A 55692-nucleotide genomic window follows, 5' to 3' on the forward strand; every position below is an offset into this window, starting at 1 on the left:
ACTTTAATCTTTATTAAAGGCGTGAGGTTTGTTAATTTCGACCTTGAAATCTCGATTATGTCAAAAATTGCCCTTATTACAGGTGCTACTGCGGGAATAGGTGAGGCCTGTTCTGTTTTGTTTGCGGAAAATGGATACGATCTAATTCTATTAGCCCGCCGGGAAGAAAAATTGAATACGCTGGCTGAGCGGCTAAGCAAAGAATTTAAGATTCGCGTTAAAACGGTAATAGCAGATGTGCGGAACAAAGCAGATGTCCTGAAACTTAATGACCTTCCCACCGACTGGAAAGAGGTGGACATACTGGTGAACAACGCAGGCCTGAGCCAGGGACTTGATCCGATACACGAGGGCCAAACGGATGACTGGGATACGATGATCGATACGAATGTTAAGGGACTCTTGTATGTTACCAGAACGGTGTCACCGTGGATGGTTAGCCGTAAGAGGGGGCATATTGTCAACATTGGCTCTATCGCCGGAAAGGAAACATATTTAAACGGAAATGTTTATTGCGCCACCAAACATGCTGTTGATTCCCTCAATAAAGCGATGCGAATAGATTTGCTGCCTTATGGAATCAAAGTCACCGGTATTCATCCTGGTGCTGTGGATACTGAATTTTCTGAGGTAAGGTTTAAAGGGGACAAGAGCAGGGCTGAGAAAGTGTATGAAGGATATGAGCCGTTACATGCAAGGGACATCGCAGAAACCATCTGGTTTGCGGCTAGTCGTCCGGCCCATGTAAATATTAACGATATGCTGGTTATGCCAACTGCCCAGGCTAATACGAGTCATTTGATAAAGGGGTAGGTATTAGGTATCAGGTATCAGGTATTAGGTATCAGGTATTAGATGTCAGTTATCAGTTATCAAGTATCACGTATTACTAAGTTCTTTTTCATAATCATAATTCTTAATTCATAATTCTCAATTAATAAAGATGCTACAACAAACAATTGATCAGGATATTAAAACTGCTATGCTTGCGAAAGACACTGTTCGTCTTCGGGGATTAAGAGCAATAAAAGCGGCGCTGTTGAACGCCAAAACGGAGAAGGGCGCCAGTGAAACTTTGGCAGAGGATGCTGAAGTTAAGGTTTTGCAAAGGCTTGTTAAACAACGCAAAGAGTCGGCAGATATTTATTCTACGCAAAATCGCCCTGATCTTCGACAGATTGAATTGGAGGAATTAGAAGTGATTGAAGCTTACCTTCCAAAGCAGATGGACCGCGATGCTATCAAGAGTCACGTTCAGGATGCTATAGCCCGTACCGGTGCAGCCGGCGCAAAGGATATGGGTAAGGTTATGGGAGTTGTTAACAAGGAACTCGCGGGGAAGGCCGATGGTAAAAGCATTTCTGAAGTGGTTAAAGAACTTCTTGCAGGGTTGTAGGAAGCTGTTAATTGTCCGGAAAATCTTATTTTTATTAGCATTAAATTAAGTTTTCGTACTGATTTCGCAATCAGACTTCTATCTTAGCAACCAATACACACTATGCTCAAATGATTCTATGGAGTTCGCAATAAAAGAAGAAAAAGGTTTTAGATACGTTGAAGAGGGACAGGGCGAAGTGTTATTATTACTTCATGGATTGATGGGAGCTCTAAGTAACTGGGAAGATGTGGTGAATGAATTTAAAAGCGAATACCGGGTGATCATTCCCATGTTGCCGCTATATGATTTACCATTGCTAACTACCGGAGTAAAAAGTCTGGCAAAATTTGTTCATAAATTTGTAAAATATAAAGAGCTAAAGGATATCACTTTATTAGGCAATTCCTTAGGCGGACATATTGGCCTGATCTATACGCTGGCACATCCTGATGATGTGAAGGCACTTGTTCTTACAGGAAGTTCCGGCCTTTATGAGAATGCCTTTGGTGGTTCATTTCCACGTCGCGAGAGCTATGATTTCATTCGTGAGAAGGTTGAATTTACCTTTTATGATCCGGCAACGGCAACCAAGGAGTTGGTAGATGATGTTTTCGCTTCGGTCAATGACCGTCATAAGGTGATCCGGATACTGGCCATTGCTAAATCTGCTATTCGTCATAACATGTCTAAGGACCTCTACAAGATTACAGTTCCGGTTTGTTTGATCTGGGGACTGCAGGATAAAGTAACGCCACCGGGAGTTGCAAAGGAATTCCACGAGATACTGCCCAATTCTGAGTTAAACTGGCTCGATAAATGCGGCCACGCACCTATGATGGAAAGACCTGCAGAGTTTAATATTGCTTTAAGGAAATTTTTAGATCGGATTAAAAACTGACGCTTATGTTAGCCCACGATTTAATATCTGATGCGATACCACCACTGAAAACTTCTGATAACGTTCAGAAAGTGCTTGACAGGATGGCTGAATTTCGTGTATACCATCTCCCGATTGTAAACGAGAAACAGATATTAGGTTTGATCTGTGAGGAAGATTTGATTGAAGTGTCTGACTATAGTACCGAAATTGGAAGTCTGAGCCTAAGCTTGTGTAACTATTGGGTTTACGAAGATCAGCACGTTTATGATGTGATTAAATTAATTAATGAATTGCATTTGAGTCTGGTACCTGTTTTAAATCGCGATAAAGAATATCTTGGAGTGGTATCGTTAGGTACGATAACAGAATATTTTGCCACTCTTATGGCCATTAAAGAGCCGGGTACTATCATCGTACTGGAAATCAGTAACCGAGATAATTCGCTTGCCCATGTTGCGCAGATTGTCGAATCAGAAAATGCTCAGATCCTTAGCTCATATGTCAGGGCGTTCCCAGATTCTACAAAGCTAGAATTGACACTTAAATTGAACCGAACGAAGACCTCTGCTATTGTGGCTTCTTTTCTAAGGTATGATTATGTTGTGATAGCTACCTTTAATGATCAAAAATCGGATGAAGGATCTCAGGATCGTTATGATCAGCTAATGAATTACCTTGATATCTAATTCCCCTTCATGAAGATCGCAATCTACGGCAGGCAATTCAATAATTCAGTTCTTCCATATGTACAACAGGTTTTTGATAGTTTGGCGAAATGCGATATAGAGCCTTATATATTTGATAAGTATAATCAGTTCATTTCCGGTAAGGTCTTCTTTCCCCGAAAATTTCATCTTTTTAGTAATCACCAGGAGTTGCTGGAGAGTAAGGTTGATGTAGTGATCAGCCTGGGAGGTGACGGAACAATGCTGGATGCTGTTTCCATTGTTCGGAATTCACTTATTCCTATTATTGGCATCAATTTCGGCCGTTTGGGATTCCTGGCAAGTATTAATAAAAATGATATTCAATCAGCAATAAACTCGCTTTTTAAGAAAGATTTTACGCTTGATGCGCGTGCTTTGCTAACGATCGAGTCAGAGGGTAATCTTTTTGGTGATGAGAACTTTGCGCTTAATGATATAACTATTCATAAACGTGATACCTCTGCGATGATGATCATCCATGCTTATCTGAATGGTGATTTCTTAAACTCTTATTGGGCTGACGGACTTATTCTGGCTACTCCGACCGGCTCAACTGCATATTCGCTTAGTTGCGGTGGACCGATTATTTTTCCGCGTTCGGGAAATATGGTGGTTACACCTATTTCTCCGCACAACTTAAACGTTAGACCAATAGTTCTGTCAGATACCAATAAGTTATCTTTTGAAATCGAAGGGCGCAGTTCTAAATATCTGCTTACTTGCGATTCGCGTACAGAAGTTATTGATACATCAATTAGGGTGACTGTTAAAAAGGCCGACTTCTCAATTAACTTGATCCGGTTAAATAATGAGAGTTATCTCAACACACTGAGAAATAAATTATTATGGGGAATTGATGCCAGAAACTATTAATCGAAACTTGTCCAATTCCAAATAAATGCGTCTACCGGTTTTAATTGCAATTCTCCTTTTAACAATTTTTAAGACATCAGCTCAGACATGGGAGATCGGTGGGTTTGTTGGCGGTTCTGGTTACATGGGTGATATAAATCCTACAAAACCTTACAAAGTAAACAATCTTGCTTTTGGAGGCCAGGTAAAACGTAACCTTGATGGTTATTGGGCTTTGAAACTAAATGTGATGCATGGCAAAATTGCGGCAGAAGATCGGGACGCAAACAATGAATATCAACGTGCACGTAACATAGATTTCTTTTCGAAGGTTACCGAGGTTTCTCTGCAAGCTGAATTTAACTTCTTTAATTACTTCCCTGGAAGTTTACCCGGAAATGGCACCCGCAAGGCAACTCCATACCTTTTTACAGGTATTGGCGGTGTTCTCTTTAATCCAAAAACAATATATGCGGGGGAGGAATATTTGCTGCATGATTATATAACAGAGGGAGAATCCTTGTCTGACAGGTATAAAAGACATGCGCTAAGTGTTCCTTACGGTGTCGGATTAAAGTATAATATTTCGGGGAACTGGAATCTCATCGGCGAAGTTGGGTATCGCACGGCATTTACCGACTTTCTTGATGACGTGAGTGGTGTATATCCTTCTTATTTTGGTATTCCTGGATATAATACTGAAATTGATGCAGTTTTGTCTGATCCTTCACCCGAGCCTCGAATGGGCCGGGCAGGAGTACAACGCGGGGATTTCAGAAAAAGAGATACTTATATGTTTACGGGCATTAGCCTCACCTATACATTCGTCTCATTAAAATGCCCGATGTTTTAGTTACAAAACTGTGAACAGGAGACTTTTGGAATCAAAACCATCCAGTACAATAAATTAATGCAAAGTAAGTTCTACCTTTGCAAACTGAAATTCAGAAGTTCTGGATAACAAACAAAAGATTTTTAGGTTTTAACTTTTAATGAGTTTACTCGAACAAATTGACATCAACAGGTTGCCAAAGCATGTGGCAATTATTATGGATGGAAACGGCCGCTGGGCAAAGGAACATGGTAAAATGCGTGTTTTCGGCCATCAGAGTGGAGTTATTTCTGTTCGCGATACCGTTGAAGGGGCCGTTAAAGCCGGAATTCCGTTTATAACTTTATATGCCTTCTCGACCGAAAACTGGAATCGTCCAAAGCTGGAGGTATTTGCTTTGATGGAATTGCTGGTTGCAACAATTAATAGAGAGACTAAAACCTTGATGGAAAATGGCGTTAAATTAAACGCCATTGGTGATTTGCAATCCTTGCCGCCTAAATGCTATAAACAATTGCAAGAGACTATTCAGAAAACTTCAGGAAACAATAATTGCACTTTAACACTCGCTTTAAGTTATAGTTCGCGTTGGGAAATCACCCAGGCTGCCCGATCCCTAGCTATTGAAGTAAAAGAAGGCAGGCTAGATCCCGAGGATATAAATGAAGAAACTTTTGCGAGTCGCTTAACTACATCTGGCATTCCTGACCCCGAACTAATGATCCGCACAAGTGGAGAATACCGCATTAGCAACTATCTTTTATGGCAACTTGCTTACGCCGAATTGTACTTTACTGCAAAGCTATGGCCTGACTTCAGACGGGAAGACCTATACGAGGCGATAATTGATTTTCAGAAACGCGAACGTCGCTTTGGCAAAACGAGTGAACAGCTTCAACAAAGCTTTTAAATTTTAAAGCTCAATTATTGCAAACAAACTTTAATTTTTTATTGAGGAGTGAGGTCAGCAAAGGGGCCGTACTTAACTAATTTATACTTTTAACACTTTTTAACAACTCATTGAGTTATTTTAGCACCGTTAAATCCACAAAATGAACCGTTTTCTAATCATCATATTTTTTCTTATCTCCGGTACTTCTGCAATGGCTCAATTTGGTCGAACCAATCCAACTTCCACGTTAAAGCCTGCGGGAAATGAGGAGGTGAGCTATTTGAATCCCAAAGAATATGTTATTGGAAACACTACTATTAGCGGCGTTCAGTTTTTAGAAAAGGATGTCCTGATTACGATCGCTAAACTTAATAAGGGTGATCGTATCATCGTACCTGGAGAGGCAACATCGAATGCAATTAAAAACCTATGGGCGCAGGGGTTATTTGATGACGTGCAATTGAATATCTCTGAAATCAGAGGAGATTCTATCTTTTTTGACATCGAAGTAGTTGAGCGGCCAAGGCTTACCCGTATTGATCTTCGGGGACTGCGTAAGAGCGAAACAGAAGATATAAGAGAAAAACTGAATGATAAAACCGGCAAGGTGGTCAATGAGAACTTATTGAAAACTACTACGGATATCATCAAAAAGCACTTCACCGAGAAAGGGTATTTGAATACCGATGTTGCGATCGTTCAACGTAAGGATTCATCTGAGGCGAATAATATGATCCTCACAGTTACTGTAGATAAGAAGGAGAAGGTTAAGGTAAATTCAATAGAATTTGAAGGGAATAAAGACTTCAAGGACAAGCAGCTGAAGAAGTTTTTGAAGAAAACTAAGGAAAAGGCTTTCTACAAAGTCTTCGGTCCGGGCAAGTTTCTACAGGACAAATACGAAGAAGATAAGCTTGCGCTGATCTCAAAAATGCACGATAAAGGTTATCGTGACGCGGAAATCATCAGTGATTCTATTTCCCGACATGATGACAAGTCTGTTAACATCAATATTAAATTATATGAGGGTCCAAAATATTATTTTGGTGATATTACCTGGGCCGGGAATGCAAAATATTCTACAGAGATTTTAAACAGGTTATTGGCCATTAAAAAAGGTGAAGTCTTTAGTGAAGAAAAGCTAAATAAAAAATTAAGCGGTCCGACAGCCACAGGAGAAGATATTAGCTCATTATACTTAAATGATGGCTATCTGACGTTCAATGCTGATCCGGTGCAAACCAAGGTTTATGGCGACTCGATCAATCTTGAGATACGGCTCTATGAGGGACCTCAATATACTATCAATAAGATTATTTTAAAAGGTAATGAGGTAACCAATGACAAGGTGGTTTTACGTGAAATACGTACTAAACCGGGCCAGAAGTTTTCCAAAGAGGATATTGTGCGTAGTACAAGAGAAATTGCTCAGCTAGGTAATTTTGATGATCAGAAGACTGAACCAAAACCAATTAACATAAATCCGAATGAGGGGACGGTGGATATTGAATATAATGTCGTTGAAAAACCATCTGACCAGATTGAGCTTTCCGGTGGCTTCGGTGGTGGGCGTATTGTTGGTACTTTGGGTCTAACGTTCAATAACTTCTCGGCCCGTAATCTCTTCAACCTGAAGGAATGGAAGCCACTTCCAAGAGGCGATGGTCAGAAATTAAGTATTCGTGGACAAACTAACGGTAAGTTTTACCAGTCCTATAGCTTTTCGTTTTCTGAGCCATGGTTAGGCGGTAAGAAACCGATTTATTTTGGAATCAGCGCTTTCACGTCGTTGCAGTCAAACGGTTTCTCAAAAACCGATCCTGGCCTTCAGAGGATTCGTCTTAATGGTATTACCTTTTCCTTAGGGCAGCGTTTAAAATGGCCTGATGATTATTTTCAGACCAGCACTTCATTGAACTTCCAGCAGTATCAGTTAAATAATTACAGTGGTTTTCTTTTCTCGAACGGAACGGCCTACAACTTTAACTTAACTCAGGAATTTAGCAGGAACTCGTTGGGAGGGTCGCCTATCTATCCAACTTCCGGATCAAACCTTAAGTTAACGATGCAGGCAACGCCACCATATTCTCTATTTAACAATACTAACTATCTTACAGCAACAGATAAGGACAAATATCGCTACACAGAGTATTTTAAAACTAAGTTTGAGTCGCAATGGTTTACCAGCGTTGTTGGTAAGCTCGTGTTAAAAGCACAGGCCCAGTTTGGATTCCTCGGATCCTACAATAAAGCGGTTGGTCAGTCGGCATTTGAGCGATTCAAATTAGGTGGAGATGGAATGCAGGGATTTGATTTCCTTCAGGGATCTGAAGTTATTGCGATGCGTGGTTATACAAACAACTCAGTTATTCCAATCGGCTCAGATCCTGCCATTGCGCAGAACTCAGGTAGCCCTATTTTTAACAAATACATATTAGAGTTAAGACATCCGGTTACTCTAAATCAGCAAGCTACAGTTTTCGTACTCGCTTTTGCCGAAGGAGGTAATACTTGGAATAGTTTCAAAGAGTTTGCTCCTTTCAACATTCGCCGCTCTGTCGGTGTAGGCGCGAGAGTCTTCCTGCCTATCTTTGGTCTTCTGGGCATTGATTACGGTTATGGTTTCGACAGCATTCCCGGATCTCCAGACGCCAACAAGGGTCAGTTTCATTTTAGTATAGCGCAATCCTTAAGCGGAGGCTTTAATTAATATTTATCTAAGCAACATGAAGAAATTAATTCTGACGGCAGTATTTGCCTTTGTAATGACTTTAGGGGCCTTCGCCCAGCGCTTTGCTTATGTAGACAGCGATTATATCCTGAAACACATACCAGAGTACAACGCTGCCCAAAAGCAGTTAGATGCATTATCAGGACAGTGGCAGCAAGAAGTGGATACTCGCTTTGCTGACATAGAAAAATTGTACAAGACTTACCAGGCCGATCAGGTTTTATTAACTGAGGAAATGCGTAAGCGTCGTGAGAACGAAATTATCGAGAAGGAGAAGGAGGCTAAAGAGTTTCAGAGGGTGAAATTTGGCTTCGAAGGAGAATTATTTCAACAGCGGACCAGACTGATTAAACCTATTCAGGATAAAGTGTCTAAAGCTGTACAGGCTGTGGCTGATGCACAGCAATTGGATATGATATTTGACAAAAACAGTGAAATTATGCTATTGTACGCTAGTCCGCGTTTAGATAAAAGTAACGACGTTGTTACCCGACTGGGATATAAACCAGGGGTATTTGTTAAATAGCAAATTCTTATTATAATCGTAAACCACAAAAACCAAATAGAATAGAAATGAAAAGTATTATGAAAGTAGCCGTAGTTGCGGTAGGATTATTATTTGCAGGGAATGCGGTTAATGCCCAGCAGAAACTGGGTCATATTAATTCAGCAGATCTATTGCAGGCAATGCCAGAGATGAAAACTGCTGATGCTTCTTTCCAGACCTTTGCAAAAGCAAAGCAATCTACCCTTGAGAAGATGGATGCCGAGCGTCAAAAGAAAATCACTGTTTACCAGGAAAAAGCTAAAACAATAAGCGAAGCAAATAAAGAAACTGTTTCTAAAGAGTTGCAAACATTGGCTACCGAAATTCAGGATATGGAGAAGAGGTTAGGCGAATCTCAGCAAAAGTCAGAGGAAGAGTTACAGGCTAAACGTACTGAACTTTATCAGCCGGTATTTAAAAAGGCTGAAGAAGCAGTTAAAGTTGTTGCTAAAGAAAAAGGATACGCTTATGTATTTGATATCTCTCAGCCTGGAGTAGTTTACTTTGACGGTGGTGATGATATGCTTGCAGCTGTTAAAACCAAACTGGGGATTTCTGCTGCCGCAGCTGCTCCTAAAAAGTAAATATTATTAATATTTCAAAGTAAAATGCGAAACAGAGATTGTTTCGCATTTTTTTTGTGTTAAGCTTTTTACCTACCTTTTCAGGCTAAATTAATTATCTGCATGAATTCAGCATTGCCTATCGGGATTTTTGATTCAGGTATAGGAGGTCTGACGGTTGCCGGGGCAATCCACAGAATACTTCCTGATGAACAGTTAATATATTTCGGCGATACTGCCCATTTACCTTACGGAGATAAATCTCCGGAAGCCATCAAAGGCTATTGCCTAAACATTGGGCGGTTTCTATTAAGCCAAAACTGTAAGATGATTGTGATAGCCTGCAATACCGCATCCTCACATGGTTACCAGGCGCTGGTTGATGATATTGGCGATCAAGTTCCGATTGTAAATGTGATTGATCCTGTTATTCAGGAACTTGTGCGGGGGAGTAAACATCATCGGGTGGGAGTTATAGGAACGAAGTCCACAATTCAATCGGGAATCTATGCCAGCAAAATTGCCGCCATTGATCCGGGTATAAGTGTCTTTTCGCTTGCCACTCCCTTATTAGCTCCAATGATTGAGGAAGGGTATTTTAATAATAACATAAGTCATACTGTGATTCAGGAGTATTTATCATCTCCCAAACTTAAAGAAATTGATAGCCTCGTTCTGGCATGCACCCATTACCCTCTGATAAAACAGGAAATCTACGATTATTATGATGGTAAAGTTGATATCATCAACACGGCGGAAATCGTAGCAAAATATGTAAAGGATGAATTGGAGAGGATGGGGATTACCAATAGCAATGGCCACGAAGGACACCGCTTCTATGTCTCAGATTATACTAGATCCTTTGAAAAGAGTACCCGTCTCTTCTTTGGTGAGAAAATAAACCTTCAGCATCAAGTAATTTGAAAGGCAGTTGACGATCTAGCTGTCTGGTAAGGTATTGTCAAATAATAAGGTAGTGCTTAACATAAAATGTTTTAACTTCAAAAGTGTAGTCATTACAATTCTAAAAGCGTAATTTTGCCCGCTCATAACCAGCTATGAGCGAACAAATAAAACACGAATGCGGTGTAGTTCTTATCCGCCTTTTAAAACCTCTCTCTTACTATCAGGAAAAATATGGCACTGCCTTATACGGGTTAAATAAGCTTTATTTATTAATGGAAAAGCAGCATAACCGTGGACAGGACGGAGCTGGTATAGCTACCATTAAACTTGATGTAAAACCTGGAAACCGGTATATCAGCAGGTACCGTGCTACCGGAGCTAAAGCTGTTTCTGAAATTTTCGAGTATGTGCAGAACAAGTTTGCAGATATCCAGAGTACCAATCCGCATCTTCTGCAAGATACTAAATGGCTTAAAGAGCACATCAGTTTCACCGGGGAGGTACTAATGGGGCATTTACGATATGGCACCCACGGTAAGAATAGTATTGAAAGCTGCCATCCTTTTTTACGCCAGAACAACTGGATGACCCGTAACCTGGTTATTTCCGGAAACTTCAACATGACGAACGTGGATGAGTTGCTTGAGCAATTATTCGAGCTCGGTCAGCATCCAAAGGAAAGAGCCGATACTGTAACTGTTCTTGAAAAGATAGGACACTTCCTCGACTCCGAAAATCAGGAACTGTTTGATACCTTAAAACAGGAAGGATTATCTAATGCTCAGATTAGTCAGGAAATAGCTTCCCGCCTGGATGTCGCCACTATTCTACGACGGTCAGCTAAGACCTGGGATGGAGGATATACTATAAGCGGCATATTCGGTCATGGTGATGCATTCGTAATGCGTGATCCGGCAGGAATACGTCCAGCCTTTTACTACATAGACGATGAGATAGTGGTTGTGACTTCAGAAAGACCAGCTATTCAAACTGCCCTAAATGTTCCTATAGAGAGTATAAAAGAAATAAAGCCAGGTCATGCGCTGATCATCAAAAAGGATGGTACTATTACCGAGGAGCAATTTCGGGAGCCTGATGTACAGAAATCATGCTCTTTTGAGCGGATCTATTTTTCACGGGGGAGTGATGCATCTATCTACAAGGAACGTAAGGAATTAGGTCGTTTATTATGCGGTCAGTTGTTAGAATCGGTTAACCGCGACCTTAAAAATACCGTTTTCTCATATATTCCCAACACTGCTGAAATAGCGTTTTATGGGTTGGTAGAGGGAATCAATAAATATGTAAGGTGTTTTCAGAAAGAGGCCCTTTTAAACCGGGAGGATAAAATTACAGATGCAGAATTGGATAGTGTTCTGAGTATTAATCCAAGATTTGAAAAGATCGCTATAAAGGATGCTAAGCTTCGCACATTTATTACCCAGGATGCGGACAGGCAGGATATGGTGGCGCACGTTTATGATACTACTTACGGGGTAGTGCAAGCCGGTACTGATACACTGGTTGTTTTAGATGACTCAATTGTACGTGGGACGACTCTTAAGCAAAGCATTTTAAAGATTCTGGACCGATTAGGTCCTAAACGTATTATTGTGGTTTCTTCAGCTCCCCAGATTCGTTATCCTGATTGTTACGGGATTGATATGTCACGGATGGGTGAGTTTGTGGCTTTTGAAGCAGCTATCGTCTTATTAAAAGAAAACGGTCTGGAGCATGTTATTAAAACGACCTATCAGAAGTGCGTGGCAACTCAGTATCTCGAAAAAGGAGAAGTTCAGAATTACGTAAAAGCCATTTATGATCCTTTTACAGATCAGCAGATATCCGATAAAATTGCGCAGATCATAACGCCTAAGGAAGTTAAATCCAAGGTAGATGTGATCTACCAAACCCTCGACAATTTACACAAAGCTTGTCCTGGTCATTTAGGCGACTGGTATTTCTCAGGAAATTATCCAACTGAGGGGGGGAATAAAGTAGTAAACCGCGCTTTTATGAACTGGGTTGAAGGGAAAAATGAGAGAGCATACTAGAGGAGGGAATTAAGAATTAAAGAATTAAAGAATTAGGAATTTGAAAGACTTAATGATTCTTAATTCAGAATTCTTAATTAATAAGTGAGTGTCCCGTGGCGAGGTTGTAGATTAAACGCAGGGCGAAGATAATGATCAGTACACCTGCAATTTGATTGAGGTGCAGGATGGTCTTTTCCTTTATGCGATAGCGCAACTTGTTAGCATAGTATGCCTTAACCACATCCATACTGAATTGAGTAATCAGAATGGCACTGTAAAATGGAACGATATCTGCAGCCTTGAATTCTCCGGCTACCGAGATTACTCCGCTGGTAACGCTGACCCAGTACAACAGGATGGCCGGATTGAAAATACACATCAAAAAACCTTTCAGGAAATACCCGGTGTTGTGTCTTTTTGACGTGGTGTTTTGGTAATTGATCTTTACTTTCTTTAAGAGGTAGTAAATACCAATAGACAACAGGATAGTGCTTCCCGTAATACCAATATAAAGACGATACTTATTCTCTAAGGCCAAAAATGACGAGCCGTAAATGGTAAGTGCTACGTAAAAAATATCGCTGGTTAGAACACCCCCTGCAAGTGACACGCCGGCGTAAAAGCCTTTTTCGATGCTGGTTTTTATAAGTGCGAAAAACACCGGCCCGGTTAAAAATGAAAGTACCACTCCTAATCCAATTCCTGATATTATTGATTCGAGCATCGTCTTTTTAGTCTCAACAATTGCGAATATGCAACTTTAAGCTTTAAGTATAACAACTTTTATACCCTCCATAGCTAAATAATTAAAAGTTTATTTAGTCTCATTTTTTTGGTTTATGTTAGATAAAAATTAAAATAAACCTTGACCAAATGACCCAGAACGACCAAAAAAGTTATGGCTCAGCCCTTTACACACTTATTACAGTGTTTTTTTTCTGGGGCTTCGTAGCAGCAAGTAATGGTATTTTTATTCCATTTTGTAAAACTCACTTTGATTTAACCCAGTTTGAATCGCAGTTAATTGATTTTACCTTCTATGGGGGATACTTCATCGGGTCGTTAATATTGTTTTTTGCATCCAAGATCAGTAAAGTGGACATCTTGAATAAGATGGGCTATAAGAACGGTATCATAGTGGGCTTGATGCTTTCTGCAGCGGGCGCTTTGTCAATGATCCCTGCGATTGATTCAGGCTCGTTTGGCTTTATTCTAACCTCTTTCTTTTTTATTGCTATAGGATTCTCATTGCAACAAACTGCTGCTAATCCATTTGCGGTAGCCTTGGGAACGCCACAAACAGGTGCAAACCGGCTTAACCTTGCGGGAGGGGTAAATAACTTCGGAACTTTACTTGGACCTATCATTGTAAGTATTGTATTATTTGGCACTGCCAGCAGTGTAGAGCCCCAGGCAGTAGAAATAGCATCAGTTAAAATGGTGTATTATATTCTGGCCGGGCTATTCGTTGCCGTGGCCATATTTTTTGGAATCTCTAATCTGCCTAAGGTAACCAGTGATGAGAAAATTGAAACAAGCAGCAAAACAAATATTCCATTGTTTGTCATTTTTGTGGCTTTTCTGTTGATCCTGGCTTCCGCCCCTCTAACCGATTTAACCGGTCTGAGCAAGACAATTTTTGTTTATGCTTCGTTGGCCATCATCGTTTTAACGCTATTATTATCGCTGCAGTCTGCAGGAAAAGATGGAGACGGCTGGGGAGCCATGCAGTATCCACAACTTATCCTGGGAATGCTGGCCATCTTTACTTACGTGGGTGTCGAAGTTAGCATCCAAAGTAATATGGGAGCGTTATTGAAATTGCCTGAGTTTGGAGGCTATGAAGAATCTGTTATTGCTCCCTTTATATCATTGTATTGGGGAAGTTTAATGATTGGTCGCTGGACTGGAGCCATTAGTGCTTTTAACCTGGCTAAAAACACTAAAAGAATATTAACGGTAGTGGTTCCATTCTTTGCATTTGCATTGATCTTGTTTTTCAACCACTTAAACGGATCACCAGTAAGCCAGTTTTATATCTACGCTATCTGTGTGGCTATTTTAATCGTTGGTTTCTTCTACAGTCAGGAAAAGCCTGCTAAAACCCTCGCTACTTTCGGTGTTCTTGGAATGATTGCCATGATTATCGGATTAATGACAACGGGTAAACTCGCTGTATTCGCGTTTTTAAGCGGTGGTTTGTGCTGCTCGATTATGTGGCCAAGTATATTTTCCCTTGCTATTACAGGTTTAGGAAAATACACGAGTCAGGGATCTTCATTTTTGATTATGATGATTTTAGGAGGTGCTATTATTCCGCCGGTACAAGGTATTTTAGCCGATACAAGCGGAATTCATGCATCGTACATAGTTCCGGTTATTTGTTTTGCCTACCTGGTCTTCTTTGCATGGAAAGTTAGCCAAGTGCTGAAAAAGCAAGGAATTGACGTAAACAAAATTGAAGCCGAAGGAGCTCATTAATAATTGTGAAACCCAGTTTTGATCAAATATTTATGAAGCTAGCCACCGACCTGGCCCAGCGCTCGCATTGCGTTAAGGCTCAGGTCGGTGCTGTTTTATCGAAGGATACCCGGATAATTTCCATTGGGTACAACGGTCCGCCTGCGGGTACTCATAACTGCGACGAGGAGTGGCCTGAGACAGGCTGTCCGAGGGACTCTAAGAATAGCTGTTCGCTTGCCCTCCATGCAGAGGAGAACGCCATCTTATATGCAGTTAAGAACGGAGCCAGCCTCGAAGGGGCGACATTGTACATCACCCTTTCGCCCTGTCTTCCCTGTGCCAGAATCATTTACTCATCGGGTATAAAGAAAGTATTCTACCTTAACTCTTATGCGGAATATAAAGGCCTCAGCTCGGATGAAGGTGTTGATTTCTTGAATAAGTTTGGTGTCGACGCCAGCAAATTTACACTATAGCGGCCATCACCAATTTATGGTGTGGCGCTAACTGGCGGCAGTGGTTGCGGTACAATATTTTTAATCGGCTTTATTGATTTCAGATAAGCGAACACAGCTTTAATCTCATCATCGGTCATATTCTTGTACATCTGCCATGGCATCGGGGGCAATATTGAGCGTTCTGTTTCGATGCCTTTGTGTTTACCTTTGCGCAACACATTCATAAAGTTACTCTCTTCCCAATTCTTTAAACCGGTTTCATCAGGTGTTAAATTAGCAGCGAATGATACTCCCCATGGGCCTGTCCAGGCAGTTAGTGTCTGGGTTACCACATATCCCTTGCTTTCCATTTCTTTTCTGTTTACCTCAGGTGCAGGTAACTGGGAAGGATGGCCAGATAGCGCTAAAGAAAAATCGATTTCCGGCCCCTGCGGGGTCATCTTTTTGGGGCTGTGGCAGTCATGACAGCCAGCAACTAAAACAATGTGTTCGCCTAACTTCTCCTGGGTTTGGTAGCCGCCAAACTTTACGTCAGCGGTGTCCAAATTCTGAGCAGTATTTTTAGCCGGTTTACTGTTACAGCTTGTTAAGATCGCGAAGATTGTCAGCGTTAACACATAAGGGAGATATTCAAAATTTTTCATCGTATAAAAATTTAAGTGAATATTGAGTGTAGCCTACATAAATATATTATTTCTTTAAATTTTTAACAATACTGTCGAATTAGTTTGCAGGCTTTATGTGCCAGTTTTTCTCACCTTTAGATGTAACTGGTATACTCATATTAGCGACTTAACCAAAGTGCGAACCATGTAGTCATCGTAAATGATAGATTTGGCTGACATAATCTCCTTGTCATCTCGTCTGTAAAAAGCTAAATTTGCCTTCCTAAAAGCAAATTAATGTTACAAGAAACAGAACATGTTCATTGCCTGATCATCGGTTCGGGGCCAGCCGGTTACACTGCCGCAATTTATGCTGCCCGTGCGGATTTAAAACCCGTAATGTACACGGGTATAGTTCCTGGCGGACAATTAACTCAAACTACCGATGTAGACAATTTTCCCGGATATCCTGAAGGAATAATGGGTCCGGAAATGATGGAAGATCTTCGTAAACAAGCCGAACGTTTCGGTACTGAAGTTCGTTTCGGTTATGTTACTTCTGTTGATTTTAGCTCGATGCCGCGTCGCGTAGTTGTTGACGAGAATAAAACTATTACCGCTGATACTGTGATTATCGCTACCGGGGCCTCAGCAAAATGGCTAGGACTAGAGAGCGAACAAAAGTATAACGGCTTTGGTGTTTCTGCTTGTGCAGTTTGCGACGGGTTTTTCTTTAAGCAGCAGGATGTAGCGATAGTAGGGGCAGGCGATACAGCCGCAGAGGAAGCGACTTACCTGGCAAAGCTTTGTAAAACCGTTCATATGCTGGTTCGTCGTGACGAGTTTCGCGCTTCAAAGGCAATGCAGCATCGCGTGTTGTCGACTCCCAACATTGTGATTCATTATAATTCGGAAACGAAAGAAATATTGGGCGATGGAAAGAATGTCACGGCGGTAAAGATTGTAAACAATAAAACCGGCCTTGAAACGGATATTCCCGTTACCGGGTTTTTTGTAGCGATAGGTCATAATCCCAACACTGAAATTTTTAGAGGCTGGTTGGATATGGACGACACCGGTTATCTAATCACTCAGCCGGATAGCACTAAAACAAATGTTGAGGGAGTATTTGCATGCGGCGACGCACAGGATAAGATCTTCAGGCAAGCCGTGACTGCTGCCGGGACAGGATGTATGGCTGCCTTAGAGGCCGAGCGTTACCTTGCGTCGAGGGAACATCAACCGGTAAGCGCAGACAATTCGTTGGTATAACACCATTTTTATTGATCCTTAAATTGATCTTTTATAAAACATTCGATCGATGCATATGTAATCCTTAAAGTAAAAATTAAGATTATGGGCAAAGGAGATATCAAAACCAAGAAAGGTAAGATAACCAAGGGAAGTTTCGGAAAGTTGAGAAAGCATAAATCCGAAACGGATAAGAAACAGGAAGAGCCTAAAGAAAGCCCGCCTGATAAGAAGTAAATATAGAGACTGCCCATAAAGGCGGTCTCTTTTCATTATGATCCTTACGACCGCATTCTGTCGGACAATTTTCAATTAAATAGCATATTACTTTCAATTATTAAATAGATTTCTTCAGTTCTAAACAGTTTTGCTTGAGCTATTGCTCATCTTAAAGGCTTTCCACATGCCTTAAAGTTGAAGAGAATGTGGTAAGCATTGACCAAGGCGGGTTTTTGTTACGATGCCGGATGGGTTGAGTATATTTACAGGGGGAAATATGCTGGCCGCGCGAATCATTGGAATAAGATGATTTGTAATGGGGCTATTTAATGGCTCCCTCCCATTTAAAAGAATTTTATGCAGCTAACATCTTCGCGCACACGCGCCACTATTTTACTGGTTACCTCCATTTTTACCATTCTATTCCTGGTATTCATGTTCTTTTATATCAGGAAGCAATTCTTTATAACCCGTACGGAGCTAAATGAAGATATGATGATTGAGAAAATAACGGCGATGGGTAAGCTGGAGCTAGTTAAGTACTCCATGAAAGATGTGCTCGAACAACAAGAAATAAGAACACTGTTGCCAAATAAACGCATCCTGTTTGTCGCCGTTGGTGAAGTTGCGGGTTGCATTGATTTGACCAAAGTTAAAAAGGAAGATGTGATCGACCAGGGTACAGATTCTCTGACCATTAATTTACCACAGCCTGAAATATGTTACTTCAAGCTGGATCATCAGCGGTCAAAGGTTTATGATGTTTCGGGGGTATGGTTTCCGAGTGATTCGAAAGATCTGGTTGAAGGTATCTATAAGGTCGCGGAGAAGAAGATGCTGGAGAACGCTCGCGAACAAGATATCCTTGGGAAAACAAAGGAGAATACCATTCTGATATTTAAGCCTATGCTTGAGAATATCACCGGGAAGAAAGTGGGAGTAACTTTTAGGTAACAAGCTCCGTTACAGTTCTAAACCTAACTCATAGAAGATTTATTTTTTTAGATTTGAGTATTCACCTGTAGTGAGAACTGATTTATGGTGCAGCTTGACTAACTCAATCTCCCGAAAGAATATTATACTATTTAAATTATTGAAAATAATGAGAATGATTAAAACAGCTGTGGCAATACTTCTATCAGCCAGCCTACTTAATTCCTGTACATCTGCTAACAAACCTGCCGAGGTAACGGAACAAAAGTCAGAATCTGTACAATTACCTGCACCGTTTAGGTTTCATAAGGCAGTGGAGGTTAAACCGGGCCTAACGCTTGATGTGGTTAGCTGGGGTCGCGGGTCAGAGTCCGTTGGCGGGTATATGATCCTGCGATCTGATTCAACACACTTAAAATATCGCTCAATCTCGGGTGAGCTGGATGGTAAAATGGTAGACGTCTGGAATATGGATATGGATTCAGACGGAAATCCCGAGCTATTCATACAGGCGCAGGGAGAGGGCGAGGGTTCACATCTCACGATGTATGTTTATGAATTCTCTGAAAACGGATCTGCGCAAAAGATAACTTTCCCAAACCTGGGCAGTTCAAGCAAAAGAGGGTACAAAGGCGGCGATTCCTTGTATGTAAAAGACGACAAGCTTTATCGCGAATTTCCGATAGTAGATACTGATGAGCAGACTAGTAATAAATCGGTTGAAACCAAAAAGGTATTAGAATACGGAATTCGAAATAACAGTTTTACCGTTAATGAAGTAGAGGACGAAAAGCCGGAAAAAAAGCAGAATTAACAGGCAACCTGTTTAGTTACTTGAGGAATTCTTCTCTGCAGACGTGAACTGCTTCTGAAGCCTTTCCAGGTTACCGATCATGTCTTCCAATTTCGCTTCTTCTTTACGGATGTAACGTCGCATCAGAAAGAAGTAACAGAAAATGATCCATGCACCCGTCAGGGAAATGCCGATAACGGTCACCCATATGGATGCCAGGAATGCTATCTCAATAAAATAGAACAAGAAACCCAGACTTAAGAACAAAGTGTAGATTCTATAACTGCGGGTATTTAAAATATAGCGGTCGCTTTTGTATTTTTTCAGATAATCGATGTATTCTTCGGGCTTATTAAGCAGCAAAGATTCGTCTTTGATCAGGTTATAGTCCCTGACCTGCCGGTAGAGATAATAAATGCAGCAACCGATCAGGATGATCATCGCCAGATGGGTGGTCCACATTTTAAACGGACTGCTGATCCATATATAGGTAAGCATAGCTACAGCGAACAGCATACCAATCAGTTCTCTCAAAAGTTTATTTGCAAAGCCATTTTTGGTTTTGCGCACCTTTCTCAATACATCCTCATCACTGACTTTTGGCAGCGCCACCTGGTTATGCCAGATATCCTTTAATGCTTCAAAATCTTTCATTCCTATTGTATAATTCCGTCAATTTCTGCTTAATGCGGTGAATTTTTACCCGCAGATTTCCGTCCGATATTCCCGATATCTGGGCAATTTCAGGATACGGCACTTCATCCAGTACCATGGTAATTATCAGACGTTCATTTTCTTCCAATTGCGAAATGCACTTGTAAAGAGAAGCTACCTGTTCATTCTTATCGGAAATTTCCTCGCTTTTATTTTCAATGATATTGTCTGTCAGTTCATCTTTTGCCTGGCGTTTTTCTACGCGCAGATAAGACAGACAGGTGTTCACAGCGATGCGGTATATCCAGGTAGATATTAGCGCCTGGTTCCTGAACTTATCAAGGTTTTGCCAGACCTTCATAAAAGTCTCCTGCATCAGATCATTCGCCGAATCGTCGTCGCCGGTATAACCATAACATAAATGATAGATCTTTCGGGAGTTGGCTTGAAAGATCTCTTTAAATAGCGCTTGTTTATCCACCTTGAATTGTACGCCGTTTAGATGATGCTTTAGTGAATATGTTACAAACCGGTTTAAACGTACGAACTCTTATTAACCCATCGTACTTTTCCTGATGACTGCTCTATCAGGTTCTCAAACTCCTGCGTGTAGTCAAACTGAAGATCTTCATGCAGTTTAGGTAGAATTCCTTTTATTTTATCCAGCTGGCGAATAAATAAAGCCTGCATCGGCTTGTGGGAAGTTCCGGTGTCGCCATATGCCAGAAAGCTTTGGCAAAACCATATTAGCAACTCAAGTTCAACCTGCTTAGAAGCAGTATATTTAGCATGCCGGTTCATCAAACGCAATATCTTCCGTAAAGTCTTGCTGGCCTGGTAATAATGACGGGTCAAGGTTTTGAAATCTCCCTCTAAAAAAGTTTTCACCTGACCGGCGTAAGCAATAGGGTCGCTGGAATCAAACAATAAATAATTAAGCAGTTCCTTATTGTCCTTTTTATACTTTGCCAACCGCAGGCATATTTCCGTTAATTGTTGAACAGAAAGCCTGTTTAATTCCTTTTTAATCGTGGTTAGTTTCTCAGGCTTCATTTATTTCAGGCTGTTGCACAGCAAATCTAATTAATTACTTTTGTCACATAGACTAAACCATATTTCATGAAGTTTAAAAATCTGGGATTAATTATACTGATTCCAATCACGATTTCTGCAATCCTTACTTTCCTGAATCACTATAATATCTTACCTGTTCCGGATACAGCCCTTTTCTTTTCAAGATGGCTCGCCATTGCGGGCTTATTTCTTTTTGGACTGAAAAGGAAGTCGTTGACTGCCTGGATATTAATTTCGATGGTTGTAGGTGCCGAGATCGGTCATGATTTTCCTGAGATCGGTATGAAACTGCAGGTGCTAAGCAAAGTATTCTTGAAGATGATCAAGACTATTATTGCTCCACTTTTATTTGCCACCCTGGTTTATGGAATTGCTGGTCACTCTGATCTAAAGCAGGTCGGCCGGATGGGTTGGAAATCTATTTTGTATTTTGAAGTAGTGACCACTGTTGCCCTGTTTATAGGTTTAGCGGCAATTAATATTTCGCAGGCAGGAGTGGGTATTAAAATGCCTGCTGGTGCTCATGAAGAATTGCCTGCTGTTGCTCCGCAAACCTTCAATGATATTATTCTGCATATTTTCCCTGAAAATATAGCCTTATCAATCGCTGAAGGGCAGGTTCTGCAGATTGTGGTGTTTAGTATCCTCTTCGGAATTGCATTAGCGATGGTTCGCGAAGATAAACGTCAGCCATTGTTGAAGTTTACAGAAAGCCTTTCTGAAGTCATGTTCAAATTTACAAATCTGATCATGTACTTTGCTCCGATAGGAGTTGGGGCTGCCATTGCATATACTGTTGGCCATATGGGATTAGGAATCCTGGTGAACCTGATTCAATTACTCATGACACTCTACATAGCACTCTTAGTATTTTTGGGGGGAGTTCTACTGCCGATAGCGTTGGTTATAGGCGTTCCCATAAGAAAGTTTCTACAGGCTATCGCTGAACCGGTTTCTATTGCCTTTGCAACAACTAGTTCTGAGGCAGCTTTACCACGTGCGATGGAAGCGATGGAGCGACTTGGAGTGCCCCGCAAAATCGTAGCTTTTGTAATGCCGACAGGTTATAGTTTTAACCTTGACGGGACGACCCTGTACCTGTCGCTGGCTGCTATTTTTGTAGCTCAGGCAGCTGGAATGCCTTTAACATTCGGGCAGCAGTTACTAATTGTATTTACGTTGATGTTAACGAGCAAGGGGGTGGCCGGAGTTCCAAGGGCCTCGCTGGTGATCCTGCTGGGTACGGCAGCATCCTTCGGCATGCCGGTTTGGCCAATATTTATTATCCTGGGTATTGATGAGCTGATGGATATGGCCCGTACTTCGGTGAATGTGATCGGGAATTGCCTGGCCACTATCGTAATAGCTAAGTGGGAAGGGGAATTTAATCCACCAGCGGAATTGGCTATGGCTGACGAAAGCCGTATTCACAGCCTGGAGAAAGTGGTTGGAGAGCATTAATGTGCTAATTTTTCAATTTGATAATGTGCTAATTCTAACCCCCGATTTGTTAGTTTGTCAAATGGTGGTGCCTGGCAACCCTTATTCCTTACGCTGTAATCTTTATTTTTAACCTTGTCATAGTGCCATGAGCGATAGAGTCAAAAAAATATTTTTAGGTATTTGTATTATTACTCCTTTTCTTTTTTACTGCATATATTATTATAGTAATATGATTAGAAATGCACCCTACAGGTTTTCTGATTTTGAATCGATCACTTTTAAATATGGTATGGGTGACAGCCTGGTGAATCAATATAATTCTAAAACCGGCGTATATCAGTACCTGAATGGTAATGATTCATTGATAACAACTAATGTAAAGCTGAGGAAGGATGACTTATTATATCTGCACCGGAAGGCCGCCGAGAATGGCTTCTGGAACTTTCCAGAAGTGCTGGAGAATAAGTCAGCAAAAACTAAAAAAGTACATTCTCCGCATTATTATATTGAATATAAGTACAAGTTAAAGGCTAAGCATGTGTTGTATGATGCCGCATATAATGACAATCAAAAATTAGGGGACGCAGCAAAACAGCTAGCAAAAGAAATCAGAAGCATGATCAATGATGCTGAGGATAGAAAACCTTAAATGATCGGAATTTCCCTTGCTTCTTCATCTTAAATCAGAATTGCATCTCTCCAGGTTGCGTTAAGGTTACATCGTTCTTGTTCGACAATGTAATAAACAAGCAATATTAACTCAATGGGCTATTCGAGTGAACAAATTGTTAAGAAAACAACCTAAAATGTAAGCAAATGAAATATCTTTGCCGGTCTTTTGATGCACAAGTAATTTAATGAAAAAGAAAATTAAACAGGAAAGTTCGTTATTATTAAACGTCTGGGGTGAAGCATGGCAATTACCTTTATTTAAACAGAAACTACTTTTAGGCTTAGGGTTCTTTATTTTGCTTTTAAATGCATTTCCAATTTTTTACCAATACATAGAAAAGCGTAACGGAATGATGAATCATGATGTGTTTCTGCACATGATTCCGGCGATGGATGTTTCTCTCCCAATATTTATCGTCACATGGTTTATGGCCATACTCATGATTATAAAGGCAATCAAGAATCCTTCGGTCTTCATGACCTTTCTATATGGATTCGTAATCTTAAATATCGCCCGGTTTATCTCAATCTCCCTAATTCCATTTAATCCGCCGCATGATTTGATTCCTATTCACGATCCGATAGCAAACATCTTTTATGGGGATACTTATGTCACCAAAGATCTGTTCTTCTCCGGACATACAGCTACTCAGTTCCTATGCTTTCTTTGTTTGAAGAAGCGGATAGACCGGGTTTTTGGCCTGATTGCCACGGTATTGATGGGATTTTTAGTGCTGGTTCAGCATGTCCATTATACCATTGATGTAGTTAGCGCCCCGGTGTTTGCTTACTTATGTTATTGGCTGGCTACGAAAGTGCATGCTGTGGAGGAAGAATTAAGTACAAACTAGCCAGGGAGTTTACAGCTTGACTGCCCTTAACATCTCGCGTTTGCCCGGTGCGCCCGGTGCTTTCTCAATACTGAAGCCAAGTGCTTTCATGCTTCGTTTTAAATTGCCGGTGATTGCATAGGTTACAAAAACACCGCCCGGCTTGATGAACGAACAGATATGCGACAAGGATTCGTCAGTCCACATCTCAGGCTGATGAACCGCTGCAAAGGCATCAAAGTAAATGACATCGTAAAGCCGTTCTGTATTGAATTCTAAAAGTTTCCTTTCTGCTATTTCTAGGTTGCAATAAGCATTAATTGAAGTATGGTCTTCAAATGCCTTCGAATAGTTTTCCAGGAAACATTTCCAGGTACCGGCAGACAGGTATTTGCTGTAACTGGTTGAAGTAATCATGTCTAAAGGAAGAGGATACGCTTCAATGCCTGTATAATGAATTTTAATCCTCTTCTGAAGGCTGTAATCTGCTGTTACCAGGAAATTTAAACCCGTACCAAACCCAACTTCCAGAATGTCTGCTGAGTCTGACTTGTACTTTTCAAGGAAGAAATTTAAGCCGGACTGGAGAAATACATGCCGGCTTTCCTGCAATGCGCCATGCCGCGAATGATACTGCTCGCCAACCTGAGCATTATAGATGGTTTTGGAGCCGTCTGCTGTGGCTACTAAGGTGAGGTTATTGTTGGTGAGCATGGGGTAGTTTAGGAGGAAGGAGTAAAGATAATGAAGTAACGAACAAAGAGTAAGGAAAGAAGAAGAAACATCAGGAAGAACATTAAGTGTTAATTCTATCTTCCTAATACAATAGCTCCTCGTTCAAGCCAACGGCTCCATTCTTTGTTATAGCCATGTATTTCGGATGTTTGCACACCATTCGACCTGTATACCGGGTTTTTTTGATTTACCCATTCAAAAATACTACCATAGAGGTTATAAACGTTTTGATAGCCTGACTTTAAAAGCTTTTCGCCGATCTTTTCGCTGCGAATACCCACGGAACAATAGAGAACAATAATGGCGCCTTCGGGGATATCATAAACGCTGCGCATATCGAACCAGAAATACCCTACATGACGTGCATTCTTCAAGTGACTCACCTGATACTCTTTCGCTTCACGTGTGTCAAGCAGATATACGTTATGCTTATCTAGTTCTTTAAATTCCTCAACAGTAATTAAAGGTACGGTATGCTGATAGGTACTATCTAAGAGGTTTTTAAATTCAGGATTGAGGATCTGTGCAGCCAAGGTTTCGCTTGTAAAACAAAGTAAGAGAATCAATAATCTGCAGATAACCATTGTAATTAATGTGATTTGGAGTACTGAGTAATAGCGTCACTCATATCTAAAACCGGAACATCTGTAATTTGTTGTGCAATAATGCTTGATCCGGCAGCTGAACGATAACCCCCGGCGCAGTGTACCACTATCGGTCTATCAGTTGGGATTTCAGCGGCACGCTCCCGCAGCTGATGTAGCGGAATATTTAGCGAATTTTTAAAGATCTTATTTGATCTTACCTCTGATGTATTGCGAACGTCTACAATAGTATATTCAGATTGATTCTTGTTAAAATCGGTTAGGTTTATTATCGGTGAATGTTCAGGTAAAGTGCTATCCGGAACCAGGGCAGTCTCAATTTGTTTTTCGTAGCCAATCTTAGCGGTTTTGCTAATCACAGTATTAAGGGCCACCTCATTTTCAGCGATTAGATAAAATGTTTCTCCCGGAGCTACTATGGAACCGAGCCAGGTCTCAAATTTTGCGCCGTCCTGCAGGTTAATTGAATTTTTAAAGTGACCCGCTTTGAATTGGCTTTCCTTACGGCTGTCAATAATTAAAATTCCATCTTCTGGAATTGTAGTCCCTTTGATTTGAGGGATGGCCTGAATGCTGTTTTCAAACGGTTCAGCGCCAGCCTTATTGAGCATTACATTGTAGCCAAAGTATTTAGGCACGAATGGCTGATCTTTTATTATCATGTCAACAAAAGCGCTTTCAGTCATATTTTGCAAGGCACAGTTTTCCCGAAGTTCCTTACCAATAGTGCTGGTGAGCTCCGGGCTCATGTTTTTACCACACAGTGATCCCGGACCGTGAGCAGGGTAGACAATTACGCTTTCCGGTAAATTCATTAGCTTCTGGCGAGTGCTAAAGTACATCTGACGGGCAAGTTCTTCTTTTTTAGCCACCAGGTTCCCTGCAGTTTCACGCAAGTCAGGCCTTCCAACATCGCCCACAAAAAGAGTGTCACCGGTAAATATTGCATGCTCATTGCCCTTCTCGTCTATTACAAGTATACAGATGCTATCCGGAGAATGGCCTGGCGTATTGATTGCCTTTAACCGGATTTTTCCGACAGTTAAGATATCGCCTTCGTCAAAAGCGATATGGGGGTAATCAGCAGCGAGTAATTTGCTGACATAAATGGTAGCTCCTGTTTTTTGATGTATCTCAAGATGAGAACTCACAAAGTCAGCATGCGGGTGAGTTTCAATTACACCGGTAATTTTGGCATTGTGCTTCTCTGCAAATGAAAAGTAAGGCTGTGGATCGCGCGCCGGATCAACAAGCATCATCTCATTTTCACTGACTATTGCATAAGAGCCGTGCGACAAACCTTTATCGTAAAACTGTTTTATTAACATACCAACGATTACTTTAGAGCCGCAAATATACTCAGGCAAATCAAGTTTTATATTGATATTTGCACACGGCATACGCTACTTGCAAGCTTAAGTTTATGAATCTCGAGTCTATACAAACCTTTTGTTTACAACTACCTCAAACAACCGAAGGGATCAAATGGGGAAATGACCTTTGTTTCATGCTTTCAGAAAAAATGTACTGTGTTGCGGGGCTTACCAGTCCGTTCAGCTGTTCTTTTAAATGTTCCGATGAAGATTTTGCCAAATTGACGGAGATTCCGGGAATAATTCCGGCACCTTATATGGCCCGTAATAAATGGGTTAACATACAGGATCCTTTAGTTTTAACGAAGGAGGAATGGGAGCGCTATATTAAAAACTCTTATCGCCTGATTCTTAACAAGCTTCCCAAAAAGTTTCAGCAGAATCTTCAATAATTTATCGGAACCCGAAAAAGTAGTTACCGCAAAAACTATCAGATATTTAGATTTTTCTCATTATAATTTTTTATTAAATTTAATGTAGTAAAGTTTAAGCGGATGAGTGTTCCTTACACGATTTAGACCATCATAGGGATATCCATTCTGATGAGAATTCAGCTGGATAGCTGCTCAACTGTATAGCAGATCGATCACATATAATTCTTACAGATTTAATTATGTAGGCCCGGGTAATCTGTGATCGATGTTTTCTAATTAGAGAATGAAAAAATTTTCATACTTTTTAATGGCATTACCGGTGTTGGTACTGTTATTTCTTGAAGACCATTCTTCAAGTGTAAAAGAATATTCTGTAATATCGTCCAGGCAACTTAGTATAAAAACACCGGTGTGTTCTGGTGGCTTAAAGCCGTCGGATCTTGTTAAAATAGTGGACACGGCCAAGGTACGCCCAATTCTTTTTACCAATCTAGGGGACTATCACTTTAAAGTAACTACTTCTAACAAAACTGCGCAGAAATACTTTGATCAGGGCCTGTCATTATATTATGCATTCAATCATGCCGAGGCCTATCGTTCATTTAATGAGGCCTCACGACTCGATTCCAATTGTGCGATGGCTTTCTGGGGGCAGGCACTTTGCCTCGGGCCAAATATTAATGCGCCAATGGATCCGGCCGATGCTACTGTAGTGTTTAATGCCGTCCAAACAGCGGTTTTTTTAGTACCTAAAGCTAGCGAACGAGAGCAGGGATATATAATGGCATTGTCTGAGCGATATGTTGCCAACCCACCCGCTGACAGGACTCATCTGGACACTGCTTACGCGCGGGCCATGAGGAAGGTTGTCGATAAGTATCCCAGTGATCTGGACGCGGCCAGCCTTTATGCCGAAGCTTTAATGGATCTCAGTCCCTGGAACTTTTGGCTTAAAGATGGCAATCCGCAACCATGGACTCCGGAAATACTAGATGTTCTGGAAGGGGTGCTAAAAGCGAATAAAAATCACATTGGAGGAAACCATTTTTATATTCATGCGATTGAAGCCTCACATAAGGCAGAGCTCGGAATGCCAAGTGCGAAGCGTTTAGAAACACTATTACCGGGTGCCGGCCATTTGGTGCATATGCCTGCTCATATTTATATCAGAACGGGCCGCTATCATGAGGGCTCGCTAACGAATGAAGCCTCGATAAAAGCTGACCAGGCCTATTTAAACGAGTGCAACTCGCGCGGTTTATACAGCTTACTTTACCATCCGCATAATTATCATTTTCTCTGGGCCTGTACAACTCTGGAAGGTCGGAAAAAATACGCTCTCGAAACAGCAAAGGTACTAAGCTCCAAATTCGACACCTCAATGGTATTAGGTCCGTTTGGATTTATTGCTCAGCATGTGTCGGCTACGCCAGTATTTGCAATGGTACGGTTCGGGGAGTGGGATAAACTTTTAGAAATGGCAGTGCCTGATAAAAGGGCCATTTATTCCAGAGCGATGTGGCACTATGGTCGTGGGGTTGCCTATGCAAAAAAAGGTATGACGGACAAGGCTGAAGAAGAAAGATCTGCGCTGACTATCTTTAAAGCAGATACTACGCTTATAAATATATCTATAGGAGCACTAAATACTCCTTACGCGCTGATGGATATCGCAGATAAGGTCCTTGCTGCCGAAATCTACCTCGCAGATATAAATTATGAAAAAGCGATTCCCATTTTAAAGGAAGCCGTAATTATGGAAGATAATCTTAACTATAACGAACCGGCAGACTGGCATCATCCTGTTCGCCAGATGCTCGGCGCAGCGTTGCTGGAAAGTGGACATTTCGAGCAGGCTGAGAAAGTTTATCTTGAAGACCTTGCCACCTATCCGGAGAACGGCTGGTCATTATTTGGCTTGCAGCAATGTTTGATCGAACAGGGCCGTGAAGAGGAGGCCAGCGCAGTTAAAATGCGTTTTGAAAAAGCCTTCGCCCATGCAGATATTCAGCTAACCAGTTCGAGTTTTTGATCAAGTATTAAGAACATTAGAAAAAAAGACCCGTAACATGATTTATTACGGGTCTTTTGGGGGATAATTCAATTGGGGATATTACCAAATTTTAATTCGGTCTTCCGGCTTTTTATAAAGTTTATCTCCCGGCTGTATATTGAAGGCTTTGTACCATGCGTCCATATTTACGGGAGCGCCAATGGTTCGGTAAGGACCCGGAGAATGGGGGTCAGTAACGATCAGTTGTGCAGCTGTTTCATTTAAGATATTGCCGCGCCAAACTTGCGCCCACGAAAGAAAGAACCGTTGATCGGGAGAGAAACCGTCAATCTTTTCGGTTGACTGGCCTTGCGTGGTCATCTTAAATGCTTCGTATGCTGCATTTAAGCCTCCCAGATCACCTATGTTCTCTCCCATGGTAAGCTGACCGTTCACATGCAGGGTATCCAAAACGGTGTATGCGTCAAACTGTTTCTTCAAAGCCAGGGTTTTTTCCATAAACTTCTCACGATCCTCGTCAGTCCACCAGTTTTTCAGAGTACCATCTTTATCATACTGGCTGCCCGAATCATCAAACCCGTGTGATATTTCGTGACCGATAACTGCACCGATGCCACCATAGTTAACCGCATCGTCAGCTAGAGGGTCGAAGAACGGGAACTGCAATATGCCTGCAGGGAAGACAATCTCGTTCATTACGGGATTGTAATAAGCATTGACAGTAGGAGGCGTCATTCCCCAGCGATTACGATCAACCGGTTTGCCCAGCTGGCTAACCATCTCATTGTAATTCCATGACCCTGCATTCTTTAAGTTTTGAAAAAAGGACGCCCGGTTAACATTTAAGCCTTCATAGATTTTCCATCTATCAGGATAACCGATCTTTGGTTTAAAGGTTCCAAGTTTAGCAAGTGCTTTTTCTTTAGTTGCGGGAGTCATCCAGTCAAGATTCTTAATCCGGATTTCGTATGCTTTGATCAGGTTGGCAACCAATTCCTGCATGCGCTCCTTTGCTTCGGGCTTAAAATAGTTTTTTACATATAACTGTCCCAGTAATTCGCCAAGTGTGCCGTCGGTTAGCGATGCCATGCGCTGCCATCTCGGAGTTTGCACTTTCTGCCCGCTCAGCGCCTGCGTAAATGCAAAGTTTGCATCAACAAAATCAGAGCTTAAGTATGGAGCTGAGGTTTTCAGGATGTTCCATTCTAAGTACGTTTGCCAGTCGTTAACCGGCGTGCTGGTCAACACCGAATTTAATTTGGTAAAAAAGCTCGGAGAATTAACAAGAATGCTATCCTGATCTTTAACTTTCATTTCAGCCATCAGCTTCTTCCAGTCAATTGCCGGGGTGCTTTTGCTTAGGTCGTATACGGCGAACTTATTATACGTTTTTTGCGGATCACGCATTTCAACCCGACTCAATTGCGCTTCTGCAAGGGTCTTTTCTATTTTAAAAATGGTTGCCGCTTTCTTTTCAGCAACCTGGGCAGATGAGCCGCTCAATGTAAATAACCTAACTATATACTTTTTATAAGCATCGCGAATTCCTTGGCTACGGCTGTCGTTTTTAAGATAATAATCACGGTCTGGTAAAGTGGTTCCGCCCTGTGAAAGTTGGGGGATCATATTCTCAACATTCTTGCGGTCCTGACCGACAAAAAAACCAAACATAGGTGTACCTATTCCTATTGTGCGCATATAAGCCGTCTGGCTTAAAACGTCATTAAGAGTTTTTACTGAACTTATATTTGAAAGGTCGGCTCTAATAGGCGTTGCTCCGGCTTTTTCAATTGCTATACTATCCATTCCGGCAGCGTAAAAGTCACCAACTCGTTTCTCCACTGATCCGGCGGGTGCTTTTTTATTCTCTGCTGCAGAGGTGACTAAGGTTTTTACAGCATTAATATTGAAATCACGAAGCTTGTTAAAACTACCCCAACGGGTTTCCTTAGCTGGAACGGGGTTGTTTTTTATCCAGGTTCCGCTGGCATACTGATAAAAATCTTCTCCCGGCTTAACGGAAAGATCCATATCAGAATTATTAATAAAGGTTTTGTTTTTTGCCGGGGCCGGAGATGCGTGTTGTGCAGTTGCCTCAACAGAGACAAAAGACGCCAGCCCAAGCATTAAAAGCTGGGATTTAATTCTTTTCATGAAATTAAGGTTGCTTAAATACAGGTTGAATTTAAGTTTTAGAGTTGTAAATAGGAAGGTGGGTTAAGAAAAGCTACTTGTTAAACCAATAGATAATTCGGTTCAGTTTGAAATATTCAAATAAAAAGTTCAGTAGTTTATAACTAGACATGTTTTTCATGGTTTCTATAACCTTTTATTAAATAACAGCGATTTGATAAAAATATTGTTATAGGGCGGTAAATGCCTCACCCTAATTCCCTTTTTTAAGGGGCGAGGGGACTTTGTACGGTGTTAGCCTCATCCCTAAATCCCCTATCCAAAAGAGAGGGGACTTTTGGATAGTGCGTTTTAGCGTTCGCTTTATCATTTTTAAGTCGGTGGGGTGAAGAGCCCCCGGGCCTCACACTTAGATTCTTCACGCCTAAATCTTTTATCCAAAAGAGAGGGGGCTTTTGAATAGTGCGTTTTAACGTTTGCTTTGTCATTTAAGTCGGTGGGTTTACAGCATAACCCATTGTAACCCTCTACTTTGGAGAGGGATGCCACTGTATCAACAGTATCCCCAAACTTTCAAGGGGTGAGGCTATAAACCTTAAAAGCGTGAGGCAATTACCAATAAATCTATAAACTTTCAAAGGGAGACGGCAGTGAGGCTATTTTCCTCTCAAAAAACGTATTTTTGAACCTTTAAATTTCAGGCGAAATATGAGCATTGCTAAAACCTATAACCCTAAAGACACAGAAGATAAATGGTACAAATACTGGCTGGATAAGCAGTTTTTTCGGTCTTTACCTGACGACCGGGAGCCATATACGATCGTAATTCCACCGCCAAACGTTACGGGAGTGCTTCATATGGGGCATATGCTAAATAATACTATTCAGGATGTATTGATCAGACGGGCCCGCATGCAGGGTAAGAATGCCTGTTGGGTGCCTGGAACAGATCATGCCTCAATTGCAACCGAGGCAAAGGTAGTGGCTATGCTTAAGGAACAGGGAATCGACAAAAAAGACTTGAGCAGAAAAGCATTTTTGAGTTATGCCCATGAATGGAAAGATAAATACGGAGGCATTATTTTGAAGCAACTTGAAAAATTAGGTGCATCATGTGATTGGGATCGTACGAGGTTCACCATGGAGACTGATCTGTCGGAAGCAGTGATTGATACGTTTATCCATCTACATAAAAAAGGACTAATCTATCGTGGCGTGCGCATGGTCAACTGGGATCCTCAGGGTAAAACCGCTCTTTCAGATGAGGAGGTAATACGGAAAGAAGTCAATCAAAAGCTATATTATATTAGGTATGAGGTAAAAGAGGAAAGTGGGAAGCTGAAAGCTGAGGAAAAAGTGAAGGGGATCCAGTTGGAAGTTGAGAGAACGAAGTCAAAATCGGCCCCTGTTTTCAATTCTGAGTTCCTCGTTATAGCGACAACACGCCCTGAAACTATCATGGCGGATGCAGCTATTTGTATCAATCCCAACGATGAACGTTTTAAGCATTTAAATGGTAAAAAGGTTTTTATTCCGCTTATCAACCGCGAAATTCCGATTATCGAGGATGAATATGTAGACATGGAATTCGGAACCGGATGTTTAAAGGTAACACCCGCACATGATTTAAATGACTATGCACTTGGAGTAAAACATAATCTTCCGGTGATAGATATCCTCAATAATGACGGGACACTAAATGAGCTGGCGGTGATACTGGTTGGTGAAGATCGTTTTGTAGCACGCAAGAAGATCGTGAAAATACTTGAAGACGCGGGCCATCTTGACAAAGTAGAAGATTATAAATCCCAGATTGGATTTTCAGAGCGTACTGATGCGGTTATCGAACCCAAACTGTCTCTGCAATGGTTTTGCAAGATGGATGACATGGCTAAACCGGCACTTGAGTACGTGTTGAAAGGGGACGTAAAGCTAATTCCTGAAAAGTTTACCAATACCTACCGTCACTGGATGGAAAATGTGAAAGACTGGTGTATTAGCAGGCAGTTATGGTGGGGACAGCAGATCCCTGCCTGGTATTTTCAGCATGAGGCACCGGTAATTGCAAAGACCAAAGCGGAGGCACTGGAAGAACTTATAAACCGCGATGAAAATCGCAGGAAGATGTCTGAAGATGAAAAGGCTGGTTTCAGAAAGCAGGCCGAACCATTTTTAAAGCAGGACGAAGATGTTTTGGATACCTGGTTCTCAGCGTGGCTTTGGCCTATTTCAGTATTCGACGGATTTAAAGATCCGGATAACGCGGATATAAACTATTACTACCCCACCAACGACCTGGTGACTGCCCCTGAAATCTTATTTTTCTGGGTTGCACGGATGATTATGGCAGGGCATGAGTTTAGAGGTGAGGCACCGTTTAAAAATGTTTATCTGACCGGTATCGTTCGTGACAAGATTGGTCGAAAAATGTCGAAGTCATTAGGTAACTCCCCCGATCCGATTCAATTAATTGAAAAATATGGCGCTGACGGAGTGCGGGTGGGAATGCTGTTGTGCTCACCGGCAGGGAACGATCTGATGTTCGATGAAAGCTATTGTGAGCAAGGGCGTAATTTTGCTAACAAGATCTGGAATGCTTTCCGGCTGGTTAATGGTTGGGAGATAGATCAAAACCTGGAAAACCCGAATAAGCAGGCAATTGACTGGTTCGAATCGGAATTTAGTCGTGCGTTAACGGATATCGAAAACAACTACAAGCAATATCGTCTTTCAGAGGCTCTGATGGGAATCTATAAACTTGTGTGGGATGATTTCTGTTCGTGGTACCTTGAGATGATCAAACCAGCCTACCAACAACCAATTGATGCCGCAACATACGATGCAACGCTCGGCTACTTTGAAAGGATCTTGAAGTTGCTTCACCCTTTCATGCCATTTATTACGGAAGAGCTATGGCACGAAGATGTATTTGGTAAACGAGAGGAGATGGACTGTTGCATTGTGGCAGAGTACCCGCAAGCAAGTGAGATTAATTTACAACTACTAAAAGATATTGAAGTTGTGAAACAGGTCATCACTGAAGTGAGGAACATCCGCAACACAAAGCAAATTTCCCCAAAGGAAGTTCTTCCGTTAAATATAAAAGTACACTCGGCGGTAGATTACAATGCCTACTCTAATGTGGTTATCAAACTGGCCAATATCAGCGAATTAAACTTTGTTACTGATAAAGTTTCGGGCGCTTCAGCATTTATGGCCGGAACCGATGAGTTCTTCGTGTCTTTGGCAGATAACATTGATGTGAATGCTGAACGTGAAAGGCTCGAAAAAGAAATTGAATACTTCAGAGGTTTTCTGAAGTCGGTGGAAGCTAAACTTAACAATGAGCGTTTTGTTAATAACGCAAAAGTGGAAGTTGTTGACAATGAACGCCGAAAGCAAGAGGATGCTTTATCGAAGATTAGGATATTGGAAGAAAGTCTTGGTGCATTAGCAGGATAAACCCATAGTATACTTTTATAAGCACAATATAAGCCGGCCCTTCAGCCGGCTTTTTTGTGCCTTAAAATTTATTAATACAAAGCCATCGCTTACTAAACGACAATGCCCTGACATTAACGGATGTTTAAAACAATATTCGTGCTTATTACTTTAATTAAACATCTGCAGTTAATTAATTTATTCACCATTAAACTTTAATGCCATGTCAATACTTAAAGTAATTGAAGTGATGTCAAATTCAACTACCAGTTGGGAAGACGCAACTCAACAGGCGGTTACAGAAGCTTCAAAAACACTGAAAAACATTCGATCAGCGTATGTTAAAGAACAAACTGCCAAGGTGGTAGATGGTAGAGTTACCGAATATAGAGTGAACCTCAAAATAACGTTCGAACTTGAACACTAATCTTTTAATCACTTAAAAGCCGTCATATGAAGTACTTATTAATTCGAAAAAATTTAGCAATTGCATCGTTCGTTTTGGCGAGTCTGCTTTATTCATGCAAAGCCAGTGACTCTAAGATTCAAGAGGCTGCACGCGTAAGTGCTACCGCTGTCGATCCGGGAGTAAATGTTGAAGTAATAGAAGGAGTAGTTACTCTGACCGGGGAGGTGAAAGATCAGGCCACCCAGGAAGCATTAGCCAGTTCAGTGAAAGATGTTAAGGGCGTCAAATCGGTAGTAAACAATACTACCGTCATCGCATCAGAGGTAGAGGTAAATCCGGATAACTTAATAAGGGCGGCTATAGAGGAGAACTTTCTTCAAAAAGGTGTGAGGAATGTTGACTTTACGGTGGCTGGTGGTGTTGTTACACTCACAGGGGAGGTCACCAGGGGTGATCTGCAAAAAGTAATGCAGGCAGCGAATGAAGCTAAGCCTAAAAAAGTGAATAATCAGTTGAAAATAATTAATTAATATCAGTATGGCTATTAGAGAAAAATACAACGAGGTTATCAGTCTCGCTCAAGCAAGCGGGGTATCTGACCTGAAAGTGAATGAACAGAATAACGTATTATATGTAACCGGTACTGCTTCTTCTGAAGAGGTAAAACGAAGTATCTGGGCAGCCTACGAGAAGGTTGATCCGGATATGCGGGCAGGGGATATGGTATTGGATATATCGGTAACTCCTACCGCAGGTCAGCAAACTTATACAGTTAAATCCGGTGACAGCCTGAGTAAAATAGCAGGAAATTATAACGGGATAACCTGGCAGCAAATTTTCGAAGCTAACAAAGATCAGATTAGTAACCCCGACCTAATTCATCCGGGACAAGTACTGAAGATTCCATCAAAGGCTTAAAACAAAAAATCCCGGTTAAACCGGGATTTTCTGTTTATTCTATATTGCGTGTTGCCCTTCGGGACGCGCCATTTGCCTGATCATTTCTTTGATCTCCCAACGGGTTTGTTCCTGCCGTATCAGTCCCAGATTTAGGGAATGCATTCGTTCGGTTGTGTGGATATTCAGTTCGTTAAACCTGGTAGTAACCTTGGTTATGTCCATGGATGGTATTGATATGATCTGACCTTCTTCGGGGCTGTAATATTCCAGCGTATCATCATGGATGTTGACAAAGGGTACCTTCGACCTTTTATTGATCATCGTAGCTAGTGCGATCAAAAAGATCACGCCCAGAGCCAGGTTTACCAGGCTTAGTTGGGGCATAGTGATGTCAAATGCCACCCCCAGTGTGTTCAAAAAGAGCACGGATAAAAAAATCGTTGAGTACATCAATAAACGGGCATCATTTGAATTGGAGCGATAATGCGTAATGTGCAGTTGATATGTCATATGATTTAACTATTAATATTTCCCCTGCTTACGAAAAATAATCCAAAAGGTTATACGGGTTTATATAATTTAATATTAACGTAATTATTTATCAAAAGGGTAAGAGGGTATTTCCTTATGGAACGTGTAAGTACTCCTGGCATAGTCTACTTTACAACAAAAGTGTTGAAGACCGTTACTCACAATAAGCCACTGAACCCTGTGCACAAAATTATACCTGGCAATCTGGTCAAAGGTATCCTGGGTTATCTTCACCGAAGGTGCTTTACACTCTACTAGCATTGCTTTTTCTCCGCTTGCATTGAAAAGTAGTACGTCGGACCGTTTTTGCAAAGCATTTAATTTTAAGCCTCCTTCCAATTTAATCAGCGTTCTTGGATATTTTTTTTCTTCAATTAAAAACTTTACCAGGTGTTGTCGCACCCATTCCTCAGGTGTTAATACCAGGAAACGTTTTCTAAGCTCATCAAATATGTATGTCTTCCCACCCTCTTGCTTTATTTTAAAAGGGTAGGCAGGAAAATTTAGGGGTACCGTATCAAACATCCAGCAAAAATGGAGAATCAATTTGATAATATGCTAGTAAGCGAATGCGCGGTAGAAAATGAATTAATAAATGTGTGGTCAGAGTCTGACAAGGCCTGAGCAAACTACACTTCTGCCTTCTTCCTTGCTACCTTCCAGTTTTCAGTCTTTACCTTAATTTTTTCGGTTTTAACTTTCATTCCTGTAATTTGCAGGCCAGATAATGAATATAAACGAACTGGTTAAAGACCTCAAGAGCCGTAATTTTAAACCGCTGTATTTGCTGCACGGCGAAGAATCCTACTATATTGATAAGATCAGTGAATATGTTGAAGATAATGTTCTGACTGACGCGGAGAGGGGGTTCAACCAAACGGTTTTCTACGGAAAGGATACCGATATTATGACAGTCCTGAATTCGGCAAAGCGCTTTCCGATGATGAGCGAATACCAGGTCATTCTTGTTAAAGAAGCCCAGGAAATGAAGTGGGGGAAGGATGGCGATGATGCAAAAAAAGCAATCGACCCGCTTCTAAATTATCTTGAAAATCCGCTCAGAAGTACCCTCCTGGTGTTTTGCTATAAGCATGGCAAATTCGACAAACGAAAGAAAACGTATAAGGCTATTGATAAGAACGGCGTGGTGTTCGAATCTGCAGAGATATATGCGGATAAGGTTCCTGCCTGGGTAGAAGATTACGTGAAAGAGAAAGCCTATCGTATTAATTCCCGCGCTTCGGCTCTTTTGGGCGAATATCTTGGAAATGACTTGTCGAAAGTTGCCAACGAGCTGGACAAGCTAATGCTTAACATCCCCGCGGGTGGTGAGATTACAGCTGAACTTGTTCAGGATAATATTGGGATCAGTAAAGAGTATAATGTATTTGAACTTCAGGCAGCTCTTGCCCGTCGCGATCCCTTTAAAGTAAATCAAATTATCAATTATTTTGCTTCTAATCCTAAATCAAATCCCATGCCTTTGGTATTAGGGGCACTTAATACATATTTCACCAAAGTACTTAAATATCATTATGCAACCGACCGTTCCCAGCACGGCCTTGCAAGGGAGCTTGGTGTCAGCCCTTATTTCGTCAAAGATTATGAGATGGCTGGTAGAAATTTCGACAAAATGAAGACTTTCAGGATAATCGGTTATCTCAGAGAGTGCGACCTGCGATCAAAAGGCGTGGATGCCACAGGAAATACCGATGATGGTGAGCTGATGAAGGAACTGATGTATAAGATAATTCACTAGGTAGCTGTAAGGTATCAGGTATGGGTTATAGGCAGTCTATGGTTAAATCATTGAACTAAGCCTAACATTTCACTGCAATTTTCAATTTTGCTTTTTAGAAAAAGTTCTGTTTTCAAGTATAGTCTATGCTCTTTTTCTAAGTTCGGATAATTCGCCGTCAGCAAGTTTTTCCCTTCTAGTAGCTGGATAAGTCCGCTATGGTTACTTTCTTTCGAATTTTCAGGTCATAAACCATTAAATTTTTCAGCCTGGTTTTATAGTTGTTCTGATAAGCAAACAGTGTTTGAAGGCTTTTTGCTGGACTTAATCTTAGCCATAAAAATCTGGATGTTTATCGGAGCCCTTTCCTCTTTTTTTGGTCTGTAATTTCTCCAATAATCCAAAGTTATGACTTGGACGTGTACTTTGAAAAACACATTAAATATTCCTTGTATAATTATAAAGGTTCTCTAGTAGTTTGCTACTAGGAAACCTTAAGGAAACCCCTATTAAACTACTAGGAAACCCCTACAAAACTTGTTTGAGTTTGGACTCATTTGATAACCGTTTTTAACGGATAAAAATCATGGTTTAAACATGCCATTAACTAAATGAAATCAGAGGCTGGATCTGGACATTCGGAACAGAATCTAGTTATATTTTGCCCCTTCGATGACGGAAACATGTCCCGCTTTTCTTTATATCATTTAAATATCTAGCTTTAAATTTTAACCACTTAAACGCGTTTTACTTTTAGAAATGGAAGAACACATTGTTAAGATTTTGAAAGCCGAATATTTAACTCAGGACGTTAAACGCTTTGTGGTTGAAAAACCTACGGGTTACAGCTTTATACCGGGGCAGGCAACCGAGGTATCAATTAACACTCCCGAATTTGTAAACGAAAAGCGACCCTTTACTTTTACTAGTTTAAATGAATGGGACTATCTGGAATTCATAATTAAGATCTACCGTGGTCATAAAGGTGTGACCAATGCTTTAGGCTATACCAATGCGGGTGATGAACTCATTATCCGGGATGTATGGGGAACGATACAATATGAAAAGCCAGGAACTTTTATAGCCGGTGGTGCAGGTATTACCCCTTTCATCGCCATCCTGCGTGATCTGCATAGAAAGAATCAGGCTCATGGAAACTCTCTTATTTTTTCGGTAAAAGGGTCTGATGATGTCATCCTTGAAAGAGAATTTAAGGAGATGCTGGGAGCTGACTTCCACACGATTTTTACCCGTGAAAATATCATGGGCTACCGGGAGAGAGAGATTGACAAACACTACCTGATTGAAATCGTGAAGGACTTTAGTCAGCATTTTTATGTTTGTGGTCCCGATTTATTTGTAACCAACATTACTGCTATGCTTGAAGAGCTGGGTGCCAGTTCCGACGCACTTATTTTCGAACGATAGGATTTCTAAAAAATATCCGTTGCAACCATTTCCATTCGTAAGTGTTATTCGTAGCATGGAAAATCCAGTATTTTTACTTGCGAAGAATCCTCAGAATGAATGCAGGGATTTAATATTTCACAGAGACAGCGATCTGCGCGTCAAGGTCATCTGCCTTGATCACCAGAAATTTGAAGAAAATCTAAATGAATTGCAGTTATTCGCTGACAATGATGGCGAAAGGCTGCTCTTTGAAACGGTAGACTATCAGCCCGATGATCCAGGAATATTTATTGAAGCAATCAGATGGTATGCCAAATATATAGGTAACCCGGAAATGGAAATAGAGGCAGAGGTTACTTAACACTCAAGTTTATCAACAAATAAAAGTTTGCCGTCCGCTTTACGCGAACAAGTTCGTAAGGAAGTATATGAATATTGAAATTATCGACTACGAACCCGGCTACAAAGAGGATTTTCGTAGTTTAAATCTTGAATGGATTTCTATCTGGTTTGAGATAGAACCACTTGATCTGGAGCAACTGGATTATCCGGAAGAAAACATCATTGCTAAAGGAGGGAAAATCTATTTAGCGAAAGTTAATGATGAGATCATCGGAACAATAACTCTTAAAAAAGTGGACGACACAGTATACGAATTATCGAAGATGGCTGTATCTCCAAAGCACCAGGGCGCCGGAACGGGAAATTTATTAGCCAGGCATTTAATTAAAGAGGCTCAGGCTTCGGGCTGCAGAATGCTTTTCCTTGAATCAAATCAGAAACTAATTCCTGCTCTAAATCTCTACAAAAAACTGGGCTTTATTGAAGTGCCGGTTGTTGATTCGCCATTTTCACGGGCGGATTACAGAGCTGAGATGTACTTTTAGGCTCCTGGAATATAAATTTGCTTAGTTAGTATCTTTATGGACACTTATTCTTGCCGTAGAATGAAATTTTATCCCTGTATCTAAAATTTTATAAGCCTCTAAGTGTTGAACTTATCAAGTGTTTTTCTTGAGAAAAAGGATCAAAACAAAAAATTAACTACAATCCGACTTTATTGCCGTAAGCTGAGTTAAAACAAATGTGTTATGAAACTGAATAAAGCTTGGCACCTATCTCATCCAATGCCAAAAAATCCAACCCTGGAACAACGAATTACCTGGCATTTGGAGCACAAGAAAAATTGTGACTGCCGTGATATTCCGGCAAAATTGAAAGAAGAAATCTTGAAAAGAGCTAAATAGAAAGCTTCAATATTAGAGATGGGAATTAGATGCTGGGTGAGAAATCTTTCGTGAAAATGTCGGCAACGGAAGATTGTTCATTTTGCTGATGATACAACTACCTGTGTTCCAGGCAGGGAACTGACAGGCTATATGAGGATCCGATCACACGAAGCATAGAAAATTATGCTGTCCACAACGGCCTTTGTATTTCCCGCGCATACTCTTGAAGGCTGAAATTAGCCCAAGTTCTTATAAAGATTTAATGCAATTCGTTAACATATCTGTCAATTATTTGACGGTATGATTCTAAAACATCTTCAATCGGTTGTTCGCTAAGACCGTCCAGGTCACGTCTGATAGCCTGAGATATTGATGTCGCTGTTTTTAAATCAGGAACTCTACCGGCACAAACTAATATTGAAACAAAATCATCTACTGAAGAGGATAATTTTTCTTCAATTTCCCGCAGATTCTTTTTGTGTCTCCCTAAAGAATATTTTGCGATTAAATCATACCATTTTAAGTCCTCGGTTATTTCGGAAAGAGTTTTTTTGGGGTCTACCTTTAGATCTCTTAGACTTCTCTCAATAGCCCTCGTTTCTTCACTAAGTTTTTTACACTCCTCTCTTGTATCAGTAACTAATTGATCAATCACTCGCTGAATTGCCGGCGCATCCTCAGTCTCTCTTAATTTTTTAACGACATCCACAATACTTGGTATAATAGATATTCCTGCCTTCCCGTAAAGAAGTGCATTGTCTAATCCAAACATAAAAACCTCCCTTATTTAAAGTTATTTGGCCAGTCTTAGAGATAGATAGATTTTAGTGATTCTAGTTAAGATGAATGTTAAAAGTAATAGCGCTTTTGATGTGCATCATTCACTTAAATTTACTAAAGATTCCCCAACTTTCTAATAGGTAACTCATCTAAAAGTCCCATGCGGCCAATTGGGTATTTCTAATTGCAGGATGCATAAGGCCAAATCATTTGACTAGCAGTTCTTTGTAACCCGATGTGCGGTCAAATGCAATTTCTGCTGTCGTGTATACAACCCTGCCTTGTTTTAGATGGCCTCCTGTTGTTTTACCATTCCTATCGCTGACCGAAATATGCAAATGCGAACCTGTTTCAGAAAGAGTCCCGGTGAGCGAGACGATTTCAAACTTCCCTTTTAAAACCTCCCCTTCTTTCTTGTCAGCATAACGTATAGTTGCCTGTTGCAGGCTTCCGCAGCATGTTATCATGCATGCGGCTTTGATGTGATACTCTTTTACGAAATTGTCCAGCATAATCATTACATCTTCACCTGGCCCCAATCGCATTGCAATTGCCATGATATTGGAAGCTGCTTCAATGGGATTTGGTTGGGCTGTCATGAACACATAAAATGTAATTAATGATAGCCTAGACGATTATTTCATCGCTATTGAAGATTTAGTCACAGGCTCAGGAGGAAAGTAAAATTGGAAGACTTAAAGAGCGGGGGGTAATGCTGTTTGAGGTTCTCGGCTCAATTGTGTCAGATTTAATCAGGTAAACAAATCACATCGGGGTTTTTGATAGAAAACCCGATGTGACAAGAACCCGGACCACTGCCTTTGGGGCAGTATACGAAATTAATGATCCATTCAACTAAGGTTGCCCTCCGCCATTTGGATTTTAGGCAGTCCCACTGATTTCTCTACATTTACCTCATAACAGAAGTTTTGTGCATAAGCTCCTGCATTTGTATCAAGAAACTGCTGAACATCCCTTGCATTTTCGGCTTCCCACAAACAGGTGCCCGTTTTGCCATCCATAGCCGGATAAACTCCATGGAGTTTCAAATTGCTGGGAAGACTTTTTGTCACATTTTCTGCAGCAGCCCAGAAACCTTCAGGATCGCTGATGTTGTGATGTGCGATAACTAACATAGCTTTAAGTTTTTAAGATTAAATTGGTTGACTAACAATCGGTTAGAACAATGGAGTGTTCTCAAAAACGATTAGAATTTTCGCGAGATGTCTATCGAAATTTACATCAAATCAAGAGCTTTTCCAAATCTAATTGAACAGTTTTCCGTTGCTTTTGACGCAACCAACCCGAGCAATTAAATATACAGGGTGAACGTCTTTTTTTTTAGCTTTTGATTAAGGATTGAAAAGATCAAAGCTTAGCCGGGGCCTTCGAAAATCACAGCAGCGAGGGTTTATTGTATGCGCAGATACTTTCGCATTTAATTGCCGCATTTAAACAATCCCAATACTCTGTTGTTGAATTCATCAAAAACATAGCATTATGGATAGCATTAACCGTCAACAAGAGGAAGAAAATTATAAGGATCTTTCCGGGACTGAAGCAGGGAAAAAAATTAAGGAATTGGCAAGTAAGAATAATACTTGCTTTTTCTGCACAGGGATTGTATCAGGCAAACCAATCACGACACGCCCCATGTCGGCACAGAAGATTGATGAAGATGGAAACTTCTGGTTTTTAAGTGCGAACGACAGTCATAAAAACCAGGACATACAGGCGGACCCTGCCGTGCAGCTTTTATTTCAGGGATCTGCGCATTCAGATTTTTTAAGCTTATATGGAACGGCAACGATTTCAACCGACAAAGAGTTGATTAAGGAACTTTGGGAACCAATTATAAAGACATGGTTTACCGAGGGCGTAGATGATCCCAGGATCACTGTCATTAAGTTTAAGACAAAGGATGGATACTATTGGGACAATAAGCACGGCAACGCAGTGGCTTTGGTTAAAATGGCCGCCGGTGCTATGATGGGTAAAACCCTTGATGATTCTATAGAAGGAAAACTTAACGTTTAATTGAGCTTTCGATTATAACGTAATTGCTGCCAGCTATGAAGAAGGGCGAAACGGTACACTGGAAGTGGGGTGAATCTGAAGCAGAAGGAAAATTAGAAGAGAAATTTACAAAACCAGTCAGTAGGAGTATAAAAGGCACCGAAGTTAAGCGAAAGGCCAGCAAAGATGATCCAGCCTGGCTTGTTAAACAGGAAGACGGGAGTGAGGTGCTAAAATCTGAAAAGGAATTGAAGAAGGGGGGAAAATTAACTAAGTGATATAATCGCTAAAATGTTCTCAATCTTACTGCCTGTCTTCCTTCAGAATGACTTAAAAACAAAGCATCCCCAAACGGAGAGAATGGGGACGCTTTTAACCAACCAATTGAATTTAAACCTAACCAATAAATATAAACTCACCGCAAACATAGTGTATTTTGAACACTTTGTAAAACAAATCCCAAAAAAAGCATTTAATTGACCTTAGGTTGACTTTTCAACCCAGGCACTCGATCGCAAATCAATATATTTTTTCGAGTGTTGAAGCAAGTATATTAATGGCCCACTCCTTCGGATATCTTTTCAAGCGCCCACCAGAACCTGATCCTCTGGAACGAAAAATAATGTCTAAAAAGTATGGAGGGTTTGATATAAAAATATAAACAATACTCGTAGAAATTAACCAAGAACTGTATTATAATAGTCGATGATACTGATATAATTAGCTGAAGTCGTGCTCTATAATAAGTTAATCTCATATTTAAGTGCGATTAACTTGAGAAGAATCCTGGAAAATGTTCCTTAAGCCTTACACTCACTATTCAGCCGTTCCAGAATCAACAATATTGGCGATTGAAAGGAAGACAGCGAGATTTGAATCAACTGGCTGCTACGGGCCCAGGGAAACATACTCTTCATGACTTTCAAACTACGCTTTTTGAACAGCATTTAAGACGTTATGACCACTGTTTTAAACTACGCTTTTAATAATTATTAAGAATGATATCGAAATATCGCAATGGCAAGTTCAAGTTGGACAGCCTGATTTCGATGAGTTTGGGGTGAGTGGAAGCTAATTACACATCACTGACTAAAAACTAAATAATTGTGAACGCAATACATGGAATAGTTATAGCATATAAGTTTCTGTAAACATAAATACTAAACTTAAAAGCAAACCTATGGGTAACTTATTGTATGTAATCGCAGTCATTTTAATTATCGTTTGGATTTTCGGAAGCTTTGTGTCTCCGTTTGGAGGAAACCTAATACACATTTTATTAGTGATAGCTATTATCGCCATTTTGTTAAGGGTTATCAGAGGAGGATCGATTTAATGAATTAGCAAATGAAATCCGTCTTGCACTAGGCGGATTTCATTATTTTACTACTTAAGTATTGCTTTTGGGGGATTAGGGGTTGGTAATTGTCTCCATCAATATTTCATATTTCATTATAGGTACAGGCTGTTGTCCTGGCTCCATTACTCGGTTAAAAGCTCTTTAATAGCTGCAGCTACAGTCTTTGCCGCTCTGTAATTAATTCTAAGTCGTACTCTTAATTCCAGGTTACTCTGCCTTTATTCGAGTATGCAACTAAACGTTTCTCGAGTTTTATTGTTAGAACTCTGACTGAAATCAACAACGCAGTTGAGATTCTAGGCTTTCTGCTGATCTGAAAAACTTGAATATGACTGAATTAGATAGCACTAAAGCCAGGTTTTTTTCCGGAGCGAGTGGTGTGGTTGTACCTCATCCAAACAAGCAATTTTACCCTGAGGAATTCAGGGATAAAAGTCGTTTGAATTACTATGCTTCTTTATTTAATAGTATAGAGATCAACAGTTCGTTTTATAAACTTCCTATGGCGTCCACGGTTAAAAGGTGGGCTGAAAGTGTTCCCCAGGATTTCCGGTTTACCTTCAAACTCTGGCGTGACATTACCCACGTGAAAGAACTGGGATTCACCAACGATCACATTGATCGGTTTATGGATATAATTGCAGAAGTCGGACAGAAAAAAGGATGTTTGCTAGTGCAGTTTCCTCCAAGCCTGTCAGTACAATATACTTCCCAGGTAGGCAAGCTTCTGGAACGCATTGCCATTACTAACCAACAGGGCTGGAGTGTCGCGCTCGAATTTCGCAACAGCAGCTGGTATACCGATCAAACCATTCAATTATTGGATAGCTACAAAGCAAGTGTCGTGTTACACGATAAATTGTCGGCGGCCAATACGCTAATACATGGTAACGCAGGATTTATTTATTTAAGATTTCACGGCTATAACGGAGATTATAAGGGGAGTTATGAGAATGACTTTCTAAACGAATATGCTCATTATATAACAGAATGGATGACTGAAGGGCTCGACGTTTACGTCTATTTTAATAATACAATGGGGGATGCTGTTAATAACCTGATTACCTTAAATCGTTATGTAAATGAGCTGGAAATAAATGGAAAGGAAATTTAATGAGGTCGACTATTCACGGTACGACAGGGAAAAATACCAGAATGAAAATTCTAATGCAAACAAACAATTTGAAACACAGATCTACCAATGAAACGAATAATATTATTCATGCTGCTTGCTTACTGCGGTAACGCCAATGCGCAGGACTTAACACTGGTAGTCGATATTGCAAATTTTAAAAACGACTTCGGAACCGCTAACATATCACTATTGGATTCTAATAAACGAAATATAAAGCAAATGAATGTCGCCATCGAAAACAACTCGGCTCAAGCTACATTTACAAACCTGGCTGAGGGGAAATATGCAGTTAAAGTGTTTCACGATGAAAATAATAATGGAAAACTAGACAGGGGTTTGCTGGGGATCCCGGTTGAAGAATGGGGCGCGTCCAATAATCCGAAGAGAGGTTTTGGTCCCCCGAAATTTAGAAGTATGCTTTTTGAGCTTCAGGAGAGCAAAGAAATCCTGATAAAATTAAATAAATAGAGCTATTAGCGCAGTTAACAATCACATGAACAGTGTAATTGCAAAAAAACCAGCTTCATTGATTTATGAAGCTGGTCAGATATCTGATTACATCATTTGAAAGCTTACAAAGTGATTAATATATTAACGTCAGAATCAAGCCTTTGCCGCGTAGAACCTAGTTGATTTTCAAGAGAGTTTACATTGTTTTGAAGTTCGTAAATCAATGCTTCGCGTCTGTTAATATCGTTTGTAGAAAGGGTCGATCTGGTATTATTCAAATTTGTTCGTATACCTAATAATTTCTCCATTGCTACTTTCAGCAAAATTTCACTATAAGACATCGTTTCCCAGGTCTGTTCGTAGGTGCTATAAACATTCTCTCTTGATTTCACATAGTTTGAAGACCATCTATCCGAATAGTCAATGTTGCAGTTTCCAATTTCATCGCCATGGTTTAAATGAGCCTGAAGCGCATTCTCAGAAATGTTGATGGTTACTCCGTTTGAACGATTGTTTGAAGGATTATGACAGACAGTGATCTTTTTCTGATTTCTTGGATGTTTCCGATCTGCGAAATTCCCGAAATTCCAATCTAGGTCCATATCTCTTTTGCCATTCAACATCTTGCTGTTGCCATTCGATCTGTTTCCGTTGTCCTTCCATTTGTTTCCGTTGCCATTCGATTTATTCCCACCGCCATTTTTAGCACCAGCATGACTGTTTGATTTATGGTCATTCGCATTGTGATTCTTTTGATTTTGAGAATTTTTTGGATGATTATCCGGTTTTGCGTTGCCGGTACCATTATTCTTTTGATGACTGTTTTTAGAAAAGTTGTTATTAATTCCCTTTCGATCCTGTCCTTTGTCTTTGGATGAAGATGAATTCTGAGATTTGCTTTCTTTATTCTTCCTATCATTATTCTTATCAGGCTGAATGTTTGTAAACATAACCGCCGTTAATAGTATTAAAGGAAGGACACTTACTTTTAAGATATTATTCTGTTTCATGATTTTGAATTAATCAGTTTAAAATTCTTTTTCTATTTTCTCCATGGATTCTTCAACCTTTTTTGCCTGTTCATCCAGTTTTTCAGTGGATTGCTGAAGGTCGGTTGATACAGAGTCCATAGTGGCGATTTCTGGCTCATCTGCTTTTGCAGTGTTATTTGAACAGGATGGCGCTAAAAAAATAAGTGGAAGCGATAAGATCAGGTAAATTATTCGGGTTCTCATTTGAAAAATATTTTTGTATTATTTTGGTGAAGGTTGTTTAACGATAAATAATTAACCCTGCAATACAAATATTCAGCCATTAAGTTTTCGCTCATTTATTTTTTTACGTAATACCGAAAATCATTCGCTTTTGTGGTACGTAAGTTGCACTTACTGTTTAACGCTTGCATGGTTTACGAACGAGCCCGCAATCGATTTGAATAATAAACACTATTCATCTTCCTCCATAAGCTGAACATGCTTTTATCCTGCAGAGTTCAAAGAGCACGTTCTCAACATCATCGATATGATTATCAGCCCTTAACAGGCTTTCTGAATGGTTCGGTTAGTTAGCTGAATTAAATACCTATAACCATCAATACAAATTTTATGATTATTAAGAAAATTACCTTTTTATTGTCTGCGTGCCTGTTCACGGCTGCTCCTGCATTTTACAGCGGTGCAAATGCCCACGAACTAAATGGCGGCCCTGTAATTACTGTCAACAACGCTGCGGCCGGAGCTAAGGATTCGGACGGCGACGGAGTTAAAGATCGCAAAGATGAATGCCCGGATACACCTGCAGGCGTTAGTGTTGATGCTAAAGGTTGCCCTGTTGATACCGACAGAGATGGAGTTGTTGATTATCTGGATAAATGTCCTGAAGTTCCCGGCACAGATATTAATGGCTGCCAGGATAAGGATAGCGATGGAGTGGCGGATAATTTAGACAATTGCCCTGAAGTTCCGGGAATCGCCAGGTTTAAAGGTTGTCCGGACAGTGATGGAGATGGTGTGCCGGACTCTGAAGACAAATGTCCGAATGAGAAAGGATCTGATAGATTTAATGGTTGTCCCGATTCGGATGCCGATGGTATTGAAGATTCAAAAGACAAATGTAATGACACGCCTAAAGGCGTAAAAGTAGATGCCAACGGTTGTTCATCAGATAGTGATAATGATGGAGTTATAGATGCGGAAGATAAATGTCCGGATACGTCTTCAGGTATTAAGGTTGACGATAAAGGTTGCCCTGCTGATACCGATGGTGATGGCGTAATAGATTCAAAGGATAATTGTCCATCTGTTGCCGGTGAAAAAAATAATAATGGTTGCCCGCCAGTGAAAGCAGATGTTAAGAAACGTTTAGAGTTTGCTGCACGCGGAATTCAGTTTGAAACAGGGAAAGCGACTTTGACTACCTCTTCTCTTCCTATGTTGGATGAGGTGGTAAGCATATTAAATGAGTACGTTGATTATAACTTGAAAATGGGCGGACATACAGATGCAGTAGGTGCTGATGCTAGTAATCTTATTCTGTCGCAGGCAAGGGTAGAAGCTGTTAAGTTATATCTGTCTTCTAAAGGCGTATTAGACACTCGCATCATTGCCACAGGCTTTGGTGAAACAAGACCGGTAGCCCCCAATACAACAGCTGCTGGTAAAGCGAAGAATAGACGCGTTGAATTGGAACTATTCCTGAAATAGACTAATTCTCTGATCGTTAAAAAGGCAAGCCGGATTTATAATTCCGGCTTGCCTTTTTTATGAATAACGGTTTGGTAGCGTTACAAAAAGCATTCACTCGTTAACGCCCGTTGGCGTGTTGCATAACAAAAAAGCAGTTTTATTTTTTTGAGGTATCAGATTCGGCCTGAATCGTCTGTTCATACTCTTCATAGCCCAAAGGAATATCAACATAAACTGTGGTTCCTTTCCCTTCTTCACTTTCGAACCAGACATTACCCGCGTGGGCATCCGTAAATGATTTAACGATCCACATACCCAAACCAATAGATTCCTGACCATCAAGTCCCGTTCGGCCTGCCTGGGTATATTTTTTAAAGAGAAGCGGCTGCAGACTGCGGGGAATACCTATGCCATTATCTGCCACAGTTATTAAAGCCGACTTTTCTAATTTCTCGACATGAACTTTAATAACACCGTCAGGTTTTGTGAATTTGATGGAATTAGAAATCAGATTATTAATTATTTGAAGAAACCTCATGCTATCGATATGTGCAAATATTGTTTCGTGGGAACAAGTGAACTGAAATTGTTTGGCTGCCTCCTTCTGTGAATTGATATAGATCTTCATCACTTCCTTTAATTCCCAGACCAAATCAATCGCTTCTTTGCTAATTACAACGTTTGCTGCATCGAGAGATTCTTTTTTGACCAGCGCGTGTATCAACTGGATATTCTTATTAGATATTTCCTGGATCATGTTCGTCCACTTGCGAATTTCCCGGTTTTTATTTCCATTAAGCTGCTGATCAATCGCTGCCGCAAGCATTTTTACGATGCCGATAGGGCCTCGCAGGTCGTGAGCAAGTATTTCCAGAATCGAATCTTTCCACCCGTTAACTTTTTGCATGTTTAATAAACTTGCTTTCCTGGCCGTGTCATCTTCGATGGTGCCTGTCAGAAATTCGATTTTCTTCCCCTCTTTAATTGGATATGTCTTAAGCCTGATCCATCGTTCAGTATTATCCGGACGAATGATTCTGAAATCAAGAAGGGTGCTGGTTGTTTTTCGAAGAAGGCGAATGAAGACTCTTTTTGCAAGATCCTGATCTTCTGGATGAATAATTTCAATCATCGACGCGGGATCTTTTAATAATTGTTCACGGCTTTTCCGGGTGATACTTTCAAATGAATGATTTGCATAAATAAAACGATGCTCGGTAATATTATAAATGAGAAAGGCTTCATCTGATCGTTCGATCATTTTCTTAAATAGAATTTCTACAGTATCTGACATTCTTGGATTCTTTAAGATTTAAAAAATGTAGCCAGACCGTATAAATTCGAAATGTGAACCAGACACTGAAAGTAAACGGGATCGAAGCAGGTTAATTTTACTGGTTCTTTCTCAAGAGAGAATTCTTGATACCTAAAGTTACCTATAATATATTAACTACGAAATGATGAATATCTGCTGGGGAATTCTATCATTTCCCCCATGCTTCTGAATAAGGATTGAACAGGCTCAATTGATGACCAAATTTTGGTAGGTGACAATATTGTAACTAATACGTGCCCTCTTCCTTAAATACCTGATTTTTAAATTGTTGAATCATTGTTCTGGTTTATTCGTTTTAGGGGAATGGGCTGGATATCGGTGGTAATTGCAAAACCTGAAGAAATGCAGGAAGTGATCATGTTCGATAGTTCAGAAGGGATAGTGATAGGATATTTTTATTCTTTTTCGAATTCCTTTATTGGCAGTGTTGACGGATCCAGGTTAACCCATGTTAGCTATTGGATGCCGTTGCCCGAAATACCTTTGTCTGATGAGTAGTGAAACATGTCGGCTGACCTACACAAATAAGTGTTGTGTTTGTGTAATTGAACGAAAGATTGTTGGTTATCAGACTTGAAAAGTATCTTTAGGAAGGGTCACTAAACCTCATCTTGCTTTTCCCCCCTGATAGCTATCAAAGTCATATGAAAATAACGTTTACCATTGTTCTTCTAATCCTGTCCCTTGGCCTTAGTGGTCAAACTAAATATCAGAAGGACTTTACCGAGTTCTGGACTGTCTTCAAGGATAACTATGCATACTCTGAAAGGCAGAACATCGATTGGAGGAGGGTGAAGGAGATTTACCAGCCCATTGCGAACACTATTCAGAATAAGAATGATCTGATAAAATTATTTGAACAGGTAGTGAATGAACTGTATAACGGACACGTTTCGTTAAATGTAAACCTTAACACTTCAAACCGAATTATTCCCTCCGGTTCCGACATGCTGGTTAGTAAAGTTGGGATGGCTTATCAAATTGGTGATTTGCGCAGGGGCTTCCCGGCAGAACTATGCGGAATGAAACCAGGAATGGAGGTTATAATGTTTAATGGCCGACCTATAAATGAACAATTGACTGCCTTCCTGCCTAAATCTGCCATTCGCTACAATGACAATATGTATGAGTACGCTTTAGCAATGCTGTTCGCTGGCACTCATGACAAACCGAGAGAGATCACTATTTTAGAGAACGGACGTGAACTGACTTTTTATCCGGATCGACAACCTTTCAATCAGGATCCTCAAAAACTTGTGGAAGCTAGAATCCTTGCAAATGACTATGGATACATCAAAATCAATAACTCACTAGGTAACTATGATCTTATTCCGGAATTTGATTCTATCCTTGACAAGTTGATGGGTTCAAAAGGTCTTATCCTCGATCTTACTGAAACGCCGGGCGGAGGTAATTCAGCAGTCGCCCGAGCCATTATGGGACGTTTTATCGAACGTGACCAGCCTTATCAAAGGCACGAATTCGATGAGACAAAATTTAAAATTAAAAGAAGCTGGATTGAGTACGTTAGTCCAAGAAAGGAGACTTTTAAAAACCAGTTGATTGTGATGGTGGGACATTGGACTGGAAGTATGGGCGAGGGGATGGCAATTGGATTTGACGGAATGAAAACAGTCAAGATTGTAGGTACCAGGATGGCTGGATTATTAGGCGCGGTAAATGAATTTCAAACTACAGAAATGAAGATTGGCTACCAGATCCCGGTTGAAAGATTATATCATATTAATGGCACTCCGAGGGAAAATTTTGTTCCTAAAATACTTACCAATAATATTTACGAAACATGTGCAGGGGTTAAGAAAATAATAAACGTAAAAAAATGATCACTTATCCATTTTGCTTATGTGCGTGTTTGTCCCTGACCCCTCACTATCCATTTCTCTGTGACCAGTTTTTCGAGGGCAAATGGGCCGCGTGCATGAAGCTTTTGTGTTGAAATGCCAATCTCAGCACCTAAGCCAAACACGCCGCCGTCGGTAAAGCGGGTAGAAGCGTTTGCAAAAACAGCGGCTGCATCTACTTCATTTAGAAAACGTTCGCAAACTGTTTGATTTTCCGACACAATAGCTTCTGAGTGTTTAGAAGAAAAAGTTCTAATATGATCAAGAGCTTCATCCGCACTCGTCACCGTTTTTATTGAACATTTGAAATCAAGAAACTCTCTTCCGAAGTCTTCTTCTACAGCCTGCTTCAGATGAGGGTAATTCAACTGTTCGAGTACTCTATAAGAAAACGAATCAGCGAATATCTCGACGTGGAAGTCTTGTAACTTAGGCGCAAGCCTGGTTAAAAAAGCTTCGGCAACTTGCTGATCGATTAAAACAGTGTCAAGCGAATTACATACAGATGGTCTTGAAACTTTAGCGTTTGTCACAATGTCAACTGCCTTGTTAATATTCGCCTCCTTTTCAACGTAGGTATGGCAAACCCCAGCGCCTGTCTCAATTACAGGAACAGTTGCATGTTCACGTACATACCGGATAAGCTGCTCAGAACCACGTGGAATTATGATGTCCACATATTTAGTCGCGGTTAACAGTTCTGGCATGAATTTGCGATCGGCAGGAAGTAATTGCACAATGTTAATATCGAGGTTAAGACTGGCCAATGTCTCTTGTATAAGTGATACCAGGTAAGTATTTGTAAATAGAGCATCCGTTCCCCCTCGCAGTAAGCATACATTGCCTGAACGGATACATAGAGCGGCTACATCAATAGTAACATTCGGCCTCGACTCATAGATGATAGCCACAACACCAAGCGGAACTGTTATTTTTTGGACTAATAAGCCATTATCGAGCGTCTTTTCAGAAAGAAGATGATTGGCCGGATCGGGAAGTTCAGCAATTTCTTCAAGACTTTTCACAAGGTCAAAAATTCTTGATTCATTGAGCTGCAACCGGTCTTTCTTAGGATCTGTATCCGCCATCTTATCAAGATCCTTTTTATTTTCGATGATAATCGTCATCACGTTATCCCTAAGCTTTCCAGCCAGCTTTGACAGAAGTAACTTCTTTTTATCATCACTAAGAACCCTGACAGCCCCGGTAGCCCTTGCGGCGTTTTCAAGAAGTTCTTTAATGCTTTCCATTGTTGAGGTATTAAATAGTAGTTCGTTGCCTCGTCAGCCTCATTGCTGATACAGCGATATTATAAAATTACAATAAAACAATATCGTCAGCATGAGCCACCTCGAGATTCCTTGTTTTCTGTGTGTCGCTAAGCAGGTTAGAAGCTACCTTCGCCTTCGCTACCGCTACTGCATTGTTAGATTCATCCAGAATTTCAATTATTTCTCCATTCTCGAAAGGGGATAACACCATCTTAATTCCAACAGCCAGCAGGCTGTGCCGGTTCTGTAGTGCTTTGTACGCACCGGTATCTATTTGGATCCTCCCACTTACAAGGCTTCCGCTAGCCAGCCATCTTTTACGTGCCGGCAGGCTGCTTTGCTGTGGCAGACATAATGTTCCGGTCTTTCCTCGTAGTGTCTCTAGTATGGCATTGCTGTTTCTGATGCCGAAGATAACTACGCGGATGCCCATCTGGTTGGCCAGGCGGGCAAAGGTTAGCTTGGAGGTCATGCCACCTAATCCGGCTGCTGACTTCTCCTTGCGGGCCAATAATAGCACGCTTTTATCCGTAGTGTCTAATTCAGGTATAACCGCATTGGTTTGGTCAAGCACACCGGGTACTGAAGTGCTAAACAGTAACTGTGAAGCGCCAAATCCAACAGCTATCAACGTGGCAAGTTCATCGTTGTCTGAAAACTTTAGTTCCAGGTTGCTGACCACATCATTCTCATTCGCAATCGGAATGATATTGTTAGCCCACAATTGCTCATAGGTTCTCTTAAGCTGAAGAAACTGATCGCGATTTGAGAAATGATGCCTTTCGCAAAGACTCTGTGCAATCGATATTCCATACGGCATAAAATATCGGGAGTAAACATTTAACAGAAGCGGATTCCCGATCGAAGCAGCAGCTTTCTTCTCGTTCAACGTGCCTTTGAAGTTCTTGATAAAATTTTTGCCTGCCGCAACAGCGCCCGATGAAACGATCACCATATTATAATCCTGATGGATTTGTGCCACCTGGCGGGTTATCTCCGCGATTACATCTTCGTCAAGCTCTCCTTTGCTGGTAGTTATAGACGCGGTGCCGAACTTTAGAACTAGAATAGGTTTTGCCACAATTGCCCGGATAAGCTACAAATCTATAATAACAGTCTGCAAAAGCAAACGAAGATGTTAATATACATAGACCAAATATTGGAAAGCAGGGAGCATCTCCGAAGCTTGTGTGTATGGAAGTAAATTTTTTGCGGTGCTGCCTAATGCTTTTAAAAGTGATTGGACGCTCAGCGATTACTTTTACAATTAATCAAACGAAAGATCCCTGCTAAATTATTAATCCGTACCTTCGCCGACTTATTTCCTCTAAAAAAGAATAAAACGAAAGCTGCATAAGTGCCACATCTCAAATGGATTACGCCTTTGCAATTTCATAGCCGTAAAGAACAAACAAAATACTGATGAAAAAAATCGTCGATTACAGAAAATTATTAGGAGTTGATAAAGCCGTTGAATTGCAGGAATTAAAAACCGTTTACCGAACTTTAATGAAAAATTGGCATCCTGATAAGTTTACTGATTGCATAGAAAGCAAGTTAGAAGCTGAAGAGAAAAGTAAGACAATCATTGAAGCTTATCACTTTTTAGTAAGTATTGCCCCGGAAACACGCGAGCAGACATTAGCTGATTACACGCTGACTACCACTACCTCTAATATCGCCGATTTTGAATTTAAAAATCAGGTATTAACGATCAACTTTCTTGATGGCAGTATCTACGAATACTTTGATGTGCCTAAAGCAGTGTATGTGAAATTGATAAATGCTGATTCTCCGGGTAGATTCGCCAGGAGACATATCTACAATAATTTTGTTTACAGAAGCACCAGTAAATTGGTTGCAACTGCTTAAATATTGCCAGCGCTGACAGGGCTCCAAGCCCTGTCAGCGTTAAATATTTCTAATCAAGAATGATGTACCATTTGCTTTCATTGTCTTTGGCGTAGGTCAGGCCATCACTCATCTCATAAACATCCCGTCCATGTTTCTGACTGTAAAAGCTTTTTACTTCGCGGACGTGCACACCTCCGTTTTCCCGGCGAAGATATAGTAACAATGCGCTTAACGCGGGCCCTACTTCATTTAACCGCTGTTCGTCGCTTTCCCTAACAAATGCTGAGCTCATTTTTCCGACTTTTATTTTCAACAGAATATTTGTTTAAATGT

Annotated in this window: 61 protein-coding genes; 41 read left to right on the top strand and 20 right to left on the bottom strand. The window is 40.7% G+C overall.

Annotated elements, in window-relative coordinates:
- The first annotated feature begins 57 nt into the window (after window positions 1-57).
- The 12 genes from AC1MCB_RS01630 to AC1MCB_RS01685 all read left to right on the top strand — a co-directional run bounded on the left by AC1MCB_RS01630 (window position 58) and on the right by AC1MCB_RS01685 (window position 12342).
- A complete protein-coding gene (locus tag AC1MCB_RS01630; RefSeq protein ID WP_479967002.1) occupies window positions 58-813 on the top strand; it encodes an SDR family NAD(P)-dependent oxidoreductase in 756 nt (251 codons plus the stop codon).
- Window positions 814-943: 130 nt separating this feature from the next.
- A complete protein-coding gene (locus AC1MCB_RS01635) occupies window positions 944-1396 on the top strand; it encodes a GatB/YqeY domain-containing protein (protein ID WP_479967003.1) in 453 nt (150 codons plus the stop codon).
- A 118-nt stretch (window positions 1397-1514) separates the two neighbouring features.
- On the top strand, window positions 1515-2276 hold the full coding sequence (locus tag AC1MCB_RS01640) for an alpha/beta fold hydrolase (protein WP_479967004.1): 762 nt from the start codon (window positions 1515-1517) through the stop codon (window positions 2274-2276).
- 5 nt (window positions 2277-2281) lie between these two features.
- A complete protein-coding gene (locus AC1MCB_RS01645) occupies window positions 2282-2944 on the top strand; it encodes a CBS domain-containing protein (RefSeq protein ID WP_479967005.1) in 663 nt (220 codons plus the stop codon).
- 9 nt (window positions 2945-2953) lie between these two features.
- The gene (locus tag AC1MCB_RS01650) at window positions 2954-3838 is read left to right on the top strand and encodes an NAD kinase (protein WP_479967006.1); all 885 of its coding nucleotides are present in this window, start codon (window positions 2954-2956) and stop codon (window positions 3836-3838) included.
- A 25-nt stretch (window positions 3839-3863) separates the two neighbouring features.
- A complete protein-coding gene (porG, locus tag AC1MCB_RS01655; RefSeq protein ID WP_479967007.1) occupies window positions 3864-4670 on the top strand; it encodes a type IX secretion system protein PorG in 807 nt (268 codons plus the stop codon).
- A 139-nt stretch (window positions 4671-4809) separates the two neighbouring features.
- Complete coding sequence (locus AC1MCB_RS01660) at window positions 4810-5559, top strand: isoprenyl transferase (protein WP_479967008.1); 750 nt, start codon at window positions 4810-4812, stop codon at window positions 5557-5559.
- Between the two features lie 142 nt (window positions 5560-5701).
- Window positions 5702-8251, top strand: a complete 2550-nt coding sequence (bamA, locus tag AC1MCB_RS01665; protein WP_479967009.1) for an outer membrane protein assembly factor BamA — start codon at window positions 5702-5704, stop codon at window positions 8249-8251.
- 16 nt (window positions 8252-8267) lie between these two features.
- Window positions 8268-8798 carry an OmpH/Skp family outer membrane protein gene (locus tag AC1MCB_RS01670; protein WP_479967010.1) on the top strand — a complete coding sequence of 177 codons (531 nt, stop codon included), beginning with the start codon at window positions 8268-8270 and terminating at the stop codon, window positions 8796-8798.
- A gap of 47 nt (window positions 8799-8845) precedes the next feature.
- Complete coding sequence (locus AC1MCB_RS01675) at window positions 8846-9403, top strand: OmpH/Skp family outer membrane protein (protein ID WP_479967011.1); 558 nt, start codon at window positions 8846-8848, stop codon at window positions 9401-9403.
- Window positions 9404-9505: 102 nt separating this feature from the next.
- A complete protein-coding gene (gene murI, locus AC1MCB_RS01680; RefSeq protein ID WP_479967012.1) occupies window positions 9506-10306 on the top strand; it encodes a glutamate racemase in 801 nt (266 codons plus the stop codon).
- Window positions 10307-10440: 134 nt separating this feature from the next.
- A complete protein-coding gene (locus AC1MCB_RS01685) occupies window positions 10441-12342 on the top strand; it encodes an amidophosphoribosyltransferase (RefSeq protein WP_479967013.1) in 1902 nt (633 codons plus the stop codon).
- 73 nt (window positions 12343-12415) lie between these two features.
- Here AC1MCB_RS01685 and AC1MCB_RS01690 read toward each other — a convergent pair whose 3' ends face one another.
- Window positions 12416-13048, bottom strand: coding sequence for a LysE family translocator (locus AC1MCB_RS01690; RefSeq protein WP_479967014.1), 633 nt, complete (start codon window positions 13046-13048; stop codon window positions 12416-12418).
- A gap of 149 nt (window positions 13049-13197) precedes the next feature.
- Here AC1MCB_RS01690 and AC1MCB_RS01695 point away from each other — a divergent pair, with 149 nt between their 5' ends.
- Together AC1MCB_RS01695 and AC1MCB_RS01700 are read left to right on the top strand one after the other, a co-directional pair.
- Window positions 13198-14805 carry an MFS transporter gene (locus AC1MCB_RS01695; protein WP_479967015.1) on the top strand — a complete coding sequence of 536 codons (1608 nt, stop codon included), beginning with the start codon at window positions 13198-13200 and terminating at the stop codon, window positions 14803-14805.
- 2 nt (window positions 14806-14807) lie between these two features.
- Window positions 14808-15263 carry a deoxycytidylate deaminase gene (locus AC1MCB_RS01700; RefSeq protein ID WP_479968773.1) on the top strand — a complete coding sequence of 152 codons (456 nt, stop codon included), beginning with the start codon at window positions 14808-14810 and terminating at the stop codon, window positions 15261-15263.
- Window positions 15264-15277: 14 nt separating this feature from the next.
- Here the strand turns inward: AC1MCB_RS01700 and AC1MCB_RS01705 are convergent, their stop codons facing one another.
- Complete coding sequence (locus tag AC1MCB_RS01705; protein WP_479967016.1) at window positions 15278-15889, bottom strand: c-type cytochrome; 612 nt, start codon at window positions 15887-15889, stop codon at window positions 15278-15280.
- A gap of 258 nt (window positions 15890-16147) precedes the next feature.
- Here AC1MCB_RS01705 and trxB point away from each other — a divergent pair, with 258 nt between their 5' ends.
- The 4 genes from trxB to AC1MCB_RS01725 all read left to right on the top strand — a co-directional run bounded on the left by trxB (window position 16148) and on the right by AC1MCB_RS01725 (window position 19067).
- Entirely contained in the window at window positions 16148-17122 is a 975-nt protein-coding gene (gene trxB, locus AC1MCB_RS01710) for a thioredoxin-disulfide reductase (RefSeq protein ID WP_479967017.1), read from the top strand.
- Between the two features lie 84 nt (window positions 17123-17206).
- Window positions 17207-17338: a 30S ribosomal protein THX gene (locus AC1MCB_RS01715; protein ID WP_479967018.1), complete on the top strand. Its 132-nt coding sequence runs from the start codon at window positions 17207-17209 to the stop codon at window positions 17336-17338.
- Window positions 17339-17677: 339 nt separating this feature from the next.
- Window positions 17678-18274: a DUF4230 domain-containing protein gene (locus AC1MCB_RS01720; RefSeq protein ID WP_479967019.1), complete on the top strand. Its 597-nt coding sequence runs from the start codon at window positions 17678-17680 to the stop codon at window positions 18272-18274.
- 154 nt (window positions 18275-18428) lie between these two features.
- On the top strand, window positions 18429-19067 hold the full coding sequence (locus AC1MCB_RS01725; protein ID WP_479967020.1) for a hypothetical protein: 639 nt from the start codon (window positions 18429-18431) through the stop codon (window positions 19065-19067).
- 12 nt (window positions 19068-19079) lie between these two features.
- Here the strand turns inward: AC1MCB_RS01725 and AC1MCB_RS01730 are convergent, their stop codons facing one another.
- The 3 genes from AC1MCB_RS01730 to AC1MCB_RS01740 are packed head-to-tail and all read right to left on the bottom strand — an operon-like array spanning window position 19080 to window position 20753.
- Window positions 19080-19700, bottom strand: a complete 621-nt coding sequence (locus tag AC1MCB_RS01730) for a hypothetical protein (protein WP_479967021.1) — start codon at window positions 19698-19700, stop codon at window positions 19080-19082.
- On the bottom strand, window positions 19687-20181 hold the full coding sequence (locus AC1MCB_RS01735; protein ID WP_479967022.1) for an RNA polymerase sigma factor: 495 nt from the start codon (window positions 20179-20181) through the stop codon (window positions 19687-19689). The genes AC1MCB_RS01730 and AC1MCB_RS01735 overlap by 14 nt, the downstream gene beginning before the upstream one ends.
- Before the next feature lie 53 nt (window positions 20182-20234).
- A complete protein-coding gene (locus tag AC1MCB_RS01740; protein ID WP_479967023.1) occupies window positions 20235-20753 on the bottom strand; it encodes a hypothetical protein in 519 nt (172 codons plus the stop codon).
- A 66-nt stretch (window positions 20754-20819) separates the two neighbouring features.
- On the opposite strand from AC1MCB_RS01740, the gene AC1MCB_RS01745 reads away from it, so the two are divergent.
- The 3 genes from AC1MCB_RS01745 (at window position 20820) to AC1MCB_RS01755 (ending at window position 23740) form a co-directional block, all read left to right on the top strand.
- The gene (locus AC1MCB_RS01745; protein ID WP_479967024.1) at window positions 20820-22235 is read left to right on the top strand and encodes a dicarboxylate/amino acid:cation symporter; all 1416 of its coding nucleotides are present in this window, start codon (window positions 20820-20822) and stop codon (window positions 22233-22235) included.
- Between the two features lie 211 nt (window positions 22236-22446).
- Entirely contained in the window at window positions 22447-22866 is a 420-nt protein-coding gene (locus tag AC1MCB_RS01750) for a hypothetical protein (RefSeq protein WP_479967025.1), read from the top strand.
- 208 nt (window positions 22867-23074) lie between these two features.
- Window positions 23075-23740 (top strand): phosphatase PAP2-related protein, encoded by a 666-nt coding sequence (locus AC1MCB_RS01755; protein ID WP_479967026.1) that lies wholly within the window; start codon window positions 23075-23077, stop codon window positions 23738-23740.
- Between the two features lie 9 nt (window positions 23741-23749).
- Here AC1MCB_RS01755 and mnmC2 read toward each other — a convergent pair whose 3' ends face one another.
- From mnmC2 to AC1MCB_RS01770, 3 genes are all read right to left on the bottom strand, one after another.
- Entirely contained in the window at window positions 23750-24433 is a 684-nt protein-coding gene (gene mnmC2, locus AC1MCB_RS01760; protein WP_479967027.1) for a tRNA (5-methylaminomethyl-2-thiouridine)(34)-methyltransferase MnmC2, read from the bottom strand.
- A 95-nt stretch (window positions 24434-24528) separates the two neighbouring features.
- Window positions 24529-24987, bottom strand: coding sequence for a rhodanese-like domain-containing protein (locus AC1MCB_RS01765; RefSeq protein ID WP_479967028.1), 459 nt, complete (start codon window positions 24985-24987; stop codon window positions 24529-24531).
- A 56-nt stretch (window positions 24988-25043) separates the two neighbouring features.
- Complete coding sequence (locus AC1MCB_RS01770; protein ID WP_479967029.1) at window positions 25044-26387, bottom strand: MBL fold metallo-hydrolase; 1344 nt, start codon at window positions 26385-26387, stop codon at window positions 25044-25046.
- Window positions 26388-26482: 95 nt separating this feature from the next.
- Here AC1MCB_RS01770 and AC1MCB_RS01775 point away from each other — a divergent pair, with 95 nt between their 5' ends.
- The gene (locus tag AC1MCB_RS01775) at window positions 26483-26824 is read left to right on the top strand and encodes an MmcQ/YjbR family DNA-binding protein (RefSeq protein WP_479967030.1); all 342 of its coding nucleotides are present in this window, start codon (window positions 26483-26485) and stop codon (window positions 26822-26824) included.
- 265 nt (window positions 26825-27089) lie between these two features.
- Window positions 27090-28838 carry a tetratricopeptide repeat protein gene (locus AC1MCB_RS01780; protein WP_479967031.1) on the top strand — a complete coding sequence of 583 codons (1749 nt, stop codon included), beginning with the start codon at window positions 27090-27092 and terminating at the stop codon, window positions 28836-28838.
- Between the two features lie 81 nt (window positions 28839-28919).
- Here the strand turns inward: AC1MCB_RS01780 and AC1MCB_RS01785 are convergent, their stop codons facing one another.
- Window positions 28920-30974 (bottom strand): M13 family metallopeptidase, encoded by a 2055-nt coding sequence (locus AC1MCB_RS01785; protein WP_479967032.1) that lies wholly within the window; start codon window positions 30972-30974, stop codon window positions 28920-28922.
- A 687-nt stretch (window positions 30975-31661) separates the two neighbouring features.
- On the opposite strand from AC1MCB_RS01785, the gene AC1MCB_RS01790 reads away from it, so the two are divergent.
- The 4 genes from AC1MCB_RS01790 (at window position 31662) to AC1MCB_RS01805 (ending at window position 35721) form a co-directional block, all read left to right on the top strand.
- Window positions 31662-34415: a valine--tRNA ligase gene (locus AC1MCB_RS01790; protein ID WP_479967033.1), complete on the top strand. Its 2754-nt coding sequence runs from the start codon at window positions 31662-31664 to the stop codon at window positions 34413-34415.
- A 202-nt stretch (window positions 34416-34617) separates the two neighbouring features.
- Window positions 34618-34821, top strand: coding sequence for a dodecin family protein (locus tag AC1MCB_RS01795; RefSeq protein WP_479967034.1), 204 nt, complete (start codon window positions 34618-34620; stop codon window positions 34819-34821).
- Between the two features lie 26 nt (window positions 34822-34847).
- Entirely contained in the window at window positions 34848-35333 is a 486-nt protein-coding gene (locus AC1MCB_RS01800; RefSeq protein WP_479967035.1) for a BON domain-containing protein, read from the top strand.
- Between the two features lie 7 nt (window positions 35334-35340).
- The gene (locus tag AC1MCB_RS01805) at window positions 35341-35721 is read left to right on the top strand and encodes a LysM peptidoglycan-binding domain-containing protein (protein ID WP_479967036.1); all 381 of its coding nucleotides are present in this window, start codon (window positions 35341-35343) and stop codon (window positions 35719-35721) included.
- Between the two features lie 39 nt (window positions 35722-35760).
- On the opposite strand, the gene AC1MCB_RS01810 is transcribed toward AC1MCB_RS01805, so the two are convergent.
- Complete coding sequence (locus AC1MCB_RS01810; protein WP_479967037.1) at window positions 35761-36213, bottom strand: hypothetical protein; 453 nt, start codon at window positions 36211-36213, stop codon at window positions 35761-35763.
- An 84-nt stretch (window positions 36214-36297) separates the two neighbouring features.
- Window positions 36298-36759 (bottom strand): type I restriction enzyme HsdR N-terminal domain-containing protein, encoded by a 462-nt coding sequence (locus AC1MCB_RS01815; protein WP_479967038.1) that lies wholly within the window; start codon window positions 36757-36759, stop codon window positions 36298-36300.
- A 202-nt stretch (window positions 36760-36961) separates the two neighbouring features.
- Here AC1MCB_RS01815 and holA point away from each other — a divergent pair, with 202 nt between their 5' ends.
- The 5 genes from holA to AC1MCB_RS01840 all read left to right on the top strand — a co-directional run bounded on the left by holA (window position 36962) and on the right by AC1MCB_RS01840 (window position 40629).
- The gene (gene holA / locus AC1MCB_RS01820; RefSeq protein WP_479967039.1) at window positions 36962-37993 is read left to right on the top strand and encodes a DNA polymerase III subunit delta; all 1032 of its coding nucleotides are present in this window, start codon (window positions 36962-36964) and stop codon (window positions 37991-37993) included.
- Between the two features lie 738 nt (window positions 37994-38731).
- Complete coding sequence (locus tag AC1MCB_RS01825) at window positions 38732-39400, top strand: ferredoxin reductase domain-containing protein (RefSeq protein WP_479967040.1); 669 nt, start codon at window positions 38732-38734, stop codon at window positions 39398-39400.
- A 55-nt stretch (window positions 39401-39455) separates the two neighbouring features.
- Window positions 39456-39743, top strand: coding sequence for a hypothetical protein (locus tag AC1MCB_RS01830; RefSeq protein ID WP_479967041.1), 288 nt, complete (start codon window positions 39456-39458; stop codon window positions 39741-39743).
- Between the two features lie 67 nt (window positions 39744-39810).
- A complete protein-coding gene (locus tag AC1MCB_RS01835) occupies window positions 39811-40269 on the top strand; it encodes a GNAT family N-acetyltransferase (RefSeq protein WP_479967042.1) in 459 nt (152 codons plus the stop codon).
- A 204-nt stretch (window positions 40270-40473) separates the two neighbouring features.
- Window positions 40474-40629: a hypothetical protein gene (locus AC1MCB_RS01840; protein WP_479967043.1), complete on the top strand. Its 156-nt coding sequence runs from the start codon at window positions 40474-40476 to the stop codon at window positions 40627-40629.
- Window positions 40630-40870: 241 nt separating this feature from the next.
- Here the strand turns inward: AC1MCB_RS01840 and AC1MCB_RS01845 are convergent, their stop codons facing one another.
- The 3 genes from AC1MCB_RS01845 to AC1MCB_RS01855 form a co-directional block, all read right to left on the bottom strand.
- Window positions 40871-41383, bottom strand: a complete 513-nt coding sequence (locus tag AC1MCB_RS01845; protein ID WP_479967044.1) for a hypothetical protein — start codon at window positions 41381-41383, stop codon at window positions 40871-40873.
- A 214-nt stretch (window positions 41384-41597) separates the two neighbouring features.
- Window positions 41598-41990: a PPC domain-containing DNA-binding protein gene (locus AC1MCB_RS01850; RefSeq protein ID WP_479967045.1), complete on the bottom strand. Its 393-nt coding sequence runs from the start codon at window positions 41988-41990 to the stop codon at window positions 41598-41600.
- 252 nt (window positions 41991-42242) lie between these two features.
- Complete coding sequence (locus AC1MCB_RS01855; RefSeq protein ID WP_479967046.1) at window positions 42243-42527, bottom strand: hypothetical protein; 285 nt, start codon at window positions 42525-42527, stop codon at window positions 42243-42245.
- 364 nt (window positions 42528-42891) lie between these two features.
- Between AC1MCB_RS01855 and AC1MCB_RS01860 the strand changes: the two genes are divergently transcribed.
- The 5 genes from AC1MCB_RS01860 (at window position 42892) to AC1MCB_RS01880 (ending at window position 46370) form a co-directional block, all read left to right on the top strand.
- Window positions 42892-43428 (top strand): pyridoxamine 5'-phosphate oxidase family protein, encoded by a 537-nt coding sequence (locus AC1MCB_RS01860; RefSeq protein WP_479967047.1) that lies wholly within the window; start codon window positions 42892-42894, stop codon window positions 43426-43428.
- Window positions 43429-43463: 35 nt separating this feature from the next.
- Complete coding sequence (locus AC1MCB_RS01865) at window positions 43464-43685, top strand: hypervirulence associated TUDOR domain-containing protein (RefSeq protein WP_479967048.1); 222 nt, start codon at window positions 43464-43466, stop codon at window positions 43683-43685.
- Window positions 43686-44587: 902 nt separating this feature from the next.
- A complete protein-coding gene (locus tag AC1MCB_RS01870) occupies window positions 44588-44743 on the top strand; it encodes a lmo0937 family membrane protein (RefSeq protein WP_479967049.1) in 156 nt (51 codons plus the stop codon).
- Window positions 44744-45095: 352 nt separating this feature from the next.
- Window positions 45096-45881 (top strand): DUF72 domain-containing protein, encoded by a 786-nt coding sequence (locus AC1MCB_RS01875; RefSeq protein WP_479967050.1) that lies wholly within the window; start codon window positions 45096-45098, stop codon window positions 45879-45881.
- Between the two features lie 87 nt (window positions 45882-45968).
- Complete coding sequence (locus tag AC1MCB_RS01880; RefSeq protein ID WP_479967051.1) at window positions 45969-46370, top strand: DUF2141 domain-containing protein; 402 nt, start codon at window positions 45969-45971, stop codon at window positions 46368-46370.
- A gap of 104 nt (window positions 46371-46474) precedes the next feature.
- Here AC1MCB_RS01880 and AC1MCB_RS01885 read toward each other — a convergent pair whose 3' ends face one another.
- Entirely contained in the window at window positions 46475-47362 is an 888-nt protein-coding gene (locus AC1MCB_RS01885; RefSeq protein WP_479967052.1) for a hypothetical protein, read from the bottom strand.
- 18 nt (window positions 47363-47380) lie between these two features.
- On the bottom strand, window positions 47381-47587 hold the full coding sequence (locus tag AC1MCB_RS01890; RefSeq protein ID WP_479967053.1) for a hypothetical protein: 207 nt from the start codon (window positions 47585-47587) through the stop codon (window positions 47381-47383).
- Window positions 47588-47956: 369 nt separating this feature from the next.
- Here AC1MCB_RS01890 and AC1MCB_RS01895 point away from each other — a divergent pair, with 369 nt between their 5' ends.
- A complete protein-coding gene (locus AC1MCB_RS01895; protein ID WP_479967054.1) occupies window positions 47957-49054 on the top strand; it encodes an OmpA family protein in 1098 nt (365 codons plus the stop codon).
- Window positions 49055-49193: 139 nt separating this feature from the next.
- Here the strand turns inward: AC1MCB_RS01895 and AC1MCB_RS01900 are convergent, their stop codons facing one another.
- Complete coding sequence (locus AC1MCB_RS01900) at window positions 49194-50330, bottom strand: PAS domain-containing sensor histidine kinase (RefSeq protein ID WP_479967055.1); 1137 nt, start codon at window positions 50328-50330, stop codon at window positions 49194-49196.
- 318 nt (window positions 50331-50648) lie between these two features.
- Between AC1MCB_RS01900 and AC1MCB_RS01905 the strand changes: the two genes are divergently transcribed.
- Both AC1MCB_RS01905 and AC1MCB_RS01910 read left to right on the top strand, forming a co-directional pair.
- Window positions 50649-50870 (top strand): DUF551 domain-containing protein, encoded by a 222-nt coding sequence (locus tag AC1MCB_RS01905; RefSeq protein WP_479967056.1) that lies wholly within the window; start codon window positions 50649-50651, stop codon window positions 50868-50870.
- A 146-nt stretch (window positions 50871-51016) separates the two neighbouring features.
- Window positions 51017-52216, top strand: coding sequence for a S41 family peptidase (locus tag AC1MCB_RS01910; protein ID WP_479967057.1), 1200 nt, complete (start codon window positions 51017-51019; stop codon window positions 52214-52216).
- Window positions 52217-52233: 17 nt separating this feature from the next.
- Here the strand turns inward: AC1MCB_RS01910 and AC1MCB_RS01915 are convergent, their stop codons facing one another.
- Window positions 52234-53484 (bottom strand): glutamate-5-semialdehyde dehydrogenase, encoded by a 1251-nt coding sequence (locus AC1MCB_RS01915; protein ID WP_479967058.1) that lies wholly within the window; start codon window positions 53482-53484, stop codon window positions 52234-52236.
- 67 nt (window positions 53485-53551) lie between these two features.
- Entirely contained in the window at window positions 53552-54586 is a 1035-nt protein-coding gene (gene proB / locus AC1MCB_RS01920; protein ID WP_479967059.1) for a glutamate 5-kinase, read from the bottom strand.
- 341 nt (window positions 54587-54927) lie between these two features.
- On the opposite strand from proB, the gene AC1MCB_RS01925 reads away from it, so the two are divergent.
- Window positions 54928-55377 (top strand): KTSC domain-containing protein, encoded by a 450-nt coding sequence (locus tag AC1MCB_RS01925; RefSeq protein WP_479967060.1) that lies wholly within the window; start codon window positions 54928-54930, stop codon window positions 55375-55377.
- 49 nt (window positions 55378-55426) lie between these two features.
- On the opposite strand, the gene AC1MCB_RS01930 is transcribed toward AC1MCB_RS01925, so the two are convergent.
- Window positions 55427-55651 (bottom strand): hypothetical protein, encoded by a 225-nt coding sequence (locus tag AC1MCB_RS01930; RefSeq protein ID WP_479967061.1) that lies wholly within the window; start codon window positions 55649-55651, stop codon window positions 55427-55429.
- Between the last annotated feature and the right edge of the window lie 41 nt (window positions 55652-55692).

The organism is Daejeonella sp. AP26 (assembly GCF_056680515.1).

What these genes read in the sequence shown, in the direction of transcription:
- AC1MCB_RS01630 (WP_479967002.1), top strand. Translation starts at nt 58, where the DNA reads ATGTCAAAAATTGCCCTTATTACAGGTGCTACTGCGGGAATAGGTGAG.
- AC1MCB_RS01635 (WP_479967003.1), top strand. Translation starts at nt 944, where the DNA reads ATGCTACAACAAACAATTGATCAGGATATTAAAACTGCTATGCTTGCG.
- AC1MCB_RS01640 (WP_479967004.1), top strand. Translation starts at nt 1,515, where the DNA reads ATGGAGTTCGCAATAAAAGAAGAAAAAGGTTTTAGATACGTTGAAGAG.
- AC1MCB_RS01645 (WP_479967005.1), top strand. Translation starts at nt 2,282, where the DNA reads ATGTTAGCCCACGATTTAATATCTGATGCGATACCACCACTGAAAACT.
- AC1MCB_RS01650 (WP_479967006.1), top strand. Translation starts at nt 2,954, where the DNA reads ATGAAGATCGCAATCTACGGCAGGCAATTCAATAATTCAGTTCTTCCA.
- porG (WP_479967007.1), top strand. Translation starts at nt 3,864, where the DNA reads ATGCGTCTACCGGTTTTAATTGCAATTCTCCTTTTAACAATTTTTAAG.
- AC1MCB_RS01660 (WP_479967008.1), top strand. Translation starts at nt 4,810, where the DNA reads ATGAGTTTACTCGAACAAATTGACATCAACAGGTTGCCAAAGCATGTG.
- bamA (WP_479967009.1), top strand. Translation starts at nt 5,702, where the DNA reads ATGAACCGTTTTCTAATCATCATATTTTTTCTTATCTCCGGTACTTCT.
- AC1MCB_RS01670 (WP_479967010.1), top strand. Translation starts at nt 8,268, where the DNA reads ATGAAGAAATTAATTCTGACGGCAGTATTTGCCTTTGTAATGACTTTA.
- AC1MCB_RS01675 (WP_479967011.1), top strand. Translation starts at nt 8,846, where the DNA reads ATGAAAAGTATTATGAAAGTAGCCGTAGTTGCGGTAGGATTATTATTT.
- murI (WP_479967012.1), top strand. Translation starts at nt 9,506, where the DNA reads ATGAATTCAGCATTGCCTATCGGGATTTTTGATTCAGGTATAGGAGGT.
- AC1MCB_RS01685 (WP_479967013.1), top strand. Translation starts at nt 10,441, where the DNA reads ATGAGCGAACAAATAAAACACGAATGCGGTGTAGTTCTTATCCGCCTT.
- AC1MCB_RS01690 (WP_479967014.1), bottom strand. Translation starts at nt 13,048, where the DNA reads ATGCTCGAATCAATAATATCAGGAATTGGATTAGGAGTGGTACTTTCA.
- AC1MCB_RS01695 (WP_479967015.1), top strand. Translation starts at nt 13,198, where the DNA reads ATGACCCAGAACGACCAAAAAAGTTATGGCTCAGCCCTTTACACACTT.
- AC1MCB_RS01705 (WP_479967016.1), bottom strand. Translation starts at nt 15,889, where the DNA reads ATGAAAAATTTTGAATATCTCCCTTATGTGTTAACGCTGACAATCTTC.
- trxB (WP_479967017.1), top strand. Translation starts at nt 16,148, where the DNA reads ATGTTACAAGAAACAGAACATGTTCATTGCCTGATCATCGGTTCGGGG.
- AC1MCB_RS01715 (WP_479967018.1), top strand. Translation starts at nt 17,207, where the DNA reads ATGGGCAAAGGAGATATCAAAACCAAGAAAGGTAAGATAACCAAGGGA.
- AC1MCB_RS01720 (WP_479967019.1), top strand. Translation starts at nt 17,678, where the DNA reads ATGCAGCTAACATCTTCGCGCACACGCGCCACTATTTTACTGGTTACC.
- AC1MCB_RS01725 (WP_479967020.1), top strand. Translation starts at nt 18,429, where the DNA reads ATGATTAAAACAGCTGTGGCAATACTTCTATCAGCCAGCCTACTTAAT.
- AC1MCB_RS01730 (WP_479967021.1), bottom strand. Translation starts at nt 19,700, where the DNA reads ATGAAAGATTTTGAAGCATTAAAGGATATCTGGCATAACCAGGTGGCG.
- AC1MCB_RS01740 (WP_479967023.1), bottom strand. Translation starts at nt 20,753, where the DNA reads ATGAAGCCTGAGAAACTAACCACGATTAAAAAGGAATTAAACAGGCTT.
- AC1MCB_RS01745 (WP_479967024.1), top strand. Translation starts at nt 20,820, where the DNA reads ATGAAGTTTAAAAATCTGGGATTAATTATACTGATTCCAATCACGATT.
- AC1MCB_RS01750 (WP_479967025.1), top strand. Translation starts at nt 22,447, where the DNA reads ATGATTAGAAATGCACCCTACAGGTTTTCTGATTTTGAATCGATCACT.
- AC1MCB_RS01755 (WP_479967026.1), top strand. Translation starts at nt 23,075, where the DNA reads ATGAAAAAGAAAATTAAACAGGAAAGTTCGTTATTATTAAACGTCTGG.
- mnmC2 (WP_479967027.1), bottom strand. Translation starts at nt 24,433, where the DNA reads ATGCTCACCAACAATAACCTCACCTTAGTAGCCACAGCAGACGGCTCC.
- AC1MCB_RS01770 (WP_479967029.1), bottom strand. Translation starts at nt 26,387, where the DNA reads ATGTTAATAAAACAGTTTTACGATAAAGGTTTGTCGCACGGCTCTTAT.
- AC1MCB_RS01775 (WP_479967030.1), top strand. Translation starts at nt 26,483, where the DNA reads ATGAATCTCGAGTCTATACAAACCTTTTGTTTACAACTACCTCAAACA.
- AC1MCB_RS01780 (WP_479967031.1), top strand. Translation starts at nt 27,090, where the DNA reads ATGAAAAAATTTTCATACTTTTTAATGGCATTACCGGTGTTGGTACTG.
- AC1MCB_RS01785 (WP_479967032.1), bottom strand. Translation starts at nt 30,974, where the DNA reads ATGAAAAGAATTAAATCCCAGCTTTTAATGCTTGGGCTGGCGTCTTTT.
- AC1MCB_RS01790 (WP_479967033.1), top strand. Translation starts at nt 31,662, where the DNA reads ATGAGCATTGCTAAAACCTATAACCCTAAAGACACAGAAGATAAATGG.
- AC1MCB_RS01795 (WP_479967034.1), top strand. Translation starts at nt 34,618, where the DNA reads ATGTCAATACTTAAAGTAATTGAAGTGATGTCAAATTCAACTACCAGT.
- AC1MCB_RS01800 (WP_479967035.1), top strand. Translation starts at nt 34,848, where the DNA reads ATGAAGTACTTATTAATTCGAAAAAATTTAGCAATTGCATCGTTCGTT.
- AC1MCB_RS01805 (WP_479967036.1), top strand. Translation starts at nt 35,341, where the DNA reads ATGGCTATTAGAGAAAAATACAACGAGGTTATCAGTCTCGCTCAAGCA.
- AC1MCB_RS01810 (WP_479967037.1), bottom strand. Translation starts at nt 36,213, where the DNA reads ATGACATATCAACTGCACATTACGCATTATCGCTCCAATTCAAATGAT.
- AC1MCB_RS01815 (WP_479967038.1), bottom strand. Translation starts at nt 36,759, where the DNA reads ATGTTTGATACGGTACCCCTAAATTTTCCTGCCTACCCTTTTAAAATA.
- holA (WP_479967039.1), top strand. Translation starts at nt 36,962, where the DNA reads ATGAATATAAACGAACTGGTTAAAGACCTCAAGAGCCGTAATTTTAAA.
- AC1MCB_RS01825 (WP_479967040.1), top strand. Translation starts at nt 38,732, where the DNA reads ATGGAAGAACACATTGTTAAGATTTTGAAAGCCGAATATTTAACTCAG.
- AC1MCB_RS01830 (WP_479967041.1), top strand. Translation starts at nt 39,456, where the DNA reads ATGGAAAATCCAGTATTTTTACTTGCGAAGAATCCTCAGAATGAATGC.
- AC1MCB_RS01835 (WP_479967042.1), top strand. Translation starts at nt 39,811, where the DNA reads ATGAATATTGAAATTATCGACTACGAACCCGGCTACAAAGAGGATTTT.
- AC1MCB_RS01840 (WP_479967043.1), top strand. Translation starts at nt 40,474, where the DNA reads ATGAAACTGAATAAAGCTTGGCACCTATCTCATCCAATGCCAAAAAAT.
- AC1MCB_RS01845 (WP_479967044.1), bottom strand. Translation starts at nt 41,383, where the DNA reads ATGTTTGGATTAGACAATGCACTTCTTTACGGGAAGGCAGGAATATCT.
- AC1MCB_RS01850 (WP_479967045.1), bottom strand. Translation starts at nt 41,990, where the DNA reads ATGACAGCCCAACCAAATCCCATTGAAGCAGCTTCCAATATCATGGCA.
- AC1MCB_RS01855 (WP_479967046.1), bottom strand. Translation starts at nt 42,527, where the DNA reads ATGTTAGTTATCGCACATCACAACATCAGCGATCCTGAAGGTTTCTGG.
- AC1MCB_RS01860 (WP_479967047.1), top strand. Translation starts at nt 42,892, where the DNA reads ATGGATAGCATTAACCGTCAACAAGAGGAAGAAAATTATAAGGATCTT.
- AC1MCB_RS01865 (WP_479967048.1), top strand. Translation starts at nt 43,464, where the DNA reads ATGAAGAAGGGCGAAACGGTACACTGGAAGTGGGGTGAATCTGAAGCA.
- AC1MCB_RS01870 (WP_479967049.1), top strand. Translation starts at nt 44,588, where the DNA reads ATGGGTAACTTATTGTATGTAATCGCAGTCATTTTAATTATCGTTTGG.
- AC1MCB_RS01875 (WP_479967050.1), top strand. Translation starts at nt 45,096, where the DNA reads ATGACTGAATTAGATAGCACTAAAGCCAGGTTTTTTTCCGGAGCGAGT.
- AC1MCB_RS01880 (WP_479967051.1), top strand. Translation starts at nt 45,969, where the DNA reads ATGAAACGAATAATATTATTCATGCTGCTTGCTTACTGCGGTAACGCC.
- AC1MCB_RS01885 (WP_479967052.1), bottom strand. Translation starts at nt 47,362, where the DNA reads ATGAAACAGAATAATATCTTAAAAGTAAGTGTCCTTCCTTTAATACTA.
- AC1MCB_RS01890 (WP_479967053.1), bottom strand. Translation starts at nt 47,587, where the DNA reads ATGAGAACCCGAATAATTTACCTGATCTTATCGCTTCCACTTATTTTT.
- AC1MCB_RS01895 (WP_479967054.1), top strand. Translation starts at nt 47,957, where the DNA reads ATGATTATTAAGAAAATTACCTTTTTATTGTCTGCGTGCCTGTTCACG.
- AC1MCB_RS01900 (WP_479967055.1), bottom strand. Translation starts at nt 50,330, where the DNA reads ATGTCAGATACTGTAGAAATTCTATTTAAGAAAATGATCGAACGATCA.
- AC1MCB_RS01910 (WP_479967057.1), top strand. Translation starts at nt 51,017, where the DNA reads ATGAAAATAACGTTTACCATTGTTCTTCTAATCCTGTCCCTTGGCCTT.
- AC1MCB_RS01915 (WP_479967058.1), bottom strand. Translation starts at nt 53,484, where the DNA reads ATGGAAAGCATTAAAGAACTTCTTGAAAACGCCGCAAGGGCTACCGGG.
- AC1MCB_RS01925 (WP_479967060.1), top strand. Translation starts at nt 54,928, where the DNA reads ATGAAAAAAATCGTCGATTACAGAAAATTATTAGGAGTTGATAAAGCC.
- AC1MCB_RS01930 (WP_479967061.1), bottom strand. Translation starts at nt 55,651, where the DNA reads ATGAGCTCAGCATTTGTTAGGGAAAGCGACGAACAGCGGTTAAATGAA.